Origin of the sequence: Natrinema salinisoli (assembly GCF_020405205.1) — an archaeon.
Taxonomy (GTDB): Archaea; Halobacteriota; Halobacteria; order Halobacteriales; family Natrialbaceae; genus Natrinema; species Natrinema salinisoli.
This window is the reverse complement of sequence record NZ_CP084469.1, coordinates 1466418-1524088: the sequence shown is the minus strand read 5'-3', so window position 1 is coordinate 1524088 and position 57671 is coordinate 1466418. Positions and strand designations below refer to the sequence as shown.

General features: G+C 64.5%; 51 protein-coding genes (2 of these 51 cut by a window edge). 24 read left to right on the top strand and 27 right to left on the bottom strand.

Features of this window, described 5'->3' with window-relative positions:
• From LDB05_RS07535 to LDB05_RS07515, 5 genes are all read right to left on the bottom strand, one after another.
• Window positions 1–373, bottom strand: partial view of a GNAT family N-acetyltransferase gene (locus LDB05_RS07535; protein ID WP_226007307.1) — the 5' portion only. It extends 686 nt beyond the left edge of the window; the window shows 373 of its 1059 coding nt (coding positions 1–373); its start codon is at window positions 371–373; its stop codon lies beyond the left edge, outside the window.
• A 315-nt stretch (window positions 374–688) separates the two neighbouring features.
• Complete coding sequence (locus LDB05_RS07530) at window positions 689–2572, bottom strand: phosphotransferase (protein ID WP_226007306.1); 1884 nt, start codon at window positions 2570–2572, stop codon at window positions 689–691.
• Window positions 2569–4029: a flippase gene (locus LDB05_RS07525; RefSeq protein ID WP_226007305.1), complete on the bottom strand. Its 1461-nt coding sequence runs from the start codon at window positions 4027–4029 to the stop codon at window positions 2569–2571. The genes LDB05_RS07530 and LDB05_RS07525 overlap by 4 nt, the downstream gene beginning before the upstream one ends.
• Window positions 4030–4510: 481 nt before the next feature.
• Window positions 4511–6313, bottom strand: a complete 1803-nt coding sequence (locus LDB05_RS07520) for a hypothetical protein (RefSeq protein WP_226007304.1) — start codon at window positions 6311–6313, stop codon at window positions 4511–4513.
• A gap of 236 nt (window positions 6314–6549) precedes the next feature.
• Window positions 6550–7824 carry a polysaccharide deacetylase family protein gene (locus LDB05_RS07515; RefSeq protein ID WP_226007303.1) on the bottom strand — a complete coding sequence of 425 codons (1275 nt, stop codon included), beginning with the start codon at window positions 7822–7824 and terminating at the stop codon, window positions 6550–6552.
• Window positions 7825–8098: 274 nt separating this feature from the next.
• On the opposite strand from LDB05_RS07515, the gene LDB05_RS07510 reads away from it, so the two are divergent.
• From LDB05_RS07510 to LDB05_RS07495, 4 genes are all read left to right on the top strand, one after another.
• A complete protein-coding gene (locus LDB05_RS07510; RefSeq protein WP_226007302.1) occupies window positions 8099–9646 on the top strand; it encodes a right-handed parallel beta-helix repeat-containing protein in 1548 nt (515 codons plus the stop codon).
• Window positions 9647–10268: 622 nt separating this feature from the next.
• Window positions 10269–11279: a GNAT family N-acetyltransferase gene (locus LDB05_RS07505; protein ID WP_226007301.1), complete on the top strand. Its 1011-nt coding sequence runs from the start codon at window positions 10269–10271 to the stop codon at window positions 11277–11279.
• 188 nt (window positions 11280–11467) lie between these two features.
• The gene (locus tag LDB05_RS07500) at window positions 11468–13081 is read left to right on the top strand and encodes an alkaline phosphatase family protein (protein WP_226007300.1); all 1614 of its coding nucleotides are present in this window, start codon (window positions 11468–11470) and stop codon (window positions 13079–13081) included.
• A 317-nt stretch (window positions 13082–13398) separates the two neighbouring features.
• On the top strand, window positions 13399–14517 hold the full coding sequence (locus tag LDB05_RS07495) for a DUF354 domain-containing protein (protein WP_226007299.1): 1119 nt from the start codon (window positions 13399–13401) through the stop codon (window positions 14515–14517).
• A 57-nt stretch (window positions 14518–14574) separates the two neighbouring features.
• On the opposite strand, the gene LDB05_RS07490 is transcribed toward LDB05_RS07495, so the two are convergent.
• Together LDB05_RS07490 and wecB are read right to left on the bottom strand one after the other, a co-directional pair.
• On the bottom strand, window positions 14575–15588 hold the full coding sequence (locus LDB05_RS07490) for a polysaccharide deacetylase family protein (RefSeq protein WP_226007298.1): 1014 nt from the start codon (window positions 15586–15588) through the stop codon (window positions 14575–14577).
• 1 nt (window position 15589) lies between these two features.
• On the bottom strand, window positions 15590–16648 hold the full coding sequence (gene wecB / locus LDB05_RS07485) for a non-hydrolyzing UDP-N-acetylglucosamine 2-epimerase (protein WP_226007297.1): 1059 nt from the start codon (window positions 16646–16648) through the stop codon (window positions 15590–15592).
• A gap of 373 nt (window positions 16649–17021) precedes the next feature.
• On the opposite strand from wecB, the gene LDB05_RS07480 reads away from it, so the two are divergent.
• Entirely contained in the window at window positions 17022–18413 is a 1392-nt protein-coding gene (locus LDB05_RS07480) for a PAS domain-containing protein (protein WP_226007296.1), read from the top strand.
• A gap of 112 nt (window positions 18414–18525) precedes the next feature.
• On the opposite strand, the gene LDB05_RS07475 is transcribed toward LDB05_RS07480, so the two are convergent.
• Window positions 18526–20118 (bottom strand): alkaline phosphatase family protein, encoded by a 1593-nt coding sequence (locus LDB05_RS07475; protein ID WP_226007295.1) that lies wholly within the window; start codon window positions 20116–20118, stop codon window positions 18526–18528.
• Between the two features lie 268 nt (window positions 20119–20386).
• On the opposite strand from LDB05_RS07475, the gene LDB05_RS07470 reads away from it, so the two are divergent.
• The 6 genes from LDB05_RS07470 (at window position 20387) to LDB05_RS07445 (ending at window position 25236) form a co-directional block, all read left to right on the top strand.
• Complete coding sequence (locus LDB05_RS07470) at window positions 20387–21322, top strand: polysaccharide deacetylase family protein (protein WP_226007294.1); 936 nt, start codon at window positions 20387–20389, stop codon at window positions 21320–21322.
• Between the two features lie 127 nt (window positions 21323–21449).
• Window positions 21450–22568, top strand: coding sequence for a Gfo/Idh/MocA family protein (locus tag LDB05_RS07465; RefSeq protein WP_226007293.1), 1119 nt, complete (start codon window positions 21450–21452; stop codon window positions 22566–22568).
• Complete coding sequence (locus LDB05_RS07460) at window positions 22565–23494, top strand: DUF362 domain-containing protein (RefSeq protein WP_226007292.1); 930 nt, start codon at window positions 22565–22567, stop codon at window positions 23492–23494. The genes LDB05_RS07465 and LDB05_RS07460 overlap by 4 nt, the downstream gene beginning before the upstream one ends.
• On the top strand, window positions 23491–24471 hold the full coding sequence (locus LDB05_RS07455) for an NAD-dependent epimerase/dehydratase family protein (RefSeq protein WP_226007291.1): 981 nt from the start codon (window positions 23491–23493) through the stop codon (window positions 24469–24471). Before LDB05_RS07460 ends, LDB05_RS07455 begins: the two co-directional genes overlap by 4 nt.
• Before the next feature lie 158 nt (window positions 24472–24629).
• Window positions 24630–24875 (top strand): AbrB/MazE/SpoVT family DNA-binding domain-containing protein, encoded by a 246-nt coding sequence (locus LDB05_RS07450; RefSeq protein ID WP_226007290.1) that lies wholly within the window; start codon window positions 24630–24632, stop codon window positions 24873–24875.
• Window positions 24865–25236: a PIN domain-containing protein gene (locus LDB05_RS07445; RefSeq protein WP_226007289.1), complete on the top strand. Its 372-nt coding sequence runs from the start codon at window positions 24865–24867 to the stop codon at window positions 25234–25236. Before LDB05_RS07450 ends, LDB05_RS07445 begins: the two co-directional genes overlap by 11 nt.
• A 133-nt stretch (window positions 25237–25369) precedes the next feature.
• Here LDB05_RS07445 and LDB05_RS07440 read toward each other — a convergent pair whose 3' ends face one another.
• Window positions 25370–26350, bottom strand: coding sequence for a glycosyltransferase (locus LDB05_RS07440; RefSeq protein WP_226007288.1), 981 nt, complete (start codon window positions 26348–26350; stop codon window positions 25370–25372).
• 164 nt (window positions 26351–26514) lie between these two features.
• Here LDB05_RS07440 and LDB05_RS07435 point away from each other — a divergent pair, with 164 nt between their 5' ends.
• Together LDB05_RS07435 and LDB05_RS07430 are read left to right on the top strand one after the other, a co-directional pair.
• Window positions 26515–27615 carry a DUF354 domain-containing protein gene (locus LDB05_RS07435; protein WP_226007287.1) on the top strand — a complete coding sequence of 367 codons (1101 nt, stop codon included), beginning with the start codon at window positions 26515–26517 and terminating at the stop codon, window positions 27613–27615.
• Between the two features lie 110 nt (window positions 27616–27725).
• Window positions 27726–27932 carry a hypothetical protein gene (locus LDB05_RS07430; RefSeq protein WP_226007286.1) on the top strand — a complete coding sequence of 69 codons (207 nt, stop codon included), beginning with the start codon at window positions 27726–27728 and terminating at the stop codon, window positions 27930–27932.
• Between the two features lie 127 nt (window positions 27933–28059).
• On the opposite strand, the gene LDB05_RS07425 is transcribed toward LDB05_RS07430, so the two are convergent.
• Genes LDB05_RS07425 through LDB05_RS07405 form a run of 5 tightly spaced genes read right to left on the bottom strand, consistent with a single transcriptional unit; the run spans window position 28060 to window position 33493 of the window.
• Complete coding sequence (locus LDB05_RS07425; RefSeq protein ID WP_226007285.1) at window positions 28060–29145, bottom strand: glycosyltransferase family 2 protein; 1086 nt, start codon at window positions 29143–29145, stop codon at window positions 28060–28062.
• Window positions 29138–30655 (bottom strand): nucleotide sugar dehydrogenase, encoded by a 1518-nt coding sequence (locus LDB05_RS07420; protein ID WP_226007284.1) that lies wholly within the window; start codon window positions 30653–30655, stop codon window positions 29138–29140. Before LDB05_RS07420 ends, LDB05_RS07425 begins: the two co-directional genes overlap by 8 nt.
• Window positions 30655–31680: a Gfo/Idh/MocA family protein gene (locus LDB05_RS07415; RefSeq protein ID WP_226007283.1), complete on the bottom strand. Its 1026-nt coding sequence runs from the start codon at window positions 31678–31680 to the stop codon at window positions 30655–30657. The genes LDB05_RS07420 and LDB05_RS07415 overlap by 1 nt, the downstream gene beginning before the upstream one ends.
• Window positions 31677–32906: a DegT/DnrJ/EryC1/StrS family aminotransferase gene (locus LDB05_RS07410; RefSeq protein ID WP_226007282.1), complete on the bottom strand. Its 1230-nt coding sequence runs from the start codon at window positions 32904–32906 to the stop codon at window positions 31677–31679. The genes LDB05_RS07415 and LDB05_RS07410 overlap by 4 nt, the downstream gene beginning before the upstream one ends.
• On the bottom strand, window positions 32903–33493 hold the full coding sequence (locus LDB05_RS07405; RefSeq protein WP_226007281.1) for an acyltransferase: 591 nt from the start codon (window positions 33491–33493) through the stop codon (window positions 32903–32905). Before LDB05_RS07405 ends, LDB05_RS07410 begins: the two co-directional genes overlap by 4 nt.
• 467 nt (window positions 33494–33960) lie before the next feature.
• On the opposite strand from LDB05_RS07405, the gene LDB05_RS07400 reads away from it, so the two are divergent.
• On the top strand, window positions 33961–34497 hold the full coding sequence (locus tag LDB05_RS07400; protein WP_226007280.1) for a DUF7344 domain-containing protein: 537 nt from the start codon (window positions 33961–33963) through the stop codon (window positions 34495–34497).
• A gap of 298 nt (window positions 34498–34795) precedes the next feature.
• Here the strand turns inward: LDB05_RS07400 and LDB05_RS07395 are convergent, their stop codons facing one another.
• The 3 genes from LDB05_RS07395 to LDB05_RS07385 form a co-directional block, all read right to left on the bottom strand.
• A complete protein-coding gene (locus LDB05_RS07395; RefSeq protein WP_226007279.1) occupies window positions 34796–35785 on the bottom strand; it encodes a DUF1616 domain-containing protein in 990 nt (329 codons plus the stop codon).
• Window positions 35786–35988: 203 nt separating this feature from the next.
• Window positions 35989–36264, bottom strand: coding sequence for a PadR family transcriptional regulator (locus tag LDB05_RS07390; protein ID WP_226007278.1), 276 nt, complete (start codon window positions 36262–36264; stop codon window positions 35989–35991).
• Between the two features lie 232 nt (window positions 36265–36496).
• Window positions 36497–36829 (bottom strand): winged helix-turn-helix domain-containing protein, encoded by a 333-nt coding sequence (locus tag LDB05_RS07385; RefSeq protein ID WP_226007277.1) that lies wholly within the window; start codon window positions 36827–36829, stop codon window positions 36497–36499.
• Between the two features lie 595 nt (window positions 36830–37424).
• Between LDB05_RS07385 and LDB05_RS07380 the strand changes: the two genes are divergently transcribed.
• Both LDB05_RS07380 and LDB05_RS07375 read left to right on the top strand, forming a co-directional pair.
• Window positions 37425–37586 carry a DUF7563 family protein gene (locus LDB05_RS07380; RefSeq protein ID WP_007109247.1) on the top strand — a complete coding sequence of 54 codons (162 nt, stop codon included), beginning with the start codon at window positions 37425–37427 and terminating at the stop codon, window positions 37584–37586.
• A gap of 350 nt (window positions 37587–37936) precedes the next feature.
• Window positions 37937–38440, top strand: a complete 504-nt coding sequence (locus LDB05_RS07375; protein WP_226007276.1) for a DUF7344 domain-containing protein — start codon at window positions 37937–37939, stop codon at window positions 38438–38440.
• Window positions 38441–38632: 192 nt separating this feature from the next.
• On the opposite strand, the gene LDB05_RS07370 is transcribed toward LDB05_RS07375, so the two are convergent.
• The 3 genes from LDB05_RS07370 to LDB05_RS07360 form a co-directional block, all read right to left on the bottom strand.
• Window positions 38633–40372 carry a DUF7282 domain-containing protein gene (locus tag LDB05_RS07370; protein WP_226007275.1) on the bottom strand — a complete coding sequence of 580 codons (1740 nt, stop codon included), beginning with the start codon at window positions 40370–40372 and terminating at the stop codon, window positions 38633–38635.
• Window positions 40373–40590: 218 nt separating this feature from the next.
• Window positions 40591–41091, bottom strand: coding sequence for a helix-turn-helix transcriptional regulator (locus tag LDB05_RS07365; protein WP_226007274.1), 501 nt, complete (start codon window positions 41089–41091; stop codon window positions 40591–40593).
• A 454-nt stretch (window positions 41092–41545) separates the two neighbouring features.
• Window positions 41546–42535, bottom strand: coding sequence for an NAD-dependent epimerase/dehydratase family protein (locus LDB05_RS07360; protein ID WP_226007273.1), 990 nt, complete (start codon window positions 42533–42535; stop codon window positions 41546–41548).
• A 212-nt stretch (window positions 42536–42747) separates the two neighbouring features.
• On the opposite strand from LDB05_RS07360, the gene LDB05_RS07355 reads away from it, so the two are divergent.
• The 7 genes from LDB05_RS07355 (at window position 42748) to LDB05_RS07325 (ending at window position 48285) form a co-directional block, all read left to right on the top strand.
• Window positions 42748–42927, top strand: coding sequence for a hypothetical protein (locus tag LDB05_RS07355; RefSeq protein ID WP_226007272.1), 180 nt, complete (start codon window positions 42748–42750; stop codon window positions 42925–42927).
• A gap of 359 nt (window positions 42928–43286) precedes the next feature.
• Window positions 43287–43454 carry a hypothetical protein gene (locus tag LDB05_RS07350; protein WP_226007271.1) on the top strand — a complete coding sequence of 56 codons (168 nt, stop codon included), beginning with the start codon at window positions 43287–43289 and terminating at the stop codon, window positions 43452–43454.
• Window positions 43455–43676: 222 nt separating this feature from the next.
• Entirely contained in the window at window positions 43677–43925 is a 249-nt protein-coding gene (locus LDB05_RS07345; RefSeq protein ID WP_226007270.1) for a hypothetical protein, read from the top strand.
• An 89-nt stretch (window positions 43926–44014) separates the two neighbouring features.
• Entirely contained in the window at window positions 44015–45382 is a 1368-nt protein-coding gene (allB, locus tag LDB05_RS07340; protein ID WP_226007269.1) for an allantoinase AllB, read from the top strand.
• Window positions 45383–45570: 188 nt separating this feature from the next.
• The gene (locus tag LDB05_RS07335) at window positions 45571–45807 is read left to right on the top strand and encodes a hypothetical protein (RefSeq protein ID WP_226007268.1); all 237 of its coding nucleotides are present in this window, start codon (window positions 45571–45573) and stop codon (window positions 45805–45807) included.
• A 109-nt stretch (window positions 45808–45916) separates the two neighbouring features.
• The gene (locus LDB05_RS07330) at window positions 45917–46675 is read left to right on the top strand and encodes an ABC transporter ATP-binding protein (protein WP_226007267.1); all 759 of its coding nucleotides are present in this window, start codon (window positions 45917–45919) and stop codon (window positions 46673–46675) included.
• Between the two features lie 2 nt (window positions 46676–46677).
• Window positions 46678–48285 (top strand): hypothetical protein, encoded by a 1608-nt coding sequence (locus LDB05_RS07325; RefSeq protein WP_226007266.1) that lies wholly within the window; start codon window positions 46678–46680, stop codon window positions 48283–48285.
• Window positions 48286–48332: 47 nt separating this feature from the next.
• On the opposite strand, the gene LDB05_RS07320 is transcribed toward LDB05_RS07325, so the two are convergent.
• The 3 genes from LDB05_RS07320 to LDB05_RS07310 form a co-directional block, all read right to left on the bottom strand.
• Window positions 48333–49403 (bottom strand): quinone-dependent dihydroorotate dehydrogenase, encoded by a 1071-nt coding sequence (locus LDB05_RS07320; protein WP_226007265.1) that lies wholly within the window; start codon window positions 49401–49403, stop codon window positions 48333–48335.
• 74 nt (window positions 49404–49477) lie between these two features.
• A complete protein-coding gene (locus LDB05_RS07315) occupies window positions 49478–50836 on the bottom strand; it encodes an MmgE/PrpD family protein (protein ID WP_226007264.1) in 1359 nt (452 codons plus the stop codon).
• Between the two features lie 77 nt (window positions 50837–50913).
• Window positions 50914–52101 carry a thiolase family protein gene (locus tag LDB05_RS07310; protein WP_226007263.1) on the bottom strand — a complete coding sequence of 396 codons (1188 nt, stop codon included), beginning with the start codon at window positions 52099–52101 and terminating at the stop codon, window positions 50914–50916.
• 112 nt (window positions 52102–52213) lie between these two features.
• Between LDB05_RS07310 and LDB05_RS07305 the strand changes: the two genes are divergently transcribed.
• A complete protein-coding gene (locus LDB05_RS07305; RefSeq protein WP_226007262.1) occupies window positions 52214–53419 on the top strand; it encodes a mechanosensitive ion channel family protein in 1206 nt (401 codons plus the stop codon).
• A gap of 25 nt (window positions 53420–53444) precedes the next feature.
• Here LDB05_RS07305 and LDB05_RS07300 read toward each other — a convergent pair whose 3' ends face one another.
• From LDB05_RS07300 to LDB05_RS07285, 4 genes are all read right to left on the bottom strand, one after another.
• Entirely contained in the window at window positions 53445–54623 is a 1179-nt protein-coding gene (locus LDB05_RS07300; protein ID WP_343232910.1) for a CaiB/BaiF CoA transferase family protein, read from the bottom strand.
• Window positions 54624–54663: 40 nt separating this feature from the next.
• Window positions 54664–55245, bottom strand: a complete 582-nt coding sequence (locus LDB05_RS07295; RefSeq protein ID WP_226007260.1) for a MaoC family dehydratase — start codon at window positions 55243–55245, stop codon at window positions 54664–54666.
• Between the two features lie 34 nt (window positions 55246–55279).
• Complete coding sequence (locus LDB05_RS07290) at window positions 55280–56485, bottom strand: acyl-CoA dehydrogenase family protein (protein ID WP_226007259.1); 1206 nt, start codon at window positions 56483–56485, stop codon at window positions 55280–55282.
• Window positions 56486–56560: 75 nt separating this feature from the next.
• Window positions 56561–57671: the 3' portion of a class I adenylate-forming enzyme family protein gene (locus LDB05_RS07285; RefSeq protein WP_226007258.1), read on the bottom strand. The gene runs 572 nt beyond the window's last position; 1111 of the gene's 1683 nt are visible here — the last part of the coding sequence; its start codon lies off the right edge, out of view; it ends in the stop codon at window positions 56561–56563.

Genomic DNA, 57671 nt, shown 5'->3' with positions numbered 1-57671 from the left:
TGATCCTGATATAGTGCGGATCGTGCTCGCGATCGATCCAGTCGACGCACGCTTCGACGAACTCCTTGGTACGCAGCGCCGCTTTCCGATACTTGATGTTCGGATCGAGCATCATTCCGGGGCCGAGATGCGGAACGCCCGCGTGCGGTGGCGGCGAGAAGACCATCCTGAACGGTCCCGTCGAATCGGTGAATAGCGGCAGGATTCCGATCGGATGCTCCCCGTTTTTTCCGACGAGGAGTTCGAGTTCCATCCCCGTTTCCGCCGCGATCGCCCGGAGGAACTCGGATCGATGAAAGATCGACCCCGCAGGGGAACGATCGACGTACGTATTCCACTGTTCCTCGTCCGTGAGCTGGTGAACCTCAATCATTCCTCGTTTTTCACTGATTCAGCCTTCCACGACCACACCGAAAAGTAAGAAGACGATACCCGACGCGATCCGCGGGGGTCGAACGGTAGCGCGGTTCTACCCGCGAATAGCGATGCGGTGAAACGGCGATCGGACCGTCGAAGCGCGCGATCCGGTGACCGACTATCTCCCAGCGGTCGGCGTTGCCGGGCGTGCCGTCGCAACAGTCGGTGCCCGTTTGCGGTGCTCGGTATCTGTCAGCAGTGGCAGGGCGTCGGTTCGGGTCCCGTTCGTTCACAAGGTTGGATGGGCCGCCGTGGTTCGTTCGTCACGACGTCAAGAAATGATCATCTCGTCGCGCACGTCGAGGAGGACCTTCGTTCGACGGATGGTCGTGTCCAACTGCCTCGTATACGTCCTCACGGCGTCCAGTTCCCGATCCCGGACGATGCGGTGCAGGTACGCCGCCGGCAAATACAGTTCGAACGACCGGTACGGAAGACCGACGGCGTCACAGTAATCGCGAACGCACGACCGGACGCGACGCGAGTACTCGTTTCGCCGGCACAGTATCGTCCGAACCCGCTCCCGGAAGTTCTGAACAACCCACGACGCCACGTTGAGGAGCAGGAATCCGGCATCGACCACGGGCGACGCCGCCAGACTCCCGTACTCCCAGTCGATGACCGACGTGATCTCCCCGTCCTCGTGGTGAATATTACCGGGCATATAGTCGCCGTGGACGGGCGTCGTGAACGTTTCGACGTCCTCGTCGATACGCGACGCCACGAGATCGGCCGGTTCGAACGTCAAGTCCTCGCGGACGGCGTCGGCGGACCGGACGAACGACTCGCTCCGGAACGCGCGCTGGAAGTCGATGAGCCAGTCGAAGCTCAGCCGGAGCACTCGCTCGAACGACTCGACGCCGCCGTCGATCTCCTCCTCGAGAGGGGTGCCGTCGACCGGTCGTTCCTTTCTCACCGGGCCGAATCGGGACTCGAGCGCTTCGCCGGCCGGGAGCGTCGACGTGATCGGGGCCTCTCTGGATCTGAGCTCGGCGATGACGGCGTTCTCGTTGCTCGTATACGGTCGGTGTGCGTTCCGATTCGGTATCTTCCAGACGGTGTCGATCCCCGACTCGTCCAGATTTAGAACGACCGTTCGCGTGCGACCCTGAACGACAAGCGGATCCGAAAACTCGAACGCCGGCGGTTCGGGACTGTTCGTGCACGCGACGAGATACGTCGGATAGCACTGTTTGACGAGCCTGTGTCCGCGTCTCGTGGCGGGTTCGATCGCGTCTCCGAACCGGTCGTAGGCGTTCGAGTGGGAGCTGAGGATCGTTTCCAGGGCTCGGTCGGAATCGACGTCGAACGCATACAGCGGACGAGACGCGTCCGGAAACAGCGTGTAGACGGAGATATCGTCGAACCCGACCGATCGCGCCAGGGATCGGTATCCGTCCGCGGTTCCCGGGCTCAGATCACCGATCGATCTCGAGGACTCCTGGTCGGCCCGATCGAAACCGAGGACGCGCGCGAGGGGCGTGTTCGACGGCCATCCGTCGGCGGTGAAGATCAGCGACCCGTCGGCCGCGAGGCAGTCGGTCAGCCGATCCAGTCGGGAGCGAAGGTCGCGCTTGCCGGTGAAATCGGCGACGATGGTGTCGAACGCGCCGGCCGAAAACGGGAGTCGTCGATCGGTCGTGTGGATCGGGACCACGCGATCGGAACTGGCGTAATCGTCGCGGTCGTCGACGATACGCAGCTTCGATAGCGAAGGATCGACGGTGTAGACCGCGTCGGTCCGTTCGGCGAGGACCATGGCGCGGCGGCCGTACCCGCTGTAGAGGTCGAGACACCGCCCGGAGATGTGTTCGGCGACGAGGACCTGCCACAGGTCGCGCCGGACGTCGAACAGTTCGGCCAGCGCGTCCGACCGATCGCGGTCGGCGAGGACGTCCGCCGCCGCCGTCCGAACGGGGTGATTCGCCACAGCGGCCGCGAGTTCTTCGAGTCGGTGTTCGGAGAGATACGGATCCGAGTCATCGCTTTCGGTACTGAACGAGAGGATTCCCTTCCGTTCGTATATGCCGGTTCCACAGCTGCCACAGCAACGTTCACCGGACGATAGCGGATTCGAACAGTCCGGACAGACGAGGACGTCACCGGGGAACTCGTGGCGCGATTCGGGATCGTATGTCGGTGTGTTCTCGCTCATGTTGCTGCCCTGATCTTCTGAACGTCGAGGAGTCCCGTCGCGATCGACAGCGTTGCCCACACGGCGACGCCGAGCGTAACGATACCGGCGAGCGACACCCAGCCGTCGATCGCGTCGTTGGTAGACGAGACGACTGCGGCCATCACGAGCGTGACGCTGATGATCGCCGTCAGCCGCCGGAACAGGTGTCCGAGACGCAGTCCGAACTCCTGGTGAATGATGAATACGTTCGCGGCGGTGTACATCGAGTACGTAAAGACCGTCGCGACCGCCGCGCCGACGACGCCGTACCGCGGGATCAGAACGACGTTGAGGCCGACGTTGAGAACCGCCGTAATGCCCTTGACGATCGCGCGATCTTTCGCCCGTCCAAGAAAGTCGAGGCCGTTGCTGGTGATCTTCGTGATCGCCTGCAGGATCACGTAGAGCGACAGGACCTGCAAGACGGTGACCGCACCGAGATACTCCTCGCCGAACACCAGTCCGATCGTCGGTTCGGCGACGAGCACGAGTCCGGCCGCGGCCGGGATGTATAACAACAACGAGTGGGTGAGCGCTTCTTCGTACACCCGCGCGGCCTGCTCGATGTTCCCGTCCGCCTTTTGCGCACCGAACGACGGCGAAAGCGTGAACCCGAGCGCCGAAACCGGTGTCTCGAGGAATTCGACGATCTGTTTACTGAGTTCGTAGTAGGCGACCGCGACTGGCGTCAGAAAGACCCCGATGAGGATCGTGTCGACCCGTTTGTCGAGGACGTTCGCCGTGCTGGTCGCCGTCAACGGGATCGTGTACTCGCCGATCCGTCGTCGGAGGCCGGACTCTATCGTCGCCGCATCGTGGCCGCGGTAAAACCGACTGTAGACGATCCACAGACCGGGAAGCACCACGACGATAAAACTCAGTATGTAGCCGAAGAGCGCGCCGATGGCGTCGAATCCGAGCACGACGAATCCGACGGCGAAGACGAGTCGCGAAACCCGATTGACCGCGTGCAGCGTCGCCGCGAGCTTGATCTCCTCGAACCCCTGGAGAACGAGTCGCGTGAACGTCGCCAGCGCCTGAAACGCGAGGAAGAGGACGCCGAGCAGGAGAAACGGGACCAAGGACGGCTCGCCCAGGGCGACCGACAACTTGCGGTGGCCGATAAGCAGGCCGAGTCCCACTACCAGGATCGTCCCGACGTTGAACAGCATCGAGATGCGCAGGATGTGGGGGATCTGAGACGGATCGTTCTGTTTGTACTCGGTAACGTACCGCGCGCACGATTTCGCGATCCCGAGTTTGCTCCCGATACCGAGCACTCCGAAGACCGCGATGGCGAGGAACAACAGTCCGTACTCGCTCGGGCCGAGTAGCCGGGCCAACAGGACCATCAGGAGGCCGCTGGAGATCATCGCGACGATCCGTCCGGCGAACTCGGACTTGAATCGCGAACGCAGCTGCTCCGTGACTGTCATGCCGTGTCGTTCTCGCGTCCGATCGGCCGGCGACCGTACCGTGAGTCCGGATCCGTGGAGTATCGCCTCGGTGTCGCGGTACCAGCAGCCCGCTCAGCCCGCGGACGCGAGAGCGGAGACGAACGTCGACGGCCGGCGGATCGACGTAGAACGCTACCCCCGCACCGACCGACGATATCGCTCGGCCGGTCCCGCGTACCGAGTACTTGTCGTCTGTATCGTCCCATAGACGGCTGACACAAGCAGCATATCGGCCATTGTTATTCATCAGCTAACCACAATGCGGTCGATCGGCCGTTCCGCTCGAGAACTGTCGATGACCCAGCGACCGGAACGGAGACGGCGATACTCGTCGTCGGCATCGGACGGGCGTCTCGGCGGAACGCGATCACCGCCGTGCGAGACGGTCCCACGACGAGTGTGACTGACCGCGGACGGACGTGGCCTCGAAGCGACTGATCCCCCGGTGAACGCCGGGTCGTCAGGCGTCCGCCGTTCCGCGAACGTGGTACAGTTCGAACCCACCGTTGGTCTGTACCCGATTGACTCCCGGTTGTGATTCGATCGAGTTCAGTTGCGCCTCGGTGTAGCGCAGTTCCTTGAACGCGATCAGTTCCCGGTCCAGATCGCGCTGCTTGACGACGAGATATCGATCGTCCTCGTACTGTCTGCTGATCCCCTCCTCGATTTCCGGCCCACTGATCCCCTCGTAGCGTTCCGTTCGCTCGAGGTCGCCAGTCGTGGCGTCCACGTACCGATTCGGTCCGCTACGAATGCCGATGTACGGGATGTCGTCGTCTCCGCGGTCGAAGGCGGTTTCGTGGCCGTCCATGGCTTGCGTTGTCACGTGCGGAGACGTACCGTAGATATACGGCGACGGAAATACCGCGAGCAGCGAGACGACGAGTAGCACACCGAATCCGAGAACGGCGATACTGTGGACGGCTGTGGTCGACCGATTCTTCGAGAGGGCGTCCATCCCGTACGCGATCGCCGCAGCACCCATGATCGTGATGAACAACAGTGTGAATCCGAACACGCGGAAGTACATCTTTTCGGTCGATCCGAAGAAATAGACGGCGAACAGCCCGCCCAACCCGACGAGGGCGACGGTGAAGTAGTGAATCACTCCCTCGGTCTCCCGGAGAAGGCGACCGTCGTTCTCGATGAGCGTCCAGCCCACGAGCAACGCGGCGAGCACGCCGAAAACGAGCGACGGGCCGAGCAGCTTCAGCACGATTTCGACGACGCTCCCACCGATCTGCGCGATCGAGTTGCTCTGAGAATCGATGGCGTCACCCGCGGACCCGGTCCCACCGAGGAAGTACTCGAGCGTACTGACCAGGTGGAACCTGATCACATCCACGAGGAGCCCGTGATTCGCGACCCAGAGCAGAAACCCGCCCGTGAGGATCGCAGTCTGCCCGTACACCGATCGATGCGTCGCGATCGGGGTCGTCGAACCGAACCGGCGGAAGAGGAACTGGACGGCACAGATCCCGACGAAGACGACCAGCAAGTGGGCTGCGAGTTGCGGGTGGTAGAGGACGACTGCGATCGACAACATGGCCAACAGCACGCCGAGCGAAGACACCGATGCCGCCACCTGGTTTCCCTGCATATACTTCAGGAGAGAATAGACGATGACTGCGGAGAACAGAATCGACTGTGACATTGGGTGCGGTGTGACAAACGTGCTGAGTGTCGTGATCGGGAGGAGCAAAAACGCCGAGAACGCGCCGACCGTCACGCTGTATCGATTTTCGAAGACGAGGTCGGTCGACAGCGCAACGAACAGGAAAAAGAGTCCGAAGAGGAGCACGATCACGAGCATCATCGCGTGCGTGAGGTCGATTCCGAGTGCGGTACTAAACAGCGTCGAGACGGTATGCAACCCGGGGTATCGCAACTCGAGCGGGCTGAACATCCCGTCCCGAATCCCTCGCGCCCAGCCGAGGTGCGTGAGTGCGTCCCCACCGGAGATGAAGTGGTAGCCGCGGAGGACGGGCATCCCGACGAAGGCGATCGCTGCTCCAGCGCCCAGACAGAGCGAGAGGCGACGGTACCATGGCGCGGTCGTCGCGAGTGCGACGGCCAGCGACAGGCAGAACGAGACGCCGAGGAGGATCCAGACCGTCGTCGGCGTCCCCGCGTACAGCGAGAGTTCGTAGCCGTCGGCTGGCGTCACGTGGGCGACACCGATGGCACCGGCCAGTGCGAGAAATCCGACCGCGAGCGCTCCACTCTCTTTCGGCGTCGTCGTCTGCGAACGCTGACTCGACATTCGTTACCGGTCCGTCGGCTGACACCCTCCTTGTAATGGTGGACGTTTATGAGAGTAACACCCAGCTACCAGTCTCTCGGAGAGGATTCGATCGACGGAGTTCCCCGGAACGATCGCGGTTCTCGGACGATCCGCCTCCGTCTCGACCACACTATCCGAAACGCGTCTCCCCGTCTCACCGCTCGCAGCGACAGGGACGATCCATCCGATCTCGGGACCAACCCCACCGTGGCCGATTACTCGGTGTGAGAATACGCTGCCAGCTCCGTCTCGAGATCGGACGGCGTGACGAATCGGATCTCGCCCGCCGACTCCAGGTCGTGAGCGTGCTCGATCGTCGATTCGAAGTCGCTGCGCAGTTCACCGCTGAGTTCGTGGTAAAGGAACGCAACGTGCCCGCCCCACGCCGCCGCTCTCTCGAGCAACTCGATCGCCGTCTCGGCCGACGGCTCGCCGACTCGAGGATATAACAACGGATTGACGGCGTGTCCGTAGACGTCTTCGCCGCCCCAAAAGGCTATCTCGTGGTTCTCGTCGACGATCTCGAGCGTGTGTTCGTCCCACTCCCCGAACGGATACGCGAAGTACCGCGCGCCGCGTTCGAAGCCGTGCTCGAGCAACCACGCTTTCGCTTTCCCGATTTCGTCGGCCTGCTCGTCCGGAGTCAGGTTCTCGAGGCGGGCGTGAGAGTACGTGTGATTCCCGACGGTCCAACCGGCGTCCCGTAACCGCTTGCACTGAGCGAGATCGAGTCGGTCGGCGGTACCGATCGTCACGGGATTGACGAACGTGACGGCCGGGTACCCGTACCGATCGAGGATCGGTAGCGCCTCGGTGTAGTCGGTTTCGTACCCGTCGTCGAACTGGATCATCACGGTCCCGGTGTCGGGTTTCGGAGCGAGGAAGAGTTCGTCGACCCGGAGCGTTCTCGACTGGTCACCGACCCAGAGGGCGATCCGAATCTCGGTGATCGCCGAAAGATCGGGATCACCGTCGATATCACTGAGGCCGAAATCGTACCGCATACTCCGGCGATCGCCCTTGATTCCACGCCGGAACTCCACGTGATCGCCCTCGGAATCGAACAGTTGGATAATCGGTCTCACAGACTCCTCTACGGCGATCGATACTCCGGGAATCGTCGTCGAACAGTCCAGGGGTGCCGACAGCTCCCGTTTGATCGATACCCGTTGGTCACTTCCCGCGGCCGCGAGGACTGCAGCCTGTGAGCCGTCGGTTCCCCGCTTCCGGTCGACATCGAGCGATCCGGCCAGAACGTCCCAGCGGGAGAGATCGCCGAAATCGTCGATGATCTCGATGGCTTGCGACGAATCACCGTCAGCAGTCGACGTCTCGTCGTCGGAATCGGATTTCTCGCCGTCCGTTTCGTCCACTCGTCCACTCGTTCCGTTCTCGTTCGCATCGTCGCGCTGTGCAGTACACCCGCCGAGCCCCATCACTGCGGCCGCGAGATACGCCCGTCGTTTCATGATGGATGTATGGACACTCATCGATCCATATCGTTATCTCAAACGTAACATACCAAAACAAGACATTGTAATCGCTCAACCACTCCTGAAATTTCTCCGTCCTTTTTGACTCCGGTCTCCTCCCGCTCCGAGCCCATTGCTTTCTATTCCCTGACCTCTTGCGAACCGAGCGGGTCTGAGCGGGCGTATTTGTCACTCATTTCCGTATTCACCGACCCGGATATCACTCCCCATATATATGTGAGTCATGTGAAGGCGAATATTCAGAACTTCATACTATCAGGAATAACGTGAAATGAGCGAAGACTCTCAGGACAATGCGAGAATCGGTCACATCGATCGACGATCCTATTTGAAAGCGGCCACAGGTGTCGCCAGTGCATTCGCACTCGGGACGCAAGCGGTCGCCGCCGACGACGACTACGACGTAATCGAAGTGTCGCCGGGCGAAACGTTCGAAAAAGACATCTCCAGCGGCGAAACGTGGGAGAACAAGCTCATCGACATCACGGCCAGTGGTGCCGGCTACAGCATCTCCGCAACCGCAGACGATTTCGAGATGCGCAACATCGGCGTCAGAGGTGAGTGGGATCACGACCCCGGCAGTCAGGTGATCATCGTCGAGGTCGAAAGCGCCGACGCGAGCGGCCTCATCGAGAACGTCTATCTCGGTGACGGTGCCGCCGGCGGTGGCGACCCCGGCGGGATATACGTCCACAACGATCACTCCGGCACGCTCACCATCCGCGGGTGCAACATCCAGGGCTTCCCCGACAACGGTATCTACGCCAGCGGCCCCGGTCTCGCAGACCGTGGCAACGGCGGCGTCGTCCAGATCGAGAACACCTACGCTGCCGACTGTGGCTCCTCGGGCCTTCGGATCGGCTCGGACGGCTCCTCCGTCCAGAACTGCGTCGCATGGAACTGCGACCGCGGGCTCTGGTGTCTCTTCAGCGATCAGCTCGAGGCCAACGGCTGTGACTTCGGCGGGTCCGGCTACGACATCCGCGTCGGCAGTGGCTCCCAGGAGTCCGGTGGCCCCTACGGTGAACTGACCGTCAACGACACCAGCTGGGGCACCCAGCAACTCGAGCGCTCCCAGAACGAAATTCACGGCTCCTCGTCCGGGTCACCGAACAACCGCGGCCCGGCCGACGTGGGCGCACCGACGTCGGCCGAAGCGGCCGCGGCCGGCACCGCTACCGACGGAACCAGCGGATCGGACGAGACCACCACGGACGAAGAACCTGATTCGTCCGAGAGCTCCCACCTCCTGGCGTTCGTGACCTCGTCGGACGCGTACAACGATACGTACTCGTTCGTCGTAGAGGGTGACGTCGAGAAGGCAACGGCTGACTACGATTCCCCCGCCGGTAATTCGATCGGCGCAAACGGAAACGACACGATCGACGTTGCTGACGGCACGACCACCGTCGAGGGGCTCACCGGAAACGGATTCGGCGACGCGTACCGCGTCCACGGTCCCGTCACCTCCATCACCATCGACGATCCGGACGTCATGTGGGTCGAGCTCGACGGCGAAAAGATGTCCGTCGAGGAGGTCATCGACGCGACGTCCGACGGTGACGACGAGGATTCCAGCGGTCCGTCGAACGCTCTCGTCATCGATGCGACCGAAACCGGCGACCGGGCTGCGTACTCGTTCGAGGCCTCCGGCACGGTCGAGAAAGCGACCCAGGGAGACGCCACGATCGACGGCGGCAACAGCGTCGAAGGCACCGTCGACGATTCGAAGGATGCCTACTGGTTCAGCGGCGACATTACGGACTTCTGGCTGAACGGGAACGCACTGGTCGACGTCGAGTACGACGCTCGGGAGTAACTGCTCGTCAGTGCGACGGAGACGATAGCGGCTCCGGGTTTGTTTCTCGGTCCGGAATCGATTCGTCCGCACGCTGTGGACGGGGACGACGCTGATGACGGTGTGGCGCACCGATCCGGTGCCGAAAGTCGTTCGATGACCGGTCCCCAGCACCGTCGGGGCTGGATCCGATAGCGTTCGAAGGCGGGACCTACCGATCGCGAGGAGAGGTCCGACGAGAACACACCCGCTTCGCCGGTGCACGTAGGCGAACGGATCTCGAGCGCGTTTTTTTCAGCGTCGTTTGCGTACCGGAACACCGACTAGTCAGTCGTCGTCACCCGTCGGTTTAATCCACTGCTCGAGGCGCTCGAGGACGCTGTTTGAGTATTCACTGCTGTGGCGGGATTGTGAAACGGATACCCGACATTCTCGATCAGTACGCAGTCCCGGCCGAATTTCAGTCCGCCCCAGTAACTGGTTCCTATCGGCTTCCGCCTGCAAGATCGATCTGTCAGAAATCGAGACAATTCGAATTGGATGACGGAAATAGAACGCTTACAAAGTGCGTGTGAATCGAGCCGGTTGATATGGACTATCGGACGCTGCTCGCGCGAGCGGTCACCGCGGAGGGATCGCTGGAATGAGCATCGAAGTCCGTCTCGCCACGGGCGACGACCTAGACAAGTGGAATGGCTACGTCGAGCGATCGCCGGAAGGAACGCTGTGTCACGAGTACGAAGCGCTCCGGGTACAAGCCGAGCACGCCGATGCGACGCTTCATCCCCTGATCGGGTTCAAGGGGCAGGAGGTGGTCGGTCTGTTCCCCGTGTTCGAGATCACGAAAGGATTCGTCACGACGGTGTTCTCCCCGCCGCCGCACCTCCGGATTCCGTATCTCGGGCCGGCCTTCCTGAACATGGACAAACTGAAACAGCGCAAGCGCGAGCGCCGTCGGCAGCGCTTCATGGACGGCTGCTTCGAGTGGATCGAGTCGGAACTGGCTCCGAAGTACGGCCACGTTCGGACCTCGCCGGCCTTCGCCGACTCGCGGCCGTTCAAGTGGAACGAGTACGACGAAACCCCGGAGTACACCTACGCCGTCGATCTCACGCTCGATAGGGACGACCTCCTGATGACGTTCAGCAGCGACGCGCGGAGCAACATCCGAAACACCGACGACGACGCCTACGAGATCGAGGTCGGCGGACCCGAAGAGATCCGGCTGATCCACGAGCAGGTTGCGAACCGCTACGAGTCCCAGGGTATCGGGTTCGGCGTCCCCGTCGAGTTCGTCCTCGATCTCGCCGCGGAATCGGCGACCGGACACGTCCGCCCGTATACCCTCCGCATCGACGGCGAGTTCGTCGGCGGTATCCTGGCCCTCGAGTACGGCGAGTACACGGGCAGGTGGATGGGGGGCGTTCGAACCGATGCCGACGTCGACATCCCGACGAACGATCTGCTCGACTGGGCGATCATGAGCGACGGCCTCGAGCGGGGCCTCGAGACGTACGACCTCGTCGGCGCCGACACGCGTCGCATCAATCGCTACAAGGCGAAGTTCAATCCCGAGTTGCGGACCTACTACAGTCTGGAGTACGGAAAATGGGGGATGCGCCAGGTGGCTTCGCTGTACGATTCGGTGAAATAACGGGAGTTTCCGTTCCGCGTTTCGTACCGGAGAGCGGTTCGTTTCTCGCCCGGTGAATCGGTAGCCGATCGGCGCAGTCGTTACGCGGCGATCACGAGTGCCGTTACGAGAGATACGTTTTCGAACGGCGTTTTTCGGTCGCGTAATCACGACCATAACGAAAGGGAACAGTAACGGAGCAGCGATCGATGGACGACAGCGCCTCTCTTCGGACGCTACTCGTCGGGATCGACGCCGCCTGTGATCGGATACTGGATCCGATGTTCGAGGACGGCGAGCTCCCGACGCTCGAATCGATCTACGACCAGGGAGCGAGCGGGTCCCTCGAGTCGCAGATGCCGCCCTGGACGGCCTCGGCGTGGCCGTCGCTGTACACCGGAAAGAACCCCGGAAAGCACGGGGTCTTCGGCTTCCTTCGGTTCGAGGGATACGACTGGGACGTGGTCAACGCGAGCGACGTTCACGAGCGAGCGCTGTGGGAACTGCTCTCGGAACGCGGGCTCACGAGCGTCGTCATTAACGTCCCGGTCACGCATCCGCCCCGGACGTTCGACGGCGCGTTGATCCCGGGGTACACCGCGCCGGAGGACCCGGACTGTCATCCGTCGGGTCTCCTCTCGGACGTCCGCGAGGAAATCGGTGATTACCGCGTCTACCCGGACGAGGACGCGGCCGACCTCGGAACGGCGTACGCCGAGTGTGCGCGCATGCGTGGCGAGGCGTTTCGGTACCTCGCGGACCGGTACGATCCCGAGTTCGGCTTCGTCGAGTTCCAGGGAACCGACTCGATCTTCCACAAGGAGCCGGAAAACGACGCGGCGATCCGTCGGATTTACCGCGAGGTCGACCGGCAGGTCGCCGAAATCCTCGACGGGTGCGACCCGGACAACGTCATCATCGCGAGCGATCACGGGATGGGACCGTACGACGGGCACGAATTCCGGGTCAACGAATACCTTCGCCGAGAGGGGGTCGTCGCGACCGAGAACGGCGGCCGGGGAATGCCGGCCTGGTCGACGATTCGCGAAAACGACCTCAAGCGCGGGGAAGCCACCGGCAGTCGCGATCCGGGCGTCGCCGAACGCGCGATGGCGACCGCCGCCCGGGTCGGCGTGACCAGCCAGCGCATCGGAGCCGTCCTCGAACGGCTCGGAATCGAGGATCTCGTCGCGAAGTACGCGCCGACGGGGGTCGTCAATGCGGGCGCGACGCAGGTCGACTTTCCGGCGTCGACCGCGTACGTGCGGTCGCGAGTCGAACTCGGCGTCCGGCTCAACGTCGAGGGCCGCGAGCCCGACGGCGTCGTCCCGCCCGAGGAGTACGAGACCGTTCGAACCCGACTCATCGACGCCCTCCGATCCGTGCGGACGCCGGACGGCGAGCCGATCTTCGACGCCGTTCGGCCTCGAGAGGAGTTCTTTCACGGTCCCGAGAGCGAACACGCAGTCGACATCGTCACCGTTCCGGCTGATTTCGATCACTTCCTGTCCGCGACGCTCCGAGAGCAGCAGTTCGGCCCGCCGAGCGAGCCGTGGAACCACAAGCTCGAGGGGACGTTCGCGGCCCGCGGCGTCGATATCGATCACGCCGACGGCATCGACAACGCCCACCTCTTCGACGTCGCGCCGACCGTGCTCGCGACGCTCGACGTCCCGATCGACGATCGCATGGACGGCCGCCCGCTCCCCTGCGTCGAGCCGCCGGGAACGCGATCGTACCCGCGACTCGGCGAGACCGACTCCGTCGCGACCGCCGACGAGGCAGTCGAGGACCGACTCGCCGATCTCGGCTACCTCGAGTGAGGGTCGAGGGGTGTTTCCCCGAGCGAACGGACGGATTGCGAACCGCATTTTCCCGCCGCTCGGTACACTTCGTCCGGTCAGGCAGAGAGGGATGTCAATCGCCCCCTAAGCCCGTGACGGGAGTCAGCGATATCGGTGAGAGATCGCCCCTCGAGCGAGGAGCGGTCTCGAGAATCCCGGTATGTCTTCGCTACTGATCTGTACCGTTTACGCTAGAATCGGCGCTCGTGATACGTTCGCCGGTGCGTATCGGTACGACCGAGATAACAAACACGGTGAATTGCCTATTCTTCGTCCAGAATACGGTGGCTTTCAACATGAGATACCTGTTTTTCACGAACACGCCGGCACACGTTCATCTGTACAAACACGCCGTACAGACGCTCCGGGACCGCGGACACGAGGTGCTCGTCCTCGCTCGAGATTACACCTGTACGGTCGATCTGCTCGAGTGGTACGAACTGCCCTTCGAGGTCTACGGCTACTGTGACACGTCGAAGGGATCGCTGCTGAGTCGCCTGCCGATGCACTACGTGCGAGCTATCCGGCACGCGCGACGGTTCGACCCGGACCTTGTCTTCGGAATGGGGGGATACGCGGCCCACACGGGTGCAGTCACTCGGACGCCGACGGTCCTGCTCATCGATTCCGAACCGGCATCGTTCGACCACTCGGTTTCGACGCCGTTCGCTCGCGCCATTCTCACGCCCCACACCTTCCGGAAGGATCTGGGAGAGAATCACTACGTGTTCTCCGGGTTCAAAGAGTGCGCGTACCTCCATCCGGACGTTTACGCGCCGAACCCGTCGATCCGGGAGCGGCTCGAGCTCGACGCCGACGAACCGTACGCGATCATTCGGCTCAACGCGTTCGGATCGCAACACGACGTCGGCAAGGAGGGGATCACGGGCGACCAGTGTCGCCGTCTCGTCGAACGGCTCAGCGACGACGCGCGGGTCCTCGTCTCCGACGAAGGAAACGGCGTCGACCTCTCGGACCTCCCGGCGCGGACGTTCGATCTTCACCCGGCGTTGATGCACGACGCGCTCGCCGAAGCGACGCTGCTGATCGCCGATACGCAGACGATGGTCACCGAAGCCGCGCTGCTCGGAACGCCGGCGATCCGATCCAACTCGTTCGTCGGCGACTCCGACATGGGGAACTTCGTGGAACTCGAGAACGAGGGGCTGATCCACAACGTGTCTCGGTTCGACGAGATCCTCGAGCTGTCGACGACCCTGCTTCGGGACGATGCCGTCGACGAAACGTGGCAACGGCGACGAAACGAGTTCCTCTCGGGGACGGCGAATCTCACCGACGTGATCGTCGATATCGCGTCCGCCCGCGGGGACGTCAGCGCGCTCGATTCGGTCCGGCAGTTCGACCAGCCGAAACGAACCGAACCGAAACCGCAGATCGGCGTCGGCAGCGATTGATTTCCGACCGCCGGTCACCGTTCGCGACCGATTTCGTTCTCCGATAGCCGTTCCGGCTCACGGTCCGACGCTCGAAACCCGTGACTCGCCGCTCGCGTCGCCTTCGAGTTCCGCGCGGAGGTCTCGAGGCGACCCGACCCACGCGCCGAGCTCGAGTGCTCGTTCGATGAGCCATCGGTACAGGGCTCGGTAGCCGGGGAACTCTCGCTCGTTGAAGTAGCGGGGATGCCAGAGAACCGTCATCACGGCGTCGTTCTCCGCCGCTTCCGTCAGCAGTCGCTCGCAGGTCTCGCGGGCGGCCTCGAAGTCCGTACCGGGATCCGGGAGCGCTTGCTCCATGATCGTCAGCGGGAAGACGAGGAAGTCGTCGTCGAACGGGCGAACGGGCCGGTATCCCGCGTGGAACCCGCAATCCGTGCTCGAGCCGAGGCTCGCATCGTACGCGAGACCGATCGCACGGTGATACTCCCATGTCTCCGGGACCGAGAGCCGCAGGTAGTGTTGCCGACCGCCGGTGACGGACCGGCCGAGCACGTCCTCGAGTGCGGTCTTCTCCTCGCGCAACCGGTTCGGATCGTCCGCGGAGTGGTACGATCCGTGGAGCCCGACTTCCCAGCCGCCCGCGTCGAGCTCGCGAACGACATCGACGATATCGGGGGCCGTGATATCGTACCGCCCCAGGTGCTGGACCCAGTTCGCCGGCGAGAGCCACTCCCGCACCGACCGATCGGCCAGCAGGTGTTGTTCGTTCAGAACGTAGAACGCCGATCGGACGTTCAACGCCTCCTCGAGGGCCATGATCTCGTCGAACTGCCAGTACGGATTCGACGACGAGAGCGCGGTTCGCAGGTGATACCCCGGCCGCTCTCGCATGGCGTAGTACAGCGATCGGAGTCCCTTGTACGGGCGGTCGACGTCGTGGGTCAGACACAGCGCGAACGCGGAATCGTCGGGGAGGGGAGACTGATCGCGCGGGAGATCGGCTATCCGCCCGTCTCCGAGCGGCGATCGATCGGTCCCGTCCTCGTTTGGTGGGACGGGTTCCGTTCGGGAGTCGAAGTCCGCCGTCATGTCAGTCCACGTGGTGCTCGAGGTGGGTGACGATGCGAGCCGCCGCGTTCCCGTTCCCGTACAGGTCGGGCTTGGACGGCGGATTCTCGGCGGCGCGAACGGCGTCGACGATTCGCTCGGGCGTCGCCCCGACGAGTTCGTTCCACCCGGCGTCGACCGTCTCCGTCCACTCGGTCGTGTCGCGGAGCGTCACGCACGGCGTGTCCAGGTAGAACGCCTCCTTCTGGACCCCGCCGGAGTCCGTCGCGACGCAGTGTGCCCCCTCGACCAGTTCGATGAATTCGGTGTAGCTGACGGGGTCGATAACGCGGACGTCCGCTGTCAACTGCTCCCAGAGGCCGTGTTCGTGGAGCGAGTCGACCGTCCGCGGGTGTGCCGGGAAGACGACCGGCGTCGCGAGTCGCGTCAGTGCGTCGACGATCCCCGCGAGCTGATCCCGATCGTCCGTGTTCTTCGCGCGGTGGACCGTCGCGAGGACGTACTCGTCGGGAACGGTGGGCTCGCCGGTCGCGGCTCCGTCGAGTCGCTCCCTGATCTGGAGGAGCGTATCGTACATCACGTCTCCGGGGGCGTACACGTTCTCCGAAATCCCCTCCTCCTCGAGGGTCCGCTTCGCGTGTGGCCCCGGTGCGAAGAGGACGTCGGAGCAGTGATCGGTGAGCCGACGATTCGTCTCTTCGGGCATCGACCGATCGTACGAGCGCAAGCCGGCTTCGACGTGAGCGAGGAGCGGGGACGATTTCGCCGCCACGAGTGCGCCCGCGAGCGTCGAGTTGGTATCGCCGTAGACGAGGACGACGTCGGGGGATTCGGCGTCGACGATTCGCTCCAACTGGGTCATCATCTCGGCCGTCTGCGTGGCGTGGGGCGCGGAGCCGACACCGAGGTGATACGCCGGCTCCGGAAGGGCGAGTTCGTCGAAAAACACCTCGGAGAGTTCGGCGTCGTAGTGTTGGCCGGTGTGGACGAGGAGTTCCTCGTGGTCTCGCTCGAGTTGCTGTGAGACGGCGACCGCTTTGACGAACTGCGGTCTGGCGCCGACCACCGACAACACCCTCATCGCATTGCCACCTCGGTCGGTCGCGTGGATCGCGTGGCGAGTGCGTGGACGCACTCTCTTCGAACCGGACGAGTGGCTCCGTTGTCGTGGACGGGCCAGACGCCGCTTTGGGCGACTGGACCGCTTCGAATCTGGGCTCCGTTCATAACGTTCTGTGACCGATTACATCGGATCGGAGACAGGACATTAGTAAATAATCGCATACCGAACAGTCACGATCGCCGCGGCGGAACGCGAGAACGGGTGAGCGGCCGTCCGCTCCGTGCGAGAACGTTCAACCGACGGGTCTCCGTCGGACGGGGACGCCGCTGGAATGCGAACGTTTCCCACACGTTTTTCTGCCCCCTCTCCCAAATCATACCAGATCAGGCGAATGGAGATCGGAGAGCTGACACCGTTCCTGCTCGAGTACACGCAGGACAAAATCGCCGTGGTCGACGACGAGTTGCAGTACGTCTACGTCAACGAGGCGAGTGAGGCGATTCTGGGCTACGAACCGGACCAGCTTATCGGCCAGCCGGCCCGTGACTACGTCCACCCGGACGACGAGCGGACGGTCGCAGCTCAGTTCCGAGCGATCGGTTCGTCGAACGAGCCGTCGGCGACGGTCCGCTATCGCCACGCGACCAGCGACGGCGAGTGGGTGTGGCTGGAAAGTCGCTTCACCGACCTCCCCGACGACACCCTCGAGGGATACGTCGTCAGCTCTCGGGACATCTCCGAGCAAGTGGCCGCGGAACGAGACCGCCGCGACGCCGAGAGCCGACTTCGCACGATCGCCGGCACGGTCGGCGACGTCCTGTGGATGTTCAGCGGGGACTGGTCCGAGTTACTGTTCGTCAACCCGGCCTACGAGGACGTCTTCGGCCGCCCCGTCGAGGCGCTCCGGGAGGATCCGACGCAGTTCCTCGAAGTCGTCCACCCCGACGACATCGATCGCGTTCGGGAGGCGATGGAACGCGCTTCGAGCGGCGAATCGGTCGACATCGAGTATCGCGTCAATCCGGAGGCCGATTACAGCAGGTGGGTGTGGGTGCGATCCGAACCGATCGTCGAGAACGGCGAGGTGGTCCGGATCGTCGGCTTCTCTCGAGATATCACGGATCGACGGCGGCGGGAACGCCAACTGGCAGTCATGGACAAGCTGCTTCGGCACAACCTGCGAAACGATATGGCCGTCATCCTCGGCAACGCCGAGTGCATCGCCAGCGAGGCGTCCGACCCGGCTCGCGGGCGCGCAGAAATCATTCGACAGCAGGGCCGGGATCTCCTCGAGAGCACCGACAAGCAACGCGAAATCATCGATTTGCTCACCGGGAACACGGTTCCGAACGCGATCGATCTCGTCCCGGTCGTCACCGACGCCATCGAAACGACACGCGGCCGGTACCCGAACGCGACCATCGAAACGACGGTACCGGAGTCGGCGACGGCGACCGCCCTCCACGAGGTCGAACTGGCGATCACGGAACTGCTCGAGAACGCCGTTCGCCACGCCACGGACGGCCATCCGGAGCTGTCGGTGACCGTTCGGTCCGGGCCGAAAACCGTCGACATCGAGATTCGGGACGATTGTCCGCCGATTCCGGAGGTCGAATTCCGCGTCCTGACCGGTGACTGGGGAATGGACGACGTCTATCACACGTCCGGACTCGGGCTCTGGCTCGTCTACTGGGTCGTCGACCTCTCGGACGGCCACATCTCGTTCGACCGATCGGAAACTGGAAACGTCATCACCGTGTCGCTCGAGCGAAACCAGTCCTGACTGCGCGGGCATCGCGCGACCGCACCGGTTGCGGGACCGAAAACGCGATTCGTCGAGCACGTTGTGCGGACAGCGCCACGTGTCGTCCGGCACGTCGTTCGGCGGGCCTCCGTCACTCCATGTAGCCGAGCCCCTTCAGTCGATCTTCGACCTCGCCGAACTCCTCGTCGACCTCCTCGTCGGTTTCGAGCCGACTCGTCGCCGTGCGTTCGACTTTGGTCTTCGCCGGCGTGGCTTCGTTGTCGAAGGCATCGAACAGCACCCGCCCGTCGGCGTTTTTCGGCACCGGTTCGCCGATTCCGTGAAGCAGGGTCGGTGCGATGTCGACCACGCGGGCACCGCGCAACGTTGCCCCCGCTGCGATCGAGGGACCGCGACACAGGACGATCCCCTCGCTGCGGTGACTCGCCTCGTAGGTACCGGTGTCGCCGAGGACCGATTCGGACATCCCGCTCCGGGACTCGTAGACCCCGCGGCCGCTAACCACCAGATCCGGGGACTCGTCGTCCGTCGGGAACAGTTCGTCGCCGTCGTGAACCTCGAGTAGCGGGTCGCCGCTCTCGTCGGTGGCCGACTCGAACGCGGCTCTGATGTCGGCTTTCACCTGCGCTACTTCGCTCGGGGCGACGAGACCGCTATCGAAGCGGTCGGTGTCGTTGATGTAGCAGTTGCCCGTATCGTGAACGAACGCGACGGTGCGGTCGTAGTCGACGTCGTAGAGGGCGTGGTCGCCGGGGATCTGTTCGGCGACGGAGTCGACCAGCCGTCGGGGGAGCGACTGCACGAGCGTTTCTTCGGTGATCCCGACGCGGCTGAGTGCGCCGGTAATGGCGTCGCGGGAGATACCGAGGCTCGCGAGCGCCCCTCGAGTACCCTCGTCCTCGCGCTGGAACAGGTACCCCTCCCGTTCCAGGATACGGTTGACGTAGACGAGTTCGTCGATCGGGCCGAAGCCGTGGTCGGAAACGATGTAGAGGTCCGCGTCGTGGTCGTCCGTGTAGTCCACGACGTCGCCGACGATCCGATCGAGTTTCTTGTAGTGAGCGAGTAATCGATCCATGTCCCAGACGAGATGCTGGAACCGGTCGGGTGCGGTGTAGACGAAGAAGAACAGTTGCCAGTCGTCACCGGCCCGATCCATCTGGATCTGCATGAGTTCGCGGCGTTTGGCGAGCATCTCGTCGACGGCGGCCTCGAACTCGTCCGGTCGATCGGCGTACTCGGGGTAGTCGAGGCTGATCTCGTAGTTCGGGATCCGGGCGTCGATCTCGTCCTGTAGTTCGGGCGGGTGCGCGAACTCCCGATCCGTCGAGGGAGTCATCATCCCGGTGACCATGGTGCCGTCGATCTCGCGGACCGGATACGTCATCGGCACGTTTCCGACGTGGGACGGTCCGAGCTGGTCCCAGAGGGCCGGCTGTGCGAGATCGCGGCTCGTATACATTTCGTGACTATACTCCGAAGAGAGGTTTTGAAAGCCGTATATGCCGTGCTTGTCCGGCCAGACGCCCGTCGCGATCGACGGCCACGCGAGCGGCGTCGTCGGTGGACGCGTGCTATCGAGCGTACCGGATGCGCCTTCCTCGCGAACCCGGGCGATGTTCGGGAGTTCACCCTCGTCGCTCCATCGCTCGATGAGTCTCCACGGTACGCCGTCGAGTCCGAGCACGAACGCTCGCTCGGAGGGTATTGTAGATCCGCTCATGATTGAACAGTTGAGACGTTACGAACGCCTGCTATCCTGCTGATCGGCCGAGGACCGCTTTGTTATAGAGATGCTTCAGTATCCGGCTCGATTGACGTGTTCTTGTTCGATCGAATTACTGCTAATCTCACCGACCCTCGCGCACAATTCCCGCTTACTGGCCGCGTACGCTCACGATGAGGACAAGTGACCCAGGCAGGAAATTCATAACAAAGATATCCGAGAGAAAGCAGTTGGGCTATGGAACAGGACCGACGGGGTGGTTGCTGTGGGTAGCGTCGTGATCTCTCTCGATGCGGAACTGGGCTGGGGCTTTCACGATCTTCCGAATCCGCCGTCCGAACGGGTCGAGGCCGGTCGCCGCGGGTGGTCGGTTTTGCTCGATCTGTTCTCGGAGTACGACATTCCGGCGACCTGGGCGGTCGTTGGTCACCTGCTGCTCGATCGCTGCGACGGAGAGCACGCCGACCACCCGGCCCCGGACGGCTGGTTCGAACGCGAACGAGGCGATTGGCGGGATCGCGAAGACTTGCGCTTCGGTCCGGACCTCGTGCGAGAAACCCTCGAGTCGGACGTCGATCACGAGTTCGCCAGCCACTCGTTTTCCCACGTCCTCTTCGGTCGGCCCGAGACGGACCGCGAGCTCGCAGTCGCCGAACTCGAGCGCAGTATCGAAATCGCCACGGACTGGAACCAGTCAGTCAAATCGTTCGTTTATCCGCGCAACGACGTCGGCCACCGTGACGTTCTGGCCGACCATGGGATCAGCGCCTATCGCAGCAAATCGCCGACCGGATACGGCGTTCGGTGTATGTTCGACCTGACGGTGCTCAACCGATCGATACTCGTGGAACCCACCATCGACGAACACGGGCTCGTCGATATACCCGCTTCGATATTCCTCTTCGGGTTCGAGGGGCACGCGCGGACGGTCGCCGAATCGGTCTGGGAGGATCCGATGGTCGCGCTCGCTCGGTACGGCATCGACGAAGCAGCGACGAACGACGGGGTTTTCCACATGTGGCTCCACCCGAACAACCTGACCCACGAGCGGGACGATCGTCGCATGCGTGCGATCCTCGCCTACCTCGATCAGCGCCGTTCCGAGACCGATCTGACCGTCGAGACGATGGCCGACGTCGCCTGTCGAATCACCGGCGTGTCGACGGTGGCCGACGGCCATCCGACCGTGAGCTGGAACTGACCTGTCGTCCGTCATGATCGAATTCCGTGGCTACAGCCGGCGAGCGAGCGTGAACGAGATGCTACACGCGGCCCCAGATTGATACGACGCCGATAACAAAGCCCGCTGCTGCCCCGGTCTCTGGCAGATGGCACTACCGCTTTTGAACCGATTGACCGGCTCGACTGGACTGTCGCTCGGCGTTCTCGGGGTCGGAAACATCGGCTCAGTACACCTGAAATCGGCTGTCTCGATGTCCGGCGTCGAGGTCGTGGCGGCCGCCGACGCCGTTCCCGAGAACCGCACGCGAGCCGAACGTGCCGGCGTTTCTCGCACGTACGACGACTACGGGACGCTGCTCGAGTCCGAGGAGCTGGACGCGGCGGTCGTCGCTCTTCCTCCCTTCCTCCACGCCGACGCCGTCGAGCGGGCCGCCGAGGCCGGCGTCGACGTCTTCGTCGAGAAACCCCTCGCCCGATCGACCGAGGAGGCCGATCGACTGCTCGAGACCGCCCGCGAGGCGGGGATCGCCGTCGGTGTCGATCACACGCTGCGCTACCAGCCCGACATGGCAGGAGTCAAAGACGCCTACGACGAGGGGAGCGTCGGCCACGTTCCCTACGCCTCGATCACGCGACTCAACGATCACCCGCTCGGTCGACCGCCCGCCGGCGAGGCGCCGCCCGAATGGCCCATGGACCCCGACGCGGCCGGCGGCGGCTCGCTGTTCGAACTTGGAATTCACTGTTTCGACGTTCTCGAGTGGTTGTTCGGCGACCTCGAGATCAGGGACGCGGCGATGGGGCGGACGCTCGATACCGAGGCCGAGGACGCCGCGACCGTGCTCGTCGAGGCGCCGGAGACGGGAACGACGATCACGCTCCACTGTGGCACCTACCAGTGGGAGCAGTTGCCGGAGGTCAACACCCGGCTGCGCCTCGAGGGCGTGACGGGGACGATCAGTAACCAGGACCACCTGCCGGAGAACTTCTACGCGGGCGCGGCTAAATCGGCGCTGTCGAACGTCGCGAGTCGACTTACCGGGGACGAGCCGGACGTCTTTGGTCCCACGTTCTACCTCCAGGCCCACTACGACGCGTTCGCGGACTTCTGCACCGCGGTCCGCGAGGGCGAGCAGCCGCCGATCGACGGGGCCGACGGCCGGCGCACGCTCGCGCTCGCCGAACGGGCCTACGAGCTCGCCGCGGACCGAGAGGAGGCGGACGCGGCTCCCGACGGGCTCGAGACGCCGGAGGTGTCCCCATGAGCTCCGCGCCGGTCCGTGCAGCCGCCGTCGACGCCGCCGACCGCCGCGGCTGGGTTCCCGATATCGACGCCCGAATGGCCGCCCTCGAGTCGCCGGTTCGAGACGTGCTCGGGTCGGCCCTCGAGACGCTCGCGGACGCCGATCGGATCACCGTCGTGCCGGATGCACACTACCCGTTCCACCCCTCGTCGGGCATGGTCACGGACCCCGCCGTCGTCGGCTCGATCGTCGCCCGCCTCGAGCGGCGGACGGACGCGGAAATCGCCGTCGCCGGCGCGAGCGACGAGCGGATCTCTTTCGACCGAACCGCGGCGTATCTCGGCTATGTGAGCCTGCTGGAGCGATTCGACGCGACGGTCGTCGATCTGGCGGACGACGCTCGGACCGACGAGGTCTGCGCGATCGACGGGCGTCCGGTCTCGCTCTCGGTACCGGATCGCCTCGCCGAGAGTCGCGTGGTCGTCGTGCCGTCGCTACGGCCGACCGAGGACGGGCCGGCCGCGGGTGCGATGCGAACGCTCGGCTCGCTCGTCGAGTGCGACGCAGCCCCCTCGCGGGCCCCGATCGCGGCGACGCGCGTCCTCGATCCTGCGATTGCGGTGCTGGACGCGACGACCGCATACGGCGGCGATCCCGTCGCCGCGAACACGCTCTTCGCGGGATCGGCACCCGCCGTCGACGCCGTCGCGACCTCACTGCTCGGGCGGTCGATCGAGACCGATGAGGCGCTCGAGACGGCTCGCGGGGACGAGGGACCGGTCGCCGTGGAGGGAGTCGACGTCGACCTCGAACGCCTCCGAGACCGGATACCGGCGGGCGGGTTGCCACCGGCGGACGACACGCATCCCGCCGTCTCAACGGCCTACCGCGTCTACGCGGCCGTGGCCGGCGACGCCGTCCCGCCGCAACTCGAGGGTGGTCGATGACCGCGACGACCGAATCTCGGACCGCGGCGGTCACCGGCGCGACCGGGTTCCTCGGGTCGGCCCTCTGTCACCGCCTGCTCGAGGCGGGCTGGACGGTCCGCGGGCTCAGCCGACCGACGTCCGACCGCGGTGAGCTTCAGGACGTGGACTGGTACGTCGGCGATCTCTTCGACGACGAGACGCTGCGAGAACTCGTCGACGGTGCCGACGCCGTCTTCCACCTCGCGGGGATCGGCCTCTGGGACGCCGGCCCCGAGACCGTCCGGGAGGTGAATCGCGACGGGACCGAGCAGGTGCTCGAAGCGTGTCGTCGCAGCGATGCAGGTCGGGTGGTGTTTACCAGCACCGCCGGGACGCGCCGACCACAGGGTGACGCGGATTTCGCCGACGAGACTGACGTGGCCGAACCGATCGGTGCCTACCAGGCGTCGAAAGCCGAGGCGGAGAACCTGGTCGATCGATACGCGGAAACGGACGGGGATGCCGTCACCGTCCACCCGACGTCGATCTTCGGCCCCGGCGACGAGGCGTTCACCGCCCAGCTGCTCGCGATGGGCGTCGAACGAACGATGCCCGCCCACCTCCCGGGCGGCCTGAGCATCGTCGGCGTCTCGGACGTCGTCGACGGCCTGGTAGCAGCCTCCGAGCACGGCTCCAGCGGCGAACACTACATCCTCGGCGGCGAGAACCTCACCTACCAGCGAGCGGTCTCCCGGATCGCCGACGCCGCCGACGGCTCCCCCGCACGGATCCGCGTTCCCGCGACCGCGATCCACGCCGCCGGCCCCGTCGCCGAAGTCGTCGACGCCGTCGCCGATCGCCGGGTATTCCCCTTCGACCGAGAGATGGCCCAGCTCGCGACCCAGCGGCTGTTCTACACCTCGAGAAAAGCCAGCGAGGAGTTGGGCTACGAGTATCAGCCCCTCGAGGCGCACGTGCCCGAGGCGATGGCGTGGTATCGGGCGGAAGTCCAATAAGTCCGATCGTCGATCCGGACGAATCGAAGTGGACCCGGGTAGTTTCTCGTGACTCACATCACACCAGGATAACTGGTCAATGGACTCCGTAGATCCCACTCGTGATAAACGAATGGGAATAGATTTATCTCTTGCCCGCTCGTCGTCATTAGGTAGGTATGTCCGAGATCACCACGGACGAACGCGGACGGATCACGATTCCGAAGGCGGTCCGCGAGCGCTTCGGCGAGCGGTATCGGCTCGTCGAACTGGAAGACGGTATCAAACTCATGCCCGTTCCGGACGATCCACTGGAGTCGCTGCGCAACGCCGCCAGCGACGAGTTGAAAGCCGCGTCCATGGACGAACTGCGGGAGGCTGGGCTCGACGAAGGTCGGGAACAAGCGACCGAGCATGTACGCTGATACGGATTTCTGGCTCGCGCTACTCAAAGCCGACGACTGGCTCGCCGATCGCGCGGAATCGAAACTCGACGAGCACCGCGGCGAACTCGAGGTCTCGCTGGCGACGTTCATCGAACTCTTTCTGGTCGAGGAGCGGTTCGCATTCGATCGAGAGGAAGCGACGCTCGCGATCATCGAACTCGCCGAGACGGACGTCGATCCGGATACCGTGTTTCAGGCGTCGGCGTACATCGACGACGGGTTAAACACGTTCGATGCCTTCCACGCAGCGCTCGCGAACGACGCGATCCTCTCGAGCGATCAGGCGTTCGAGACGATCGAGCTCGACTGCGTCGCGCTCGAGGGCGACACCGAGAACTAGCACTCACACTCCACCTCCGTGTCGGAGGTCGAGTGACGATACACGGCCGGTCTCGCAGACTGAATTCACTCGCACTGTGACGGACTCCGGTCCGACGTGAACCACTTGCCCCGGAGATGACGCTTCGGTGAGCTCACTCGACTCGAGGGACGCTCCGTGCGGGCCGCTTCTCGCCCTCGGTCTCGATGGGCCGGCCGGCGACCCGCTCGTAGACCTCGAGCATCCGCTCTGCGGTCCGGTCGATACTGACCTCGCGGGCGGCCTCCCGGCCGTTCGACCGTTCGCCCCGCTCGAGGACGTCGATCAGTCCGCGAATCAATTCGTCGTCGCTGGTGGCGACGTGCGACGGGTCGACGCCGGCCAGTCGCTCCCGGACGTCGCCGACGTCGAGGGCGACCACGGGGAGATTGCAGGCCAGCGCCTCCTTCACCGAGTTGGGCGATCCCTCGCTGTCGGAAGTCAACAGGAGCGCGTCGGCGGCGTTCATGTAGTCCGGGACCGCGTCGTGATCGACGCCGTAGACGGTCCGGAGCCGCACCGGGCGCTCGAGGAGATTGTCGACCACGGTGACGATCCGTTCGGCCCGCGGGTGGTTCTTCACCTCGCGTGCGGGCGGGTACGGGAATAGTACTTCATACGCGTCCTCGTCGTCCCACCCGACCCTCGATCGGGCACGAGCCTGGGGTTCCGGCCGAAACGTCTCGAGGTCGACGCCGTCCGGAATCACCGTGCAGTCGCTGCCGAGGGCCTCGCGCATCCGTTCGGACATGACGACGACCGCGTCACACAGCGGGACGGAGAGCCGACTGATGGGGGCAACGGGTCCGTGTACGTCCGACCCCCACAGCGAGAGGACGACCGGTTTCCGGACCTGTGCGAGCGCCATCGGTGCCGTCAGGCCGTAGTGAGCGTGGATCAGGTCGTAGCCGTTTCCCGCTTCCCGGACGACTTTCGGAACGGTGCGAACGTAGTCCGCCGGACTCCGGTCGGTATCGGCGTCGACGTCGCCGGCGACCGACAGCGTCGAAAACGAGACGCCCCGGTCCTCGAGCGCGGCCATCTGCTGGATCATGAACGGGGCGTCGGCGTTCGTCGTAAGCGTGAGGACGTCCATCTCGAAGTGCCTGAAAGAAGGGACTGACGTCGTTTTGTTAGCCACACCGCTTCGGGAGTTTTCTTCACGTACACCGGGACGTGGCGGCCGGAGATGCCGACGTTCGATCGACAGGCGGTGTAGCTATGCGATTACAATGGGCCGAGAGCGGGTAGCGAACGTCGATGCGGATCCTCGTCCTGGCGAACACGCCCGCACACGTTCACCTGTACAGACACACCGTCGATCGGCTCGAGGAAGCGGGACACGAGGTGCTCGTGCTCACCCGGGAATACGCCTGTACGACCGACCTACTCGATTTTTTCGAGCTGCCCTACCGAGTGTACGGCGGCCACCGGACGGACGGATACTCGACGCTTCAGTTCGCCCGCGAGCTCGGCGGCCAGTTTTGCAGGATCGGGATCGAAGCGCTTCGGTTCGCTCCCGACGTCGTCTTCGGTCGCGGCCCCTTCGCCGCCTATGCCGGAACGCTCACGCGGACGCCGGTAGTACTCGTGCTCGACGACGAACCCGGCGACTTCAACCACACCGTCTCGCGCCCCTTCGCCGATTGTATCCTCTCGCCGGCGGTCACTCGCCGCGATCTCGGCGATGACCACTACACCTTCGACGGCTTCAAAGAGTGCGCCTATCTCCATCCGGACGTCTTCGAGACGAACGGGGATATTCGGGAGTACCTCGACGTCGATCCGGACGAACCGTACGTCATCGTCCGATTCAACGCCCTCGACGCGCTCCACGACGCGGGCCTCGAGGGATTTCGGCCCGACCAGCGACGGGACCTGATCGAGCGGCTGAGCGAGGCGGCGACCGTTTTCGTCTCCGACGAGGGCAACGAGATGGATCTCCGGGGCCTCCCGGCGCGACCGTACGACCTCCACCCCGCGTTGATCCACGATGCGATGGCAGAGGCCTCGCTGCTGGTCGCCGACACCGGGACGATGGCCACCGAAGCCGCGCTGCTCGGAACGCCCGCCTTCCGCTATCGCGGGACCGACGACCACGAGTACGGGGAGTTCCGGGAACTCGAGCGCGCCGGCCTGGCCGAGCAGTTCGACGAGTACGAGGCGATTCGCGATCGATCTCTCGAGATTCTCGCGGACGACGATGCACGCGACCGGTGGCAGGACCGACGGCGGGAGTACGTGGGCGGGCTGGTGAACCTCACCGACCTCCTCGTCGACGTGGCCACCTCTCGAGGCGAACCCGGCCGACTCGACGGGTCGACGAAACGAGCACTACAGCCGCGTTCACGGACGATCTGAGGGATCGTTCGCTCTTCGCGCCGATACCGTCTCACCGACACGACTGTCGTCTCGTTGCTCACGAAACACTTTTATTCGTATCCGGAAAAGGTCCGACAAGCCCCCGTTCTATGAGTCTCTCCACACTCCTCAGTGAACTGTTACCCGGTCGAAATACCGCGGCGAACACTCCCGAATCCGCTTCGGAAGACGGCGACGGCGTCCCCTCAGTCACGGTCGTCTACGAGTGTCGAAACTGCGGAACGAACGTCTCGGCCGGAACGAATCGGTGTCCCGCCTGCGAGAGCGAGGACATCGTCACGTACTCCATCGAGTGAGTCCGCTGTCCGTTCCGGAGTCGATATCGTCCCGTTCGCCACCGTCGGCAGAAATCGCATGTACCGTCGCCGGTCGTCGCGAGAACGCGACGCGGTTCGAACGACGTTGCGGTCCCCGAGCCCGGCGTTACCGTGAGCCCGGGTGTGCTGCCGTTCGATCCTCCTGCTCTCGCTCCCGTTTCGCCGCTCCAGTGCGATCGACCGACTGGACCTCGAGGGGTTCGTTCGCCTCGGCGTCGAGCCGGATCGCGGTGCCGAGGGAGACGAGACCGAGCAACGCGGCGACGAACGAGGCGGCCACACCCGCGATGCCGTCCTCGCCTCGCGCCGCCCGGCCGAGCGAGCCGACGATTCCCGACAGCCCGCCGGCGAGACCCAGGGCGGCCGTCCCGTAGAAGACGACCGCCGGATTGAACGACTGAACGAGATACCGAGTCTTCAGCCGCCAGCAGAAACTCTGGAGCAACAGCAGCGAGACGAACCGGACGAACGGCACGTACTTGATACTGCTCTCCTCGTCGCCGTAGACGGCCGACATCGGCACGTCCGCGACCCGATACCCCGCGACGTTGAGATGCGTCAGGAGGTGATTGAGGAAGCCGTACTGATCGGTGATCGACTCGAGGTCGAGCCACTCGATCGCCTCCCGCGAGATGGCCGTATACCCGTTCTGGGGGTCCCCGATCGACCAGTAGCCCGAGGCGAACTTCGAGAGGCCGGTGAGCATGGCGTTTCCGACGAACCGGAACCGCGACATGTCCTCGCGGTCCTCGGGATGGAGGAGTCGGTTCCCCTTGGCGTAGTCGGCCTCGCCGGTAACCACGGGGTCGATGATCCGATCGAGAATCGCGGGATCCATCTGTCCGTCGCCGTTCATGACGGCGACGACGTCGATCTCGTCGTCGACGGCACGACGGTAGCCCGTCTTGACGGCCGCGCCGTAGCCGTGATTCTCCTCGTGGCGAATCGGGACGACGCGCCGGTCGTCTCCCCCGTCGGCCACCGTGAGAGCCGGTTCGGTGTCTCCATCGGCCGCGGTTTCGTTGATGGTCTCGGCGACGCGTCGGATCACGTCCCAGCTCTCGTCCGGCGAACCGTCGTCGACGGCGTAGATCCGATCGACGAAGTCCGGGACCGTCTCGATGACGCGACCGACGAACGCCGCCTCGTCGTAGGCCGTCACGACGACGCCGATCCGTTTTCCCTTATACATCGTTTCCACCGTCCGTCCGCCGAGGCGTCGGTTCGCCGTCCGCCGGTGTCGATCCGGTCTCCGTCTCCGAAACGGGGGTTCGCTCACGACGCGGCGGCCGGCCGTCGCTCGAGCCCGCGAAGGCGTACTCGCGATGTGCCGTCTCCGAGAGATCGACCGCGTCCCGTCCGTCGACGACGACCGTGGGCTCGAGGGCGTCCCAGTCGATTCGGTCGAACGCCTCGTGGGGAGTGACTATCACGGCGGCGTCGAACGCCTCCTCGGTCAGGTCGTCCGTCGCGACCGGCCGCGCGCCGTAGTCGGCCGGATCGACGAGCGGGTCGACGCCCGCGACGGCCGCCCCCCGCTCGTGCAGCGCGTCGATGACGTCGATCGCGGGCGAGGCGCGGGTTTCCTCGACGCCGGGGCGATACGTTATCCCGAGGACGACGACAGAGGCGTCAGCGAGGTCGGTGTCGACGCGTTCGAGTTCCCGCTCGAGCCGCTCGACGACGACTGACGGCATCTCGTCGTTGACCCGGCGAGCCGTCCGCGTCACGTGCATCGGTTCGTCGGTCCGGTCGAGCAGGAAGTGCGGGTAGTAGGGAATACAGTGACCGCCGACGCCGGGGCCCGGGTCGTGTAACTGACACATCGGGAGGTCGTTGGCCGTGTCGATCGCCTCGCGGACGGAGATTCCGAGCTCGTCGGCGAGTCGACCCAGCTCGTTCGCGAGGCCGATGTTGACGTCGCGGTAGATCCCCTCGAACACCTTGACGGCTTCCGCCGTCGTCGCGTCGGAAACCGCGTGAACGTCGTTGTCCGAGAGTTCGCCGTAGACTATCGCTGCGGCTCGCGTACTCTCGTCGTCGACGCCGCCGACGACCTTCGGGTACCGGCCGCGGATGTCCCGCAGCGCCGTCCCCGACGACGTCCGTTCCGGACAGAACGCGAGCCCGAACTCGTCGGGCGAGAGGTCGCTTTCGGCCGCGAGGTGTGGCTCGAGGACGTCGCGACAGGTCCCCGGCGGGAGCGTCGATTCCGCGATCACCAGGTCGCCGGGAGCGAGGCCGGCCGCGATATCGTCGACGACGGATTCGACCGTCGAGAGGTCCGGTTGGTCGTCGTCATCCAGCAGCGTCGGAACGATGATGACGTGGATTCGTGCCGTCTCGGCCGCTTCCGTCCCGTCCGTCGTCGCCGTGAGCCGACCGGCGTCGACCTGTTCGGCGACGAGCTCGTCGAGTCCAGGCTCCCCCACGACGTGACTCTCGCCGTCGGCAACCGCGTCGACGACTGCGGGGTCGACGTCGACGCCGATCGCGTTGCCCGTCGTCTCGGCGTAGACGGCCGCGAGCGGGAGTCCCATCTTGCCGAGTCCGTAGACCGCGACCGGGAGCTCGCCGTTCGTCAACCGGTCGCGCTGTCGGCGTTCCGACCGGCTCGAGCCGTACAGCCCGGACGCCGCCCGGGAATCGATTTCGTCGGTTTCGTCGCTTCCGTCAGTTCGACCGTTCGAACCTCCGGGCATCAGGCTTCCACCTCCGGTTCCCGAGACGGATCGTCCTCGCCGTCGTCCGTCGGCCCCGTCGCGAGCCGGTCGATCAACTGGACCGTCTCGAGCGCCTGAATGCCGTCCTCGGCGGTGACGACCGGTTCCGAGCCGGATCGAACCGCCGAGACGAACGACTCGAGCTCGTATCGCAGCGGTTCGCCGGTGTCGACGTGGGGGCGTTCGACGACGCTCTCGTGGCGGTAGCGGGGCTGGCCGTCGCCCGAGAGGTATTCGGGGTAGGAATCGCGGTGGATCAACACCGACTGCTCGAGGTAGTCCACCTCGAGGAGGCAGTCGCGGGCGGTGACGGTGAGCTTTCGCACCTTCTTCTGGGTGACGCGGCTCGCGGTCACCGTCGCGACGACGTCGCCGTACTCGATCGTCGCGGTGGCGTACTGCCCGTCGTCGGTTCCCATCGCGGCGATCGATCGCGGTTTCGCGTCGAGTATCGACCCGACGATATCGACGTCGTGAACCATCAGGTCGTAGATGACGTTGCCCGGTGCCGTCCGGTCGACCGGCGGGCCGAGCCGCTCGGCTTCGACGCCGATCACGTCCAGGTCGCCGATCAGATCTTCGACCGTCTGGACTGCCGGATTGAACCGTTCGATGTGACCGACTTGCAACACCAGCCCGGCCTCGCGGGCGTGCTCGGCCAGCTGCTGCCCCTCCTCGACGGTCCCGGCGATCGGCTTCTCGACGAGGACGTGGACGCCCGCGTCGAGGCAGGTCGAAACCGTCTCGTAGTGGGCTCCGGTCGGGACGGCCACCGTGACGAGATCGCACCGATCGAGCAGCGCCTCGAGTCCGACTGGCTCGGTTCCGTGCTCGCGGGCGACGTTCCGGGCGATCTCGTCGTCACGGTCCGTGACACCGACGAGGTCGACGGTCGGTAGTTCGCCGTAGACGCGGGCGTGGTTCTGTCCCATCGAGCCGACGCCGATGACACCGGCCCGAATCGGTTCTTCGGTCGTTGTGTTCGTCCTACGGTTCGTAGTCATTGACTGGCAAAGTGATCGCACACTGCTTCGACGACGATCCGTCGGTCGCGCTCGGAGAGCCCGGGATGGACGGGGAGCGAGAGGACTTCGTCGGCCGCCCGTTCGGCTCGGGGTAGCGTCGCCGCGGCCGTGCTGACCGTTTCGTAGGCCGGCAGGCGGTGGATCGGCGTCTCGTAGTAGACGCCGGTTCCGACCTCCCGTTCCGAGAGGGTCGTCTCGAGCCCGTCCCGGTCGTCCGTCCGAACCGTATACTGATGGTAGACGTGTCGAGAGCCCGCCGGCACCGTCGGCGTTTCGAGCGGGAGGTCGGCGAACCGGTCGTCGTACACGGCGGCGTTCTCCCGCCGAGCGCGGTTGAACTGCGACAGCCGCTCGAGTTGGACGCGGCCGATCGCCGCGGCGACGCTCGTCAGTCGGTAGTTGTGGCCGAGATCGACGTGGTCGTATCCCCCGGTGCCGCTCGTGTCCCGGCCGTGATTGACGTAGCTCGCGGTTCGGTCGGCGATATCGTCCCGATCGGTGACGATCATTCCGCCCTCGCCGGTCGTCATGTTCTTCGTGGGATAGAACGAGAAGCACGCGGCGTCGCCGAACCCGCCGACTCGAGTGCCGTCGATCGCCGCTCCGTGGGCCTGACACGCGTCTTCGACCACGAACAGATCGCGTTCGTCCGCCAGGGCACACAGCGCGGGCATGTCGGCGGGCAGCCCGTAGAGGTGGACGGGAAGGATACCGACGATGTCGTCTCGCTCCTCGAGTACTCGCTCGACGGCGTCCGGGTCCAGGGTGTACGTCTCGGGATCGATATCGGCGAAGACCGGCGTCCCGCCGGCCAGTCGAATCGCGTTCGCGCTCGCCACGAACGAAAACGGCGAGGTGATCACCGCGTCACCGTCTTGGACGCCGAGCGCCTCGAGCGCGGCGTGGAGCGCGGTCGTTCCGTTCGCCGTCGCGACTCCCTCGTCGGCACCACAGTAGGTCGCGAACTCGTCCTCGAACGCTCTCACTTCCGGCCCGTCGGCGAGCCGGTCGCTCTCGAGCACGGATTCGACCCGTTCGATCGCGTCGGCACTGAGCTCCGGATCAGCGATCGGAACCGGCGTCGGCTCTCCGTTCGATCCGAGCTCGCTGTCCGTCCCGTCGGTACCCACACCGGCGTCAGTGCCGGACTCGGAACCGCCACCGGAATCGATACCGCCGTCGGTCTCTGGATTCGGTTCGGTCATGCGAGCTGGTTCGCCCCCTCGAGCGGCTCGGGTAAGTCCTGGACGGTGGCAGGCGTCCCGACGGCCAGACTGTCGGCCGGGACGTCCTCGGTGACGACGGCACCGGCCGCGACGAACGCGTTCTCGCCGACGGTGACGCCCGGCAACAGCGTCGCGTTCGCACCGATCGATGCGCCGTCCTCGATCGTCGGCCCCTCGAGTCCGTCGTCGGTTCGGACGGGGTACTCGTCGTTGGTCAACACCGCCCCCGGGCCGACGAAGACGTTGCTCCCGATCGTCGTCTGCGTCGGGACGTAGACGGACGTCTGGAGGCTGACGTTGTCGCCGATCGTCGTCTCCCCGTCGATGACCGTCTTCGTTCCGACGAGGACGCCGTCGCCGATCGTCGTCCCCTCGCGAACCAGCACGTCGTGGCCGGTCGCGAACCCGTCGCCGATCGTCACGTCGCCGTAGACGATCGACCCGGCCCTGATCGTCGCGTCGTCGCCGATCCGAGTCGGGTCGTCGAACTCGCCGTAGCCGACCGTTGCGTCGTCGTCGATCAGACAACCGTCGCCGCGTATCACCTCACGGACCGCTTCGCTCATCGGCTCTCACCTCTTTCGTCCGGCGAGGGTCCCCTGTTCTCGCTCGCTCGACCGCGACGACGGCCCGTCGCGTCCGTTCGAACCGGTAATTCATCTCGTGGTCCGTCCCGTATTCGTTTCATAGTGAATCGATACCCGCGTGGGCAGTCGTGCTCAAACAGCCGGTAACGAGGCTTTGTTATCCCCGGCCTGTGGCGTCCGTAGCCACGAACTACAGTATCACCGAGCCGAACGGACGGCGACCGCCGTCTCCCGCTCGTTTACGCCCGCGACGGAGCGTCCCCGCCGGGGTAGATCCGAAAACCCTCGTATGAGACGTCAGTCACGGGTGCTAACTGGTACAATTCGCTTTCGGACGGGTAGCAGTGTGATAGTAAAGTGTCACACGATGGCATCCCCTGCTGTGAGGAATCCGACCACACCCGTCGGACGGGACCGGGAGCCGATCCGACACGACGAGAGCACACATGTCTGACAGCGAACTCACGCAAGCCAAACTGTTCGATGTCTTTAGCAATGCGCGCCGGCGGCGAACGGTCCAGTTCCTGAAACGGCAGGGCGGGTCCTGCGACCTCGCCCCGCTCGTCGAACAGGTCGCCGCCTGGGAGAACGACACCGATATCGACGACGTGACCCGAACACAGCGACGGCGGGTCTACATCTCGCTGTACCAGACCCACCTGCCCATGCTCGAGGACCACGGTATCGTCGACTGGGACCCGGACGGTCACGAGATCGAGCTGTTGCCGAGCACGGAGCGCTTCGAACCGTATCTCGATCGCCACCTCGAGGATCAAACGCAGTGGCATCGGCGGTACGCGGCCGTGACGGTCCTCGGGTGCGTCGCGTTCGGACTGGCGGCGTTCGCGATCGGACCGTTGACGACGGCCATGGCTCCGATCATTGCACTCGCACTCTGTGTCGTCGTCCTCGGTCTCTCGGTCGCACAGCACGTCTCACGGCGTCCGGAGCTACAGCTTCCGTTCCAGCGTGCGAGCCGATAGCCGACCGGATTCCCGCGTTCTGCCGCTCCTGTTCCCTGCCGCAGCCGGCGCTCTCCTCCCGAGGTATCCCTCGACACCGTTCCGTGCGAGCGGTCTGGCGACCGCTCCGTTCGGTCGACCCGTTTCCACGTCGCCGACGCGTCCGTGTGATCGGGTTCGCACTGACTGTCGGTGATTCCGATACCGCTCTCCACAACGCGACGTTCGCCGCCGTCTCCTCGAGAACAGGATCACCGTGGCGGGCGAAAGAAATCGGACTCCGTCGAACGAACTCCGGCTGGCGAGTCGCGACCCGCTCTCACTCCTCGGTCACCGTGACCCAGAAATGGGTCTCCTCGGCTGCGTTCTCGTTCGTCGGGGAAGTCGGCGGATCGCCGTCGTAGAGCAACACGCTGATCCGAACCGTGTCACCCGGCTCCGCCGTCGGCGTCACCGATCGCTCTCCGGTCCCCGTCGCGCCGTCCGACACCGTCGCGTCGATGCGCCGTAACTCCGTGCGCTCGACGACCGTCCCGTCCTCGAGGAACTGCTCCTGGACGACGACCGTGTACTCCCGGTCGGTCCCCTCCTGGTTTTCGATCGCGATCGTCAGGGGGATCGATTCCCCGGACTCGATCTCGCTGGGAAGTTCGCCGGCGACGACCTCGCCGGCCTCGTTTTCGCTGTAGAGCGCGAGTTCGCTGAACCCGCCGGCCGACACGGGAAACAGGACGGCTACGAACAACGCACTGATCGCCGCCCCGATCGCCAGGACGAGGAACACCGTCGACGCGGTCGCGAGCGCGTTGTCGTCGCCGACGAGCCGCTCGAGAGCCACGGCCGGTGAGACGGAAAACCGTTCGCTGTCCGGCGTTCGGAGCCGTCGAACGACGCCGACCTGTGCGACGACGATCGTCCCGACGCTGAGTACCGTTACGATCGACGTCGCAGTCAACCCGACTCCGGCGAGGGGCAGCAGTATGACGACCAGAGGGATGACCGCCAGTGACAGAACGAACCCCAGTCCGGCGCGCTCGGTGACGTCGATTCCTCGTGGGCGGCCCTCAGCAGTCGTGGTCGGCGTCTCCGCCGGATCGCGTGCGCCTGCCGGGAACAGCGCCGACACGAGTGCGTAACCGGGAAGAAAGAGGGCGAGCGGAAACGTCACGAAGAGCCGGAGGCCGCTCTCACGTCCGACCGACGTCACGATCAGGTACGCGAGTACCGCACCGATCGAGACGGCCGCGAGATCGATCGGATACCGCCGAACGAGGCTCAACCCCATCCAGGTATTTCGCCGATGGCTCATCGATTATACACCGACGCTCGCTGGTCAGCGTTCGATCTCCGTGCGAACAGAGCGACTGTCATTCTCGGTCCATCGGTGTACTCTCGCGTTCTTTGTTATGGTCGTGTTACCGACAGGAACCGGCGGCTGCTCGACGGACGTGCAGACGGGGAGACGAACGCGAGCCACCGATCGCTGGAGGTCAGTCCGTCGCGTTCGCAGCGCTAAAATTCGACGTACTGTGCCTCCCACTCCCGTCGCTCTTCGATCTGCTGTCGACCGGATTCGGTGATCGCGTAGTAGTTCGTTCGCCTATCGAGCTGGCCCTTTTCGACCAACTCCTTGTTGACGAGCGTGTCCAGGTTCGGATACAGCCGTCCGTGATTGATCTCCGAACTGTAGTACTTCTCGACCTCGTCTTTGACAGTCTGTCCCGACGGCCGATCGGCACCTGCGATCACGTACAACAGGTCGCGCTGGAAGCCGGTCAGATCGTGCATTGCTCAATCACACTGACCGTTCCACTGAGTGGATATTTGTTATCCGTATCATACAGCCGCTTTCTCCCACGTTTATACGATTTTACTCGATCGAAAGCGGCTATTCTTCTAGCAGTCTCCCGAATCGAAACGAACTGTCGTCGACGTGCTCGAGTCGGTCATCATCCGGTGCACCCGAGTCGGTTTCACACCGACCGGAAACAACTCTTGATTCGAACACGTTCGGACGGGATCACTCCTCGCCGTCCGAAACCGCAACGTCGATCCCATCCGCGGCGATCCGAACCTGGAGGAGGTCGACAGTCGCCTCGTAGGCCGTCGTGTGTGAGCCGTCGTCGTCGAACCGCACACACTCCGCCAGGAGATCGCTCTCGAGGAGGTTGTTGATTCGTCGGTAGACCGTCGCCGACGAACTATCCGTTCGTTCGGTCAGTTCCTTCGCCGTCTTCGGGCCGTCGCTCGTCGCGACGAGGATCGTTCGAGCGCAGTCGTCCCCGAGGACGTCGAGCTGGGCCGATGGATTGGCAGTCGATTCCGATCGCGTGTTGCTCGCGTGCGTTGACATTGGCCTGGTCATTCGTTCTGGGCGGACAGGGTCCGTTCGCTCTTCGGAAGAGGCGGCGATTCGAGAGAGTCGGTAGTCGGGCCACCACTGTCGGAGGCACCACCAGTATGTTCCGGCACGGAAATCGGTAAGCGATAGTGGTATTTTATAACGATGTACCTTACACCGTGTCGCCATTTCGTTCCGCGAGGTAAGATCGTATTTCGACTCGGAAACTACATGTTTCGGCGAAACGGCGGGTCGATCAATATTCGGTTTGAGCGCCGAATGCGGCCCAACACGACTTAACTCGGCTTGAGGTCTCTCGGCGACTCGTGACTCGATCTGCAGTTTAGAACTCCCTCACGTCCGTTATCGGTCGGAAAGACCCTGTTTCCCGGTTCTCACCCCCGCTTCCCCGGTGAACGTTCTCCGTCCTTTATTCGGGTTTGCTCCCCTCGATACCATGATGCTCGGACCGGTACCGCTGCGGATCGCGATATCCCGATGGGGTCGAGTCCGTCTCAGTGAGGCGACGACCCCGCCAGCGAGGTCGAGAGACTCGTCCGAGTACACCCCACAAACCATGAACTCCACACAACACGACTGGAAGCCCATGGAATCGTCGACAGCCGGCGCCCGATGTCGAAACTGCGGAACGCACGTGACACAGCAGTTCGCTCGCGTCTTCGGTGACAACGGCGATATCGTCCACGGCTGTCCGTCCTGTACGACCTATCGGGAGATGCAATCCGGTGGTCACCTTCCCGGCGACTGAGTTCGATTCCCTTTTGTCGCCCGCGTCTCCGACGCCGATCCCCGAGTACTGCCCAGACTGATCCGACGACGCGATCGAACGGATCCTGACGCCGGCTCTCGTCCTCTATTCGTCTTCACGCTCGTTCCGACGGCGTCCAGTCAGCACACTGTCCCGTACGCGAGCGATGGTCCGAGGGAGAGACGATCGTACCATCTGCTTACCACCGCTCACAGATCCGTCGCTTTCGTCCGGGGGACCAAACGACACCGTACTCTGCAAAAGTTAAAGTTAGTGGTGCGTGAAGTGGGGAGATATGCCCACTGGTGGTGGATTGTCAGCCGAGTGCCGCTTCCCCTTCTCTCCAATCGATGTCAGTTCAAACGGACAGAACTGACCCGCTCGAAGAGAGCGAGGTGTTTCACATCCTCGGCAACGATAGACGGCGGGCTATCGTACAGCTGCTCGCTTCGGAGGGCGGACAGATCGACGTCTCCGACGTGGCGAGTGAGATCGCCGCGACCGAATCCGATACCACGCCCGTTCCGAACAACCTCTACAAGAGCGTCTACGTCTCCCTCCAGCAGACCCATCTCCCCCAACTCGAGGAAGACGCCGTCATCGAGTACGATTCCGACTCGAAGACGATTCAATCCGGGCAGCATTTCGAGGAGGTCTTCCAGTACGTCGACGGCCACACCGACGATCACTCGCGAGTCCTGCAAGTCCATCTCGGGCTTTGCATTCTCGGTCTCGCCATCATCGCACTTGCCGGGCTCGAGGTCCCGCTCCTTTCGAGTATCGATCCGGTTCTCTCGAGCGTGCTCGTGTTTCTCGCCGTCGCAGCGAGCAGTCTGTACCGACTGCTCGAATAGACGAGGCCGGCACAGCCCGTCGGCTCGCCCAGCTGTCTTCCGAACTGCTGGCGTGGTCGACGGCCGTCGATCTCGAGTCCGGCCGGTCACGATCCGTCCGTCGTTCGACTGGACCAGCTACAGGCTGGTCAGTCAGCAGTGTGTTCGCTTCGACGGCGAGAAAAAACGTGTTGCCTCTGGATTGCTCCTCGGTTAGGCCGCGATGAATCCGAGCGCGGATTCGGTGTCCGTGTCAGTGGTTTCGTTGAGACCGTCGTCGGTCTCTTCCGTCAGCTCCAGGGTTGCGAGCTCACCGGCTTCGTCGGTCAGCACCATGTGGGTGTAGGTGCCAGCCGCGAGGTTGCTCGTATCGACCTCGAACTCGATCTCGGTGCTCGCACCGCTTTCGAGGGTCACGTCTTCCTGGGCGAGGAGGTCACCCTCGAGACGGAACTGGACGGCCTCCGTCCGTTCCTCGTCGGTCGGGTTCTCGATGTCCGCCGTGACGGTGATGTCCTCACCGACAGTAGCGCTTTCGGGAGCCTCGAGATTGCTGACGGTGAAGGATTCAGCCGTCACCTCCTCGGTCGGTTCGTCAGTGACGTTGTCGTCTGTTTCGTTGTCCTCGAACGGATCGTCAGTGACGTTGTCGTCTGTTTCGTTGTCCTCGAACGGATCGTCAGTGACGTTGTCGTCGGTTTCGTTGTCCTCGAACGGATCGTCAGTGACGTTGTCGTCGGTTTCGTTGTCCTCGAACGGGTCTTCCTCGACCGGCATTTCGTCCTCGGTTACGTTGTCGAGTTCGTCCGAGATGTTGTCGGATGTCACGTTTTCGCCAACGACGAGAACGTACACGGTGGCGTTCTCAACAGTCAGATCTTCGACAGTTAGCTCTTCGACGGTGACGAAGACGGGCTGTTGCTCACCATCGACGGGGAGCTCGTCTATCGGTTCTTCGGTGACGTTGTCATCATCGGTTGGCTCTTCCTCGAATGGATCTTCTTCGACCGGTTCGTCAGTGACGTTGTCGTCGGTTTCGTTGTCGTCGACCGGTTCGTCAGTGACGTCGTCCTCGGTTTCGTCGTCATCGACCGGCTCTTCCTCGACCGGTTCTTCTTCGACCGGTTCATCAGTGACGTCGTCGGTTTCGTTGTCGTCGACCGGTTCGTCAGTGACGTCGTCGGTTTCGTTGTCGTCGACCGGTTCGTCAGTGACGTCGTCGGTTTCATTGTCGTCGACCGGCTCTTCCTCGACAGGTTCGTCGGTGACGTTATCCTCAGTTTCGTTGTCGTCGACCGGCTCTTCCTCAACCGGTTCTTCGTCGGCCATCCCATCGACGGTGACTACCGCGTCGTCGGTCACCGGTTCATCGTCGGGAGTGAGGAACGGGCCATCGGCCGCACCCTCGGTTTCGACGAAGTCGTACGTCTCGTTGTCATTCGTGTCGCGATGCGGCATCGCGATCAGGGTCTCGTCTTCCTCGAGCGGTTCGTCGAGCGTGATTTCGACGTTCTCGTGCGTTCCCGCCTCGAGGTATGCCGACGTCCCGATGACGCTCTCAAAGACGTTCCCCACGAGGAGACTGCTATTGTGGATCGTCACGAAGCCGGGGCTCGCGAGCGAGACGTTCTCGACGACGACCGTATCGCCCTCGGTCGTCTGATCGTTGAACGTCACGTACGCGCCCTGTTGGGCGTCCGTTTCGTTCTCTCCGTCGTCGGGCTCTATCGGTGTCGCGTTGTCTTCCTGGAGCCCGGTCGCTGTGTCCGTCTCTTCTTGTTCGGTATCCGTTTCGTCTGTCGAATCCGCGTCCGCCGAGTCGTACTCGTCCTCGCTGCTGTCGGTGCTCTGGTCGACGCCACTGCCGGACGCTCCGGCTATGGCCATCGCCCCGCCCGAGCAAACGACCAGCAGCGCGACTAGTACGACGAGTAACTGTTTGCGTGCGTTCATAGTTGCCGTGAAGGCATCCATCATGTCGGGGTTTCGGCGGATAAACAGGCAGAACCATTACGCTAAGAAACCGAATACTACGGCACAGCAGTGGGTGTTCAGTGGCGGACTCGATGGTAGAAAACAACGATTGCTGATAGGAACGATCGGCTGACCGTATTCCGTCTCGCTCGAGGTGGATCAAGCCGCCAGGGAACCGGCGGAGCTACTCGGCAGTGCTAGTCGTCGTTGGCCTGTTCGGGCGATTTCGAGGCCGTCGGTTCGTGGCCCGGTAAACAGACCAGGTTTTCCCGCCCGAGCCGAAGCTTGGTGATCTGGCCGTCCTCCTCGAGGTCGGCGAGCAGTCGGCTTACTTTCGCTTTGGACCAGTCCACGGAATCGACGATGTTCGATTGCTTCATTCGCCCGCCGTTTTCCCTGAGAAGTCGGCGCACCCGCTCCCGATCGGTCACGAACTCCTCGCGTTCGGACTCCGTCCCGTTCCGGTGCGAGTCCGGTCGCTCGTATCGGTTACGTGCGACGAGTACGCCACCGAGTACTGCGAGCGCGACGATGCCCGCGAGAGCCGCGAGGTGTGCGTTTCCGGCCAGTTGCAGCGGTCGGGTGGACTCGGGAAGAACGCCTGCCCACGAGCTCGTGGTAACTGTCGACGCGGCCACACCAGTAATCGACGACCTGTGCCCGGCGAGTAGCGTGAAACCGTGTCGTCGGTTGCTCATGGCTGGGGAAGGGTTGTCGTCGCGTAATTCATGTCCTATACCCTCGTGACCGCTCTACAAATTGTTTTTTATAACACATATTCTGATACCGTTCCATCTGTATATCACGGTCACTGTGGTTTCGGTGCGCGCGACCGACTATCACGAGTCCGGCGAGTGGCCGGCGGTCGGTGATGGGGAGCGTGGGCGCTCCCGCGCACGGTCGTCCTGCTGGAACACTCGCCAGTCATGGTATAGGCGGTCTTTGATCGACCGACTGAATAAACACGACTGGACGTTCGGACGGTTAGCGCGGATTCCCTCCGGATTCAGTCAGTAATACCCTGTTGGTGCGACACTCTTTCGATCGGACACGAGCGAAAAACGGGCTCGTCGAGGCCGTCGGAGCCGGGTTCGAACGTCGTCCCATTCAATCCGATGGGAGAATCGAGAGCAGGAGTGAACGGAAGTCGAGTCAGCTATACGAGCTTCCCTCCCGATTCGGTCCGAGCGATACCCCGGCGTCGGCACCGGTTCCGCCGTTCCGTCCGTCGCCGATCAGCGACCGGATTCCGGACTCGAGCCCGACGCGAGCCTCGAATCCGAGCTCGCGGGCCGTTTTGGACGTGTCGGCACCGCTGTGTCTGATGTCGCCGGAACGAGGGGCGCGGTGGACGATCGACGAGGACGACCCGGTCGCGTCGCGGACCGTCTCGGCGAGGTCCAGAATCGACGTTCGATCGCCCGTGCCGATGTTGAACGCCTCGCCGACCGCATCGGTCGTCGCCGCGTGCAGGTTCGCCCGGATTACGTCGCTGACGTGGACGAAATCGCGACTCTGGCGGCCGTCGCCCTCGACGGTGATCGGGTCCCCCGCCCGCGCCTGCTCGAGGAACGTCGATATGACGCCGCTGTAGGGTCCCTGCTGGCGCGGGCCGTAGACGTTGAAGTATCGCAACGCGACGGTCTCGAGCCCGTATAACTCCTCGTAGAGTCGAGTGTACTGGTCCAGCGCGAGTTTCTGGACGCCGTACGGCGAGGTCGGATTGGTCCGCGCCGTCTCCGGTACCGGGAGCTCGTCGGGATGGCCGTAGACGGCCGCGCTCGAGGCGACGACGACCCGGGCGTCTTCCCGGCGGGCTTGCTCGAGGACTAGTAGGCTCGCATCGAGGTTCGTCCGATTGCTCTGCCGGGGCTCGTCGACGCTCTGGGAGACGCTGACGAGCGCGGCGTGGTGGAAGATCAGGTCGACGCCGCGGGCCGCTTTCTGCAGGGCGATCGGATCGCGAACGTCGCCGTCGATTACTGTCACGTCCTCCGGGAGGTGTGCTCGGTCGCCGGTCGAAAAGTCGTCGAGCACTCTGACCTCGTTGTGGGGACAGAGGGCGTCGACGAGGTGGCTCCCGATGAAGCCCCCGCCCCCGGTCACGAGGATCGTCCTGTCGCGGATCGCTGGCGAGTCCATCGTTCCGACTCGATCAGGCGCTCGCTGTTTAGTATCGCGCTCGTACCGCCGCGTAGCCGGTGTCTACTCGACCGATAGGCGGTGCCTACGGCGTCGATCGTGGCTATCGGACGACCAGCGCGGGACACTGCCGTGTCGTGACGGCGACCGACATATCATTCGAAAATCCGATTCGAAGTACACTTTTGAGCGTAGCCCCGCATCGTTCACGTATGCTCCGGAACGTCCTTTCGCGGCTCCGCGAGTGGATCGCCGTCGACGACCCCGAGGACCGGATCGAGGGATCCGGCGAGGCGATCGTCTCACCCCAGCACAGGCGATCCGCCGAGGCCGAACGGGAACTCGAGCGGCTCGGCGAACTGAGCGACGACCACGATTTCAAAAACCGGTAGCGGTTCGACCAGTCTCGAGCGCTCCGTTCTGCGGTGGGTGATCGAGTGTCTCGTTGCCCGTTTCGTTTGATTGTCGCCGCTTGGCCCTCTCGATCTCGCGCTGGTTTCGGACAATTAGCAGTAGATATGAGTTACAACAGGTCAACGATTAGAACGGAAGTCGGTCTCCGTCGGGGACGGTCCGCAAACGTCCCGGGTGTGCACACCACCCGAGACTTGGCTTCCAAAGCACGCGGCTTCGGATGCCATGATTACGTTCATTCTACCGGGATATAAACGTCTCGCACGCCAGCGGAATCGCCTGACGCGACCAGCCTCGAGTCCGGTTTCGGGGTCTCCACGGATGTGGAGTGATCGCCGTGTCTAGCGAGCCCGAGGGAGACGACGGATCCGCAGCGTTCCCCGACTGTTCGCGCTGTGGGGATCCGGTCCTGTTCGCCGTCGTCACCGGTCCGACTACCGGGACCGTCGAGCCCTGTGGCTGCTCCGTGCCGCCGGACCTGTTCGCGGAGTTGCGGGAGGAGTAGGAGAGGGCTCGGACTCGAGCCCTCGGCGGTCACCCGGTCGGTCGACACGGCCAGTCGAGATCATCACACACCACTTGCCGTCGACATCACTCGTCGGCCGGCTGGGTCGGAATCGAGGGCTCGAGTGCGTCGTCGGTCCGGTCTCGGCTTGGCTATCTCGTCTGGAACACTTCTAAACGAGATCCGACATCAGTATATATTCGGATGTATGGTGTGTAATAAATGCCTGGGATAGCCCTCCTCAGTGTCACCGCGCTCATTCCTCAACTCTGTGTCGGATTCGGCGTGTATCAGTTTCTCGCCGAGAAAGGGCGAGTCGCTGCGGCGATCACTGGCGGTGCCGCGGTCGGATTCGGTTTCGTTTCCCTGTTTGCAGTGGGTCTGTTTTTGACGCTCGCGTTCGATCTCGTGATCCTGGCACTCGCCGCGCTCGTCGGCGGGAAGCTCGAGCGACGGCCGACTCCGAGTTAGCGCCGGGACACTCCGAAGTCGATTCGTCGACCGAGGTCCGCGACCCGTTTGGGGAAGCTATATGCGCCGCCCTCGGCAAGTCCTCGCCAATGAGCGTCGATCTCGTCGTGCGCAACTGTACCGTCGTCACGCCCGCGGGTCGCTCGCCCGATTCGGGCGTCGCCGTCGAGGACGGAACCATCGTCGCCGTCGGCCGGAGCGACCGGCTTCCCGACGCGGATCGCGTCCTCGACGCCGAGGGGAACGTCCTCGTGCCGGGTATCGTCGACTGCCACATCCACAACCGCGAACCCGGCCTCGAGTACAAGGAAGACTGGGAGTCCGCGACGCGGGCGGCGGCCGCCGGCGGCGTGACGACCGTCGTCGGGATGCCGAACACGGACCCGGTCATCGATCGGCCCGAACACCTCGAGCTCAAGTTCGAGCGCGGCGAGGCCTCGGCCCACGTCGACTTCCAGAGCTATGCCGTCGTTACGTCGGAGAACCTCGATCTCATTCCCGAGATCGCCGAGACCGGCCCGCTCGGATTCAAGATCTTCCTCGGCTCGACGGTCGGCGACGTCCCCCCGCCGAACGACGGCGAGATCCTCGAGGCGATGGAGAAGATCCGAGAGACGGGCAAGCGACTCGGCTTCCACGAGGAGAACGGCGAGATCATCGACCACTACACGGAGCGGTTTCAGGCGGCGGGGCGAAACGAGCCGATCGATCACTCCCACTCGCGGCCCGTGATCGCCGAACAGGAAGCGGTCGAGCGGATGATCACCTTCGCCGAGGAGACGGGCGCGAAGATCCACATGTTCCATGTCTCGTCGGGTTCGGCCGCTGAAGCCGTCGCCCGCGGAAAGTCTCGCGGGATCGATGTCACCGCCGAGACGACGCCTCATTACCTCTGGTTCACCGAGGACGTCATGCGCGAGAAGGGCAACGTCGCCCGCGTCCAGCCGCCGATCCGAAACGCCGACGAACGCGAGCGACTCTGGGACGTGGGTATCGACGACGGCGCGATCGACTGCATCGCCACCGATCACGCACCCCACACGCCCGAGGAAAAGATGGTCGACGACCCCTTCGGGAACACCTGGGACGCGATCTCGGGCTTCGTCGGGCTCGAGACCGAAGTCCCGGCCATGCTCACCTTCGTCGATCAGGGTCGGTTCACGCTCGAGGAGTGGGTCCGCCGCCACTCGACGTGCCCGGCGCAGGTCTGGGGGATGTACCCGCAGAAGGGGTCGCTGCAGGTCGGTACCGACGCCGATTTCACCGTCGTGGATCCCGACCGCGAGTGGACGCTCGAGGACCGGACGGACCTGCACTCGAAGAACTGCGTGACGCCGTTCGAGGGCGAGTCCTTTACCGGGAAAGCGGTCGCGACGGTCGTCCGCGGTGCGATCGTCGCCGAAGACGGAGCAGTCGTCGGCGACTCGGGACACGGAACGCGCGTGGACGTCGACTGAACACCGCTTCCCCACGGAATCGGATACGCCGAGAATCTGTTTATCACACCATTGGGGCGTTTGTTTTCGAATTTCGCCCACCAAGGAGACTCGTCGACGGGTCGTTCCGCGTGACGATTCTCAGGATCTGAAAGTAGCGGCCGATTTATATTCACTCCCGATACTTCCAAATTCGATGACGACTGAACATGACCGAAGCAGACCACGCGGCCGACGCGAGCGACGAGTCGGACGGCGCGGACAAGACGGAACAGCTCAGATCGGTGTACCTCTCCGTGACCGGGGGTGAGGCGGAGCCGATGGTCGAATCGCAGTGGGATGACTCCAGTACCCGGGAAATCCTCGAGGAACGAACCGACGAAGTCGTCGGCCCCGCGGAACACCACGGACTCGACGACGCGATCGACGATCCCGAGGTGGGTTGATCGGAGCGTCGGCGACACTATCGTCGCTTCGACGTCTCTGTTTTGCGATTGAGGTTCGATTCGATACTAAAAAGTTGCGCAGAAAACAAGTGTGTCAGGAGAGACTTCGATGTCCGCCACTCAATTCGCGATCGAGGCGACCGGTTTGCGGAAGCGATTCGGCGACACGGTCGCCGTCGATAGCATCGACTTCGCCGTCGAGCGCGGCACAGTTTACGGCTTTCTCGGCCCGAACGGGGCGGGAAAGACGACCACGATGCGGATGCTGACGACGCTCACTCGCCCGTCCGCCGGAGAGGCGCGAATTCTCGGTACCTCCGTCGGCGACCGCGACGCCGTCCGGGACGCGATCGGCTACCTCCCCGAGGAGCCGCCGGTCTTCGACGAGTTGACCGGGTACGAACAGCTCGAGTACTTCGCGCGGCTCCGTGATATCCCCGCGTCGACGGCGGAACGACGGATCGACGCGTGGCTCGAGCGCTTCGATCTGGCCGGCGATGCCGGGAAACGGATCGAGGAGTACTCGAAGGGGATGCGCCAGAAGGTCGGACTCGTTCAGGCGCTGTTGCACGAACCCGACGTGCTCTTCCTCGACGAGCCGACGAGCGGCCTCGACCCCCGAGCCGCACGAACTGTCATCGACGCCATCGCGGAGATGGCATCGGAGGGCCACACGATCTTCCTCTCGACGCACATCCTTCCCGTCGTCGAGGAGCTCGCGGATACCGTCGGCGTCCTCTCGGATGGGCGAATCGTCGCCGAGGGGGCTCCCGAGACCCTGACTCGGCAGGTCGAAAGCGAGTCCGACTCGACGCTCGAGGACGTGTTCCTCGCGGTCACGACCGACCACGGTGCGACGGTGCAGTGACGATGCTCGCACGAGACCACGTCGTCACGATCGCTCGCCTCGAACTCAGCCGCCGCTGGCGGGTAGTGACCGGAAACCCGGTTCAGGTGATCGCGCTCGCGATTGCGGCGCTGTTCCTCGTTCCGGTCGGACTCGGCGGGATCGTCGGGACCTACCTGTTCGGTGCGGGAATCGCGTCCGGGGACATCGAGACGCCGCTGGCGCTGGTTCGGCCCGGGTTCGTCTACGCGTGGCTATTCGTCGCCGGCTTCGGCGGGTATCGAGCGTACGCGACGGCGCTCCGTCCGGATCGACTGGACGGCTATCTGACAACCGTCTCCCACCGCGAACTGCTGGCCGGGTTCATATTCGCGGAGCTCGTCCTGTGGGGCGTCCCGACCGTCCTGCTCGCCATCGCTGGCTCGCTCCTGTTCGCCGCGGGAACCGGCTCGGTGCTGTCGGTACCCGTCCTCTTTCTCACCGTCTGCATTACGCTGGCGACGGCGATCACGACTGGATTCCTCGTCTCACTGGTCGTCAGAAGCGCCGGCGTTCGCTCGAGACTGCTGACGCGACTCCGGTCGGTGCTGGTCGGGGTGCTCGCTGTCGGCTACTTCGGTGTTCTCTTCACGCAGTCGTTCGCGTCCGTGCTCGAGCCGGTGTATCGCCTCCTCGCCCCGACGCCGATCGGCTGGTACGCAGACCTCGCGCTCGTCGGGTCGGTGCCTTCGGGGTCGATCGGTCGAAGCGTCGGAGCGGTGCTGGCGAGTGTCGCGTTCCTGCTCGCCAGCGCCGCCGTGCTCCCGCGACTCGCGGCCGGGGTCTGGTACGCTGACGGCGTTCACATCGAGCACGAAGTCGAGCCCGCGTCCTCGTCCGCGGCGGGTCGACTGTCGGGCATCCTTCCACAGCCGGTAGTGGGTGTTGTGGCGACGGATTGGAAACGGGCACGGCGGGCTCCGATCACGCTCACGTTCGCGGTCTACCCGCTCTTTCTGTTATTCTCCCCGATTATGCACGCTGTCCAGACCGGAACGATCGGCCAGGGGCTCCCGATCTGGATCGTCTGCTTCGGTCCCTGGATCGCCGGCGCACTGTTCGCACTCAACGTCGTGGGGAACGAAGGGGCCGCGCTCCCGGCGACGCTCCTGAGCGACGCTCCCGGCCGCGCGCTCGTCGCCGGACACGCCGTGGCCAGTGTCCTCCTCGTGGTGCCGGTGACCCTCGTAGCGGTCGTCGGACTCGGGATAGCGAGCCCCCACTCGATGGGGGCAGTCCTCACCCTCGCCGTGAGCGCCCTCGTGCTCGCCGTCGCTGCGGCCCCGATCGCCACCGGAATCGGCGCGCTATTCCCCCGCTTCGAGGCGGTCAGCGTCTCCCGGAGCACCGAAGCGATCGTCCCGAGCAAGCTGGCGTTTACCGGCTTCTCGCTGGTCGTCTTCCTCGTCGCGATCCCGACGCTCGCCGCCCACAGTTCGATCGTTGGCCACGCGATCGCGTCGGCGATCGGCCCATCTCAGGCGGTCGTCCGCATCGTCGGAACGGTCGCGTCGTGTGCCCTCTCAGTGACCGTCGGGTCGTTCTCCGCAGCCTACGCCGTCCGCTCCGTCGAGCGGTTCCACTTCGATTGATCGGACCACTCAGGCACAGTATACCGCGAAATTCGACGGCGGGCGGATCACTCGAGGTCCGCACCGACCGCGTCCTCGACCGACGAAAAGCCGTCGCGCTCGAGCAGCGTCGAGAGTCCCCGGTTGATCCGCTTCGCGGTCGACGGCCCCTCGTAGACGAACCCGGTGTAGAGCTGGACGAGCGAGGCACCGGCTCGGATCTTTTCGTAGGCGCTTTCGGCCGAATCGACGCCGCCGACGCCGATAATCGGGAGCTCGCCGTCGGTGTACTCCGCGAGGGTGCGGATCACGTCCGTCGACCGATTCTCGAGCGGCTTGCCGCTGAGGCCGCCCCACTCGTCCTGACGGGGCGACTCGAGTCCCTCCCGACTCGTCGACGTGTTCGTCGCGACGATGCCGTCGAGACCGAACTCCTGGACGATGTCGACGAGATCGAAGACGGAATCGTCGGGGGAGTCGGGACCGATCTTCACGAGAATCGGCACATTTCGGTCGTTTTCGGCCTCGAGCGTCTCGAAGATCGCCCGGAGATGCTCGGGCGAGCCCTCGTCGAACTCGTCGGGCGTGTTCGGACAGGAGACGTTCACGACGACGTAGTCGGCGAACGGCGAGAGCCGGTCGAAGACGCGCCGGTAGTCCTCGATCGCCTCGCGCTCGGTCGAGGCGTTCATTTTCCCGACGTTGACGCCGAGCGGGATGTTCGGAGTACCGTCGTCCTCGAGTCGGGACTTGACCCGTTCCATCCCCTGGCCGTTGAATCCCATCCGGTTGACCATCGCCTCGTCCTCGCGGAGGCGGAAGAGTCTGGGTCGATCGTTCCCCTCCTGTGGATAGGGCGTGACGGTTCCGATTTCGACGAAACCGAAGCCCAGCGCCTCGAGGGCGTGGGTCACTTCTGCGTTCTTGTCGAAGCCGGCGGCGACGCCGACCGGGTTCGGAAACGTGGCGCCGAACAGGTCGACCTCGAGGGCCGGATCGTCGTACTGATACGCATACGAGAGCGCCGTCCGCATCGGCCGGGTCGACTGGGCCGCCCGGAGCGTCAGTTTGCCGAGATCGTGTGCCGTCTCGGCCGGGAGTGTGAACGCGAGGGGGCGCACCCGCGAATACAGCGTCATTGCCGGTACGTGGGGAGGGCTCACAGGTAAACGTCTCGAAGCCCGCGAACCCGACGGTCCCGCGGGCCGGCGGCTCAGAGCAACTCTAGAACGTCACCGACGTCCGTCACCGACCGGAGGTCGTCCAGCGCCGCCAGCGCGTCGTCGGTGGCGACCGACCCCGGTGCCTGCGCGGCGCACATTCGGAACTTCGCGCGGAGTTCGTCGTCTGAGAGCGGGTCGTCGTGGGTCCCGGGCGGCCGCTCTCGCATGCGCTCGTACTCCTCGCCGGCCCGGGTCGTCACCGCGACGCGGGCGGCGTTCGAGTCGTAGGGAAGCGCCTCGTCGACGGTCACCGAGACTCGTTCGCGAACGGTCTGGACGTCAGGGTCGTCGATCCGATCCTCGTCGAACGCGGACAGATCGACCCGCCTGCGGGCGATCGCACTCCCGATCAGGTACGGCATCGAGAACTTCGCCTCGAGCCCCGTCTCGGGGTCGTCGTGAGCGAGCGCGTCGGCCGCTCCCTGCGAGGCCGTCACGGCGACGTCGTCGATCTCCGCGACCGAGAGGTCGTGTTCGTCCGCGAGTTCGATCGCGGCGTAGATCGCGGCGTGGGTGTAGTAGCAACACGGATACTTCTTGACGTCGATGCCGTCTTCGAGTATCGCCCACCGCGAGCCGAGTTCCGGGAGTCGCTCGAGGGCGGGTTCGCCGTCGCCGCAGTAGAGATCGAAGAAGCCGCGGTCGCCGTCGATCGCCATCGAGTCGGCGGTCGCGCCGTCGGCGGCGAGCAGGGTTGCGGTCGTCCCGGAGCGGGCGGCCTGTCCCGCGTGGATCGGCTTGGTCGTCGTCCCGAAGTTGCGCTTGAGGCCGGCCGGCATCGAGGCGGCGATCGAGAGCGCGTTTTCCGTCCGCTCCGCGGACAACTCGAGCACCTTCGCGACGGCCGCGGCGGCCCCGAAGAGGCCGATCGTCGAGGTGGCGTGCCACCCGGCCTCGTAGTGGCCGGGACTGATCGGTCTCGAGAGGAAGTTCTGCGCCTCGAATCCGGCGACGTAGGCGGTCAGCAGCTCCCGACCGGTTGCGGCCTCTCGGTCGCCGATCGCGAGCAGCGGGGCGACCATCGGGACGCTCGGATGACCGTCCATCGCCGCCAGGGCGACGTCGTCGAAGTCCAGCGCGTGGCCCGCCGTCGCGTTCGCGAAGACGGCGTCCGACAGGGGGAGTCGGTCGTCTCGGCCGAGGACCGTCGTCGCGCCGCTTTCGGTGCCGACCGCACCGGCTGCTATCTCCCCGGCGTCGGCACCCGCGCCCGCGATCGTCACGCCGACGGTGTCGAGGATCGCACGCTCCGCCAGTCGATGCGCTTCGTCCGGCACGTCGTCGTCGGCGAGCGACGCCACGAACGTCGCGAGCTCACCAGCGACTCCGGCCGCGTCTGCGTCTCTCATATCCGTTCGTCTCTCAGGGAGCGGTATAATCGTGCTCCCCACGTTTCGACGGTCTGATCGGTTCGGAGACGCGCCGATCAGTACTCCTCGAGCAACGCCATGATCGCGCCGCCGCCACCGACGCTCATCCCGACGAGGCCGCGGGTCACGTCGGGATCGTCTCGCAACTGGTAGCTGAGGCTCGCGGCGAGCATCCCGCCGGAGGCGCCGATCGGGTGGCCGAACGCGACAGCGCCGCCGCAGGGGTTCATTTTCTCGCGCGGAATCCCGATGCGGTCCATGACGTACACCGATTGGGCCGCGAACGCTTCGTTGATCCAGAAGGCGTCGACGTCCGCGACCGCGAGTTCGTTGCGCTCGAGCAGCCCCTCGACGACGTCGCCGACGGCTTCGTTGAACTCGTCGGGATTCCGATAGACGAGGTCGTAGTCGACCAGGGTCGCCAGCGGCTCGAGGTCGCGCTCGGCGGCCGCGTCGCCGTCCGCGAGCAGGACGACGCCCGCACCGTCGCTGAGCTTCGAGGCGTTCCCCGCCGTGATCGTTCCGTCCTCGCGGAACGACGCCGGCAACTCGGCCAGATCCGACAGCGTCGATTTCGGTCGCGGACCCTGATCTCGGTCGACGGTTGCGCCGTCGATCCCAACCGGAACGATTTCGTCGTCGAACGCGCCCGATTCGATCGCCTCGGCGGCCAGCCGATGGCTCTCGAGCGCGTACTCGTCCTGCGCTTCCCGAGAAACGTTTTCGCGGTCGACCAGTCGCTCGGTGATCTCGCCCATGTGGACGTCGAGATTGACGTCCCAGAGCGAATCGAGGAGCATCGAGTCCTTGAGTTCGACGTCGCCGTACCGACGCCCCGTTCGGTAATCCGGGAGGATCCACGGCGCGTTCGACATGGACTCGAAACCGCCGGCGACCGCCAGCTCCGCACGGCCGGCCCTGATGCGATCTGCGGCGAGCGCGATCGCACGTAGCCCCGATCCCGATGCTTCGTTCACGGTCGTCGCTTCGGTTTCGTTGGGCAGCCCCGACTCGACGACGACCTGTCGGCCCGGGACCTGACCGATGCCGGCCTGAATGGCGTTACCGAGGCCGACCCAGTCGACGTCACCCGGCGCGACGTCGACGCGCTCGAGCAGGCCGTCGAGGGCCGTTCGACCCAATTCGACCGCCTGGACGCTCGCCAGCGAGCCGAGCAGAGTTCCATGGGTCGTTCGAGCACCATCGACGAGGACGATTTCCCCGTTCGGTTCGGTCGGTGACATAGGTTCCACCACGGCGAGGAGGGAAATTAAAGGCCCCTCCGCGTTTCACTTTTCGAGACTGTCCGGGCGGCCGGCACCTTCTTTACCGGGACGGGGAGACTCGTGTACGAACGTGGCCCGAGTCACCGAGACGGTACAGACGTCCCTCGAAACGATCGCCACCCCCGAAGCACGGCTGGCGGTCAGCGTCGGCGTGGCCGTCCTCGCCGTCCTCATCGGGTTCGTGGTTACGCCCATCGCCGTTCGACGGACCGTGGCCGTCGCCCGTGGGCTGATCGAGGACCACGATGTCGAGGGCCGACTCGAGGCGGTCGACGAGCTGCTCGACGTTCCGTTTCCGGCCCGTGCGGTCATTCGGACCCTTCAGTCGATCGTTCTGAGCGGGACGGCCCTCGTCTTACTGGTCATCTGGGGGCACGTCTGGCTCGCGGCGTTCGCGCTGTCGCTGATCACTGCCGCGATTCCGACCTTCCTGCGAATACTCGTCACCGTGGGACTCCTGGTCGGCGCGGTTGCCGGCACCAGATACCTCGAGCAGCGCCTCGACGCGTGGCTCGCCGACGCGAACTACGTGACCGCACACCAGGAGGGCGTCGTCTTTCGGGTGATGCAGGTCTGCATCCTGATTGCCGTCGGGTTGGCCTCCCTCTCGCTGTGGAACGTCGACCTCGGCGGCCTGCTCGTCGGCGCGGGGTTTCTGGGAATCGTCCTCGGGCTGGCGGCGCGACAGACGCTCGGCTCGCTGATCGCCGGATTCGTCCTGATGTTTTCCCAGCCGTTCGAGATCGGCGATTGGGTTCAGATCGAGGAGCACGAGGGGATCGTCATGGACATCACGATCATCAACACGCGTCTGCGGAGTTTCGACGGCGAGACCGTGGTCCTTCCCAACGACCGCGTCTCGAGCAGCACGATCATCAATCGCACCAAGCGCAAGCGGTTGCGACTCCAACAGGAGGTGGGAGTCGACTACGACACCGACCTCGAGCGCGCGGAAGCCGTCGCCCTCGAGGCGATCGAGGCCGTCGAACAGGTGGCCCCGGCCCCGAAACCGGAGGTGATCCCGACCGGCTTCGGCGACTCCGCGGTCACACTCGAGTGTCGGTTCTGGATCCAGCCGCCGAACGTGCGCAGGAAGTGGCAGGCCAAGCGGGCGGTCGTCCACGCGGTCAAGACGGCCTACGACCGGGAGGGGATCGCGATCCCCTACCCGCAGCGACAACTCAGCGATCGGCCGGCCGCCGGGACGAGTCAAAATCAGGGCGCGAGCGCGGATGGTCAGGACGACGAAGAACTGTCTTTTTCAGAGGAGGAATGACTGCCGACCGAACGCACTCGTCGACTCAGATCGCGTTCGACTCGCGCAGCGCCTCGATTTCCTCGCTCGAGTACCCCAGTGCTTCGAGCACGTCGTCGGTGTGTTCGCCGAGGTCGGGCATCGGTTCGGCGGCGAACTCGAGGGAATCGGAGTCGATCGGCGTGTCGACGTACGGCACCGGGCCGTCCTCGGTCTCGAGCTCCTTCACGAGATCGAGGTGGTCCGTCTGGGGATGGTCGAGCACCTCGTCGAGTCGGTTGACGTCGCCCCACGGAATGCCCGCTTCGGCGAGCCGCTCGGCCCAGTAGTCGCGCGGGCGCTCCGCGATGAGCGACTCGAGCATCGGCTCGAGCGTCTCGCGGTTTTCGACGCGCTTCTCGTTGGTCTCGAAACGTTCGTCCTCGAGCAGGTCGGGTCGCTCGAGGACGGCGTCGCAGAGCAGTTCCCAGTGGGCCTCGCTGAGGATCGCGAAGTTGACGTACTGGTCGTCGGCCGTCTCGTGGGGTCCGTACGGAGTCAACAGGTGGTGGCGCATCCCGATGCGCTCTGGTATCTCGTCGGCGTGCCAGTACTTCTGCGGGAAGTAGCCGAGCCAGGAGAGCATCCCGCCGAACATGGTGACGTCGAGGTTCTGGCCCTCTCCGGTCCGTTCGCGGTGAAAGAGCGCGAGCAGCGCCGAAATAGTGCCGTAGGTCGCGGCGTTGATGTCGCAGACGCTCAGCGGGATCTTCGCCGGTGCGTCCGGCGAGCCGTTCATGAGGATGAGGCCGGTCTCGCCCTGCATGACCATGTCGTATGCCTTCCGGTCGCTGTAGGGGCCCGTTCGCCCGTATCCCGAGATGTTCAGGTAGATGATGTCGTCGTTGACCGCCGCGATATCCTCGTAGCCGACGCCGAGTCGTTCGACCACGCCCGGCGAATAGTTCTGGACGACCACGTCCGCTTCTTTCGCCAATTCGTGGAATACCTCGAGGCCCTCGTCGGTCTTCAAGTTCAGTTCGACGCTCAACTTGTTACGATCGACCCAGACGTGAGCCGAGGAATCGCCGTACACGACCGAATCCCAGTGGCGGTTGACGTCGCCCACGCCCGGCCGCTCGACCTTGATCACTTCCGCGCCGAAGTCGCCCAGCATCCGGGTGCAAAGCGGCGCGCTGATCCCGCTCTCGAGGCTGAGGACCGTGATGTCGTCGAGTGCCATCACGGGTAGCTGTCCCCCGTTCGATCGACGGCGAGCGTCATCGCTACAGGTCCTCCGGCTGCGTGCCGATCCCCTCGAGCCAGCCCGGCGGTTTCGCCGCCGAGGGCTGGGCGTGCTCGCGTTTCAGCACCATCGGCGTCCGCTCGAGGCTCAGGACGAGATCGCCGTCCTGGTTGTACGCCCGAAGCTCGGTCTCGACGATGCCGACGTGATCCCGGGACTCGAGTTCCCGCTTGGAGAGCACTTCGCTCTCGGCGAAGATGGTGTCGCCGTGGAAGACCGGAGCGTGGTGGCGGATGTCGTCGTAGCCGAGGTTCGCGGTGGCGTTGACCGAGACGTCGATGACGCTCATCCCGACGGCCAGGGCGATGACGAAGGTGCCGTCGACGAGGCGCTCGCCGAACTCCGTCTCCTCGGCGTAGGCCTCGTTGAAGTGCATCGGGTTGAGGTTCATCGTCACGTTCGTCATCCAGACGTTGTCCGTCTCCGTGACGGTGCGGCCGAAGGGATGCTTGTAGATGTCGCCGACCTCGAAGTCCTCGTAGTAGCGGCCGTGCCAGCCGTCGACGAGCCGTTTGTCGTGCGATTCCGTCGTGTCGTCGGGTTCGGTAGTGTCGTCCGTCATGGCTGTGAGTCGCGGATCGGTGACCGTATCGTCGTCAGTACGAGCGGGGCAGTCCGAGGACGTTCTCGCCGATGTAGTTCAGGGCGAGTTCCTGCGTGATCGGTACCAGCCGGGTCAGTCTGGCCTCGCGGAAGTAGCGCTCGACGTCGTACTCCGTCGCGACCCCGAAACCGCCGTGGGTCTGGACGGCCGCGTCGGCCGCCTCGTAGGCCGCGTCCGCCGCGAGGAACTTCGCCGCGTTCGCGTACGCGCCGAGGTCGACGTCCTCGTCCGACGCGGCCCGCTCGGCCGCGTTGTACGTCAACTGCTTTGCCGCCTGCAGCCGCGCGTAGGCCTCCGCCAGCGGGTGCTGGATCGCCTGATTCGAGCCGATAGGGCTGTCGAAGACCACTCGGTCGTTCGCGTACTCGACCGCCCGCTTGAGCGCCAGCCGTCCCAGCCCGATGCACTCGGCGGCGATGACGAGTCGCTCCTCGTTGAGGCCGTCCAGCACCTGATAGAACCCCTCGCCCTCGACGCCGATCAGGTTCTCCGCGGGCACCCGAAGGTCGTCGAACCAGAGCTCGAACGAGTGGACGAAGTCGCTGGCCGACTTGGGGATCGCTTCCATCTCGAGTGCGCCCTGCTTGTGGGCGTCCTCGAGATCGACGAGGAACATCGAGATGCCGCGCGTGCGCTTGTCGACGTCCTCGAGCGGGGTCGTCCGCGCGACGAGGACGATGTAATCGGAGACGTCGACGCGAGACGTCCAGATCTTCTGGCCGTTGACGACGTACTCGTCCCCGTCTCGCTCCGCGCGCGTCTCGATCGCCGTCGAGTTCGAGCCCGCGTTGGGCTCGGTGAGGCCGAACGCCTGGATCGATTTGTCGCCGGCCGCGACGTCGGGAAGCAGGTCACGCTTGATGTCGTCGCTCGCGTATTCGACGATCGGGACGGAGTTGTAGACGCCGCCGTGGACCGCCTGGGCGGCGCTGAACCCGCCGCCGTTCGCCGCGATCTCTTCCATCATGACGACCGTTTCCCGGGTTCCCATCCCCGCGCCGCCGTACTCCTCGGGAAGCAAGATTCCCATCCATCCGTGGTCTGCCAGCGCGTCGACGAATTCGTGGGGATACTCCCCCTCGTCGGCCCGCTGGCGCCAGTACTCGCGGTCGAAGTCCGAACAGACGTCGTGGACGCTCGAGCGGACGAGTCGTTGGCTCTCCGTCAACTCGACCGCGTCGCGCAGGAGTCGGGCCATCGGGTTATCCTCATCTAGTCGGGAGAAAAACGTTGCGTCGTCACCCGTCGATTTCCGGAACTGCGGACCCCTTCGCTACGGTTCGAATCGATCCCGGACTCGCTCTCGGAGCGCCGTCTTCTGGACCTTCTCCCCGTTCGGTCCCTCCGTCGTCGGGAACGCGTCGACGAACTCGACCGCCTCGGGAACTTTGTAATCCGCGACGCGCGGCTCGAGGAAGCGCTCGATCCCCTCGGCCGTCACGTCCCCGGCGTCGGAGACGACGAACGCGACCGGTACCTCGCCGTGGCGCGGATGCGGTGCGCCGACGACCTCGCACGATCGCACGCCGGGATGGTCCTCGATCGCGGTCTGGATCTCCCGCGGCGCGACCAGAAAGCCGCGAACCCGGAGCGCGTCGTCGAGCCGCGAGCGATAGTAGACGTACCCGTCGGCGTCGATCTCCGCGAGATCACCGGTGTAGAACCACCGTCCGGAAGACGAGTCTTCCGGCTCCCCGGTCGCTCCGCTCCCGGGGACGTCCTCGTCGAACGCCTCGGCGGTCGCCTCGGGCTTTCCGAGGTAGCCGTCCGCGAGGAGATACCCTCGAATCGCGAGTTCCCCTTCCTCACCAACTGGAAGTTCCTCGCGGGTCTCGGGATCGACGATTTTCGCGTCGATAGCCGGGTGGATCGGCGGCCCGCCGACCCGCTTTCGTCGCTCGGCCGGGTCCGACGGCTCGCCGACGAAGATCTGGCTGTTTGCCTCCGAGAGGCCGTAGGGCTGGACCACCGGGAAGCCGAACGTCGACTCGATCCGATCGAACAGGTCATCGTCGAACCCCTTGCTGATGAAGCCGACGACGCCCGTGTCGACGGTTTCGACTCGCGAGGGTTCGAAGACGTCGTGCTCGAGCATCCGTTCGAACATCACGCCGAGTCCCGTGAGGTAGGTGGCGTCGTGTGCGTCGACCAGCCGGATCGTCTCGCCGGGATCGAAGTAGGTCTGGGCGACGAGCGTTCCGCCCGTCGCGAGGACGCTGAAAAGCGTGTTGTACCCCCAGATGCCACAGAACGGGAGCGTCGCGACGCCGACGTCGGCTTCGGTTACGCCGAGGTACTCCGCGACGTGGGCGGAGTGGTTCAGTAGCGATCGACTCGACTGGAGACACCCCTTCGGATCGCTCGTGGTGCCGCTCGTGTAGAAG

Coding starts and splice junctions, on each gene's coding strand:
- LDB05_RS07530 (WP_226007306.1), bottom strand. CDS start 2,572: ATGAGCGAGAACACACCGACATACGATCCCGAATCGCGCCACGAGTTC.
- LDB05_RS07525 (WP_226007305.1), bottom strand. CDS start 4,029: ATGACAGTCACGGAGCAGCTGCGTTCGCGATTCAAGTCCGAGTTCGCC.
- LDB05_RS07520 (WP_226007304.1), bottom strand. CDS start 6,313: ATGTCGAGTCAGCGTTCGCAGACGACGACGCCGAAAGAGAGTGGAGCG.
- LDB05_RS07515 (WP_226007303.1), bottom strand. CDS start 7,824: ATGAGTGTCCATACATCCATCATGAAACGACGGGCGTATCTCGCGGCC.
- LDB05_RS07510 (WP_226007302.1), top strand. CDS start 8,099: ATGAGCGAAGACTCTCAGGACAATGCGAGAATCGGTCACATCGATCGA.
- LDB05_RS07505 (WP_226007301.1), top strand. CDS start 10,269: ATGAGCATCGAAGTCCGTCTCGCCACGGGCGACGACCTAGACAAGTGG.
- LDB05_RS07500 (WP_226007300.1), top strand. CDS start 11,468: ATGGACGACAGCGCCTCTCTTCGGACGCTACTCGTCGGGATCGACGCC.
- LDB05_RS07495 (WP_226007299.1), top strand. CDS start 13,399: ATGAGATACCTGTTTTTCACGAACACGCCGGCACACGTTCATCTGTAC.
- LDB05_RS07490 (WP_226007298.1), bottom strand. CDS start 15,588: ATGACGGCGGACTTCGACTCCCGAACGGAACCCGTCCCACCAAACGAG.
- wecB (WP_226007297.1), bottom strand. CDS start 16,648: ATGAGGGTGTTGTCGGTGGTCGGCGCCAGACCGCAGTTCGTCAAAGCG.
- LDB05_RS07480 (WP_226007296.1), top strand. CDS start 17,022: ATGGAGATCGGAGAGCTGACACCGTTCCTGCTCGAGTACACGCAGGAC.
- LDB05_RS07475 (WP_226007295.1), bottom strand. CDS start 20,118: ATGAGCGGATCTACAATACCCTCCGAGCGAGCGTTCGTGCTCGGACTC.
- LDB05_RS07465 (WP_226007293.1), top strand. CDS start 21,450: ATGGCACTACCGCTTTTGAACCGATTGACCGGCTCGACTGGACTGTCG.
- LDB05_RS07460 (WP_226007292.1), top strand. CDS start 22,565: ATGAGCTCCGCGCCGGTCCGTGCAGCCGCCGTCGACGCCGCCGACCGC.
- LDB05_RS07455 (WP_226007291.1), top strand. CDS start 23,491: ATGACCGCGACGACCGAATCTCGGACCGCGGCGGTCACCGGCGCGACC.
- LDB05_RS07450 (WP_226007290.1), top strand. CDS start 24,630: ATGTCCGAGATCACCACGGACGAACGCGGACGGATCACGATTCCGAAG.
- LDB05_RS07445 (WP_226007289.1), top strand. CDS start 24,865: ATGTACGCTGATACGGATTTCTGGCTCGCGCTACTCAAAGCCGACGAC.
- LDB05_RS07440 (WP_226007288.1), bottom strand. CDS start 26,350: ATGGACGTCCTCACGCTTACGACGAACGCCGACGCCCCGTTCATGATC.
- LDB05_RS07435 (WP_226007287.1), top strand. CDS start 26,515: ATGCGGATCCTCGTCCTGGCGAACACGCCCGCACACGTTCACCTGTAC.
- LDB05_RS07430 (WP_226007286.1), top strand. CDS start 27,726: ATGAGTCTCTCCACACTCCTCAGTGAACTGTTACCCGGTCGAAATACC.
- LDB05_RS07425 (WP_226007285.1), bottom strand. CDS start 29,145: ATGTATAAGGGAAAACGGATCGGCGTCGTCGTGACGGCCTACGACGAG.
- LDB05_RS07420 (WP_226007284.1), bottom strand. CDS start 30,655: ATGCCCGGAGGTTCGAACGGTCGAACTGACGGAAGCGACGAAACCGAC.
- LDB05_RS07415 (WP_226007283.1), bottom strand. CDS start 31,680: ATGACTACGAACCGTAGGACGAACACAACGACCGAAGAACCGATTCGG.
- LDB05_RS07410 (WP_226007282.1), bottom strand. CDS start 32,906: ATGACCGAACCGAATCCAGAGACCGACGGCGGTATCGATTCCGGTGGC.
- LDB05_RS07405 (WP_226007281.1), bottom strand. CDS start 33,493: ATGAGCGAAGCGGTCCGTGAGGTGATACGCGGCGACGGTTGTCTGATC.
- LDB05_RS07400 (WP_226007280.1), top strand. CDS start 33,961: ATGTCTGACAGCGAACTCACGCAAGCCAAACTGTTCGATGTCTTTAGC.
- LDB05_RS07395 (WP_226007279.1), bottom strand. CDS start 35,785: ATGAGCCATCGGCGAAATACCTGGATGGGGTTGAGCCTCGTTCGGCGG.
- LDB05_RS07390 (WP_226007278.1), bottom strand. CDS start 36,264: ATGCACGATCTGACCGGCTTCCAGCGCGACCTGTTGTACGTGATCGCA.
- LDB05_RS07385 (WP_226007277.1), bottom strand. CDS start 36,829: ATGTCAACGCACGCGAGCAACACGCGATCGGAATCGACTGCCAATCCA.
- LDB05_RS07380 (WP_007109247.1), top strand. CDS start 37,425: ATGGAATCGTCGACAGCCGGCGCCCGATGTCGAAACTGCGGAACGCAC.
- LDB05_RS07375 (WP_226007276.1), top strand. CDS start 37,937: ATGTCAGTTCAAACGGACAGAACTGACCCGCTCGAAGAGAGCGAGGTG.
- LDB05_RS07370 (WP_226007275.1), bottom strand. CDS start 40,372: ATGAACGCACGCAAACAGTTACTCGTCGTACTAGTCGCGCTGCTGGTC.
- LDB05_RS07365 (WP_226007274.1), bottom strand. CDS start 41,091: ATGAGCAACCGACGACACGGTTTCACGCTACTCGCCGGGCACAGGTCG.
- LDB05_RS07360 (WP_226007273.1), bottom strand. CDS start 42,535: ATGGACTCGCCAGCGATCCGCGACAGGACGATCCTCGTGACCGGGGGC.
- LDB05_RS07355 (WP_226007272.1), top strand. CDS start 42,748: ATGCTCCGGAACGTCCTTTCGCGGCTCCGCGAGTGGATCGCCGTCGAC.
- LDB05_RS07345 (WP_226007270.1), top strand. CDS start 43,677: ATGCCTGGGATAGCCCTCCTCAGTGTCACCGCGCTCATTCCTCAACTC.
- allB (WP_226007269.1), top strand. CDS start 44,015: ATGAGCGTCGATCTCGTCGTGCGCAACTGTACCGTCGTCACGCCCGCG.
- LDB05_RS07335 (WP_226007268.1), top strand. CDS start 45,571: ATGACCGAAGCAGACCACGCGGCCGACGCGAGCGACGAGTCGGACGGC.
- LDB05_RS07330 (WP_226007267.1), top strand. CDS start 45,917: ATGTCCGCCACTCAATTCGCGATCGAGGCGACCGGTTTGCGGAAGCGA.
- LDB05_RS07325 (WP_226007266.1), top strand. CDS start 46,678: ATGCTCGCACGAGACCACGTCGTCACGATCGCTCGCCTCGAACTCAGC.
- LDB05_RS07320 (WP_226007265.1), bottom strand. CDS start 49,403: ATGACGCTGTATTCGCGGGTGCGCCCCCTCGCGTTCACACTCCCGGCC.
- LDB05_RS07315 (WP_226007264.1), bottom strand. CDS start 50,836: ATGAGAGACGCAGACGCGGCCGGAGTCGCTGGTGAGCTCGCGACGTTC.
- LDB05_RS07310 (WP_226007263.1), bottom strand. CDS start 52,101: ATGTCACCGACCGAACCGAACGGGGAAATCGTCCTCGTCGATGGTGCT.
- LDB05_RS07295 (WP_226007260.1), bottom strand. CDS start 55,245: ATGACGGACGACACTACCGAACCCGACGACACGACGGAATCGCACGAC.
- LDB05_RS07290 (WP_226007259.1), bottom strand. CDS start 56,485: ATGGCCCGACTCCTGCGCGACGCGGTCGAGTTGACGGAGAGCCAACGA.